Consider the following 57,671-nt stretch of genomic DNA (forward strand, 5'->3'; position numbering starts at 1 on the left):
AGCAATCTCTTTTTATTTTACCTTTAAACAATCCCGTTCTTTTTTAACCATTTTTCAAAAATAATTCGTGCTTCTTCATCATCAATATCATTACTAAATGAATAAACCATAATGCCATAATCATCGATATATTCACCTAATTTCATTTCTTACACTTTCTTATAAAAATCATCTGCCTCATAGTGTGGAATATAAGTATCCCAAACTGGTTCATATATTCTTTTGTATGCTGTCACTTCTAAATCATATCCATCTTCATAATATCCGATGTGATAATGTTGACTAAGATCATATTTTGTCATGAAATTCCCCTCCCTTTGAAAATTCAACATATTTCACATAATAAACAAAAGCGAGCTGTATATTACAGCTCGCTCGATTCATTAAATACGTTCCATCGCCGTCTTCAACGTTCCAACAACAAAGGCAATTTCTTCACTTGAAATAATAAGCGGCGGTGCTAATGTTAAGACGTTATTATACCCTGCTGTTGTCATACCGTTTCGTCCTATAATTAAGCCCTTTTCTTTACAAGCATTTACAACAGTTGCGATTTTGTCGTTATCAATTGGCTCTTTCGTCTCTTTATCGTTTACTAGTTCGATTCCAACTAGTAGACCTTTTCCTCTAATATCCCCAACAAGTGGATGCTCTCCAATTTCTTCTTTTAATTGCTCTAATAAAAGAGAACCCATTTGTGCAGATCGCTCAATTAAATTTTCATTTTCCATAATTTCTAAGTTTTTAAGTGCTAATGCACAAGCTGCAGGATTTCCACCAAATGTATTAATGTGGCGGAAGAATTCATATTCTCCCTTCCCTTTAAATGCTTCATATATTTCTTTTTTCACAGCTGTTGCTGATAATGGTAAATATGCACTCGTAATACCTTTTGCCATCGTAATAATATCTGGTTTCACATCATAATTCATAAATCCAAATGCCTTTCCTGTACGTCCAAAACCGCAAATCACTTCATCGCTAATGAGCAAGGCACCGTGTTTTTGACACGTTTCATGAACAGCTTTCATATAGTCTTGTGGTGGCATTAATATGCCTCCGCCCGTAATAATTGGTTCCATAATAAAAGCTGCAATCGTTTCACTTAATTCCCATGTCATGACCCGATCCACTTCTTTTACACATTCTACATCATAAATGTTCTCTCTTTCTATTCCAGGCATACGATAACAATCTGGCGGCGTTACATGTAAAAATCCTGAAGCAAATGGCTCATATTGATATCTACGCTGTGCTTGCCCCGTCGCTGCCATCGTTGCCATTGTATTTCCATGATACCCGCGGTAACGTGACATAAATTTATAACGATGTGGTTCACCTTTTTGAGCATAGTATTGTCTTGCTATTTTAAAAGCTGCTTCGTTCGCTTCCGAACCGCTATTAGAGAAGAAAATAACATACTCTCCTCCAAGCCATTCATTTAATTTTTCTGCAAGCTTTATAGCCGGTTCATGTGATTGTGACATCGGAAAGTATGATAATGTTTGTAATTGTTTATAAGCCGCCTCTGCGAGCTCTTTTCTTCCGTATCCACTATTCACACACCAAAGGCCACTCATTCCATCTAAATATCTTTTTCCTTGTATATCTTCAACCCAGCACCCTTCTGCTTTTGCCCCTACCATTGTACTATTTGGACTAAAGGGACGCATTCCATGCCAAACATATTGCTCGTCTTTTGCTAATAATTCATCAGTCTGTTTCGTTTTCATCATTTCTTCCACCTTCCATAACAACTTATTTTTCACAAAAGCTGCGCTGGTGCCATGATGATTTACATTTCTCCCTGCTTATTTTCATTCCACAAAATTAAGACAAAATCCTACTAACAATACAGTAATATTTACAAGAAAAAGGAGCTTTTCTTATCTATCGAAAAGCTCCTCTTTTTTAATGCGAGGATGCATCACTAATACCATGGCCAGTATTAGATTTCACAAGAATCTCATCAAATTTCGCAACATCTTCTTTCTTACTAGATAAAACGGTTCCTAAATATGCTGCCAGGAATCCGAGCGGGATTGAAATAATTCCAGGTGTCGTATATGGGAATATCGCTTCTCCAACAAATATAGCCTTTCCAGCTACAGGATTCCAAACATTCGGGCTTAACGCTACAAGAACAATGGCTGATACAAGACCAACAATCATACCAGAGATGGCACCCGTTGTATTAAAGCGTTTCCAATATATTGTAAACAATATAACCGGTAGATTTGCACTCGCTGCAACTGCAAATGCTAACGAAACTAAAAATGCTACGTTTAATGTTTGGGCAAATAACGCTAGTATAATAGACAATACCGCTACTCCAATAGACGCATAACGAGCCATGGATACTTGCTCTTTTTCCGTTGATTTTCCTTTACGAAGAATCTCATTATAAAAATCATGTGCGAATGCTGATGCTGCTGTTAATACAAGTCCTGCCACTACAGCTAAAATTGTTGCAAAGGCAATGGCTGATACGAAAGCAAATAAGAAATCTCCACCTAACGCTTTAGCTAATAAAGGTGCTGCCATATTACCAGCAGGGTTTGCTTTAATAATCGCCTCATTTCCTACAAACGCCGCTGCTCCAAACCCTAAGAAAATTGTCATAATATAAAATGCACCAATTAACCACGTAGCGTATACAACAGATTGACGTGCTGTTTTTGCATCACGTACTGTAAAAAAGCGAACAAGAATATGTGGTAATCCTGCTGTACCAAGGACTAGTCCTAAATTTAAAGAAAGCGTATCAAGACCATCTTTATACTTTACTCCTGGATTTAAAAACGAATCTTTTAACGGCGTAGCTGTTTTCATTTGAGCGAACATTTCAGTCACACTGAAATTAAATTTTGAAAAAACAATAACAGAAATAATAAATGTACCAGCCATAAGTAATACAGCCTTTACAATTTGAACCCAGCTCGTAGCTGTCATTCCTCCAAAAATAACATACACAGTCATAAGTGTGCCGACGATTAATACAGATGTTGTATATTCAATGCCTAATAATAGTTTAATAAGTGCACCCGCACCAACTAATTGTGCAATCATATAAAAAATTGAAATCGTCATCGTATTAAGCGCTGCAACTCCACGAACTTTTTTCGCATCAAAACGTGCCGCAATCATATCCGCTAACGTGTACTTCCCTAAATTTCTAAGCGGTTCTGCGACAAGGTATAGAACAACTAAATAAGCAACTAAAAATCCGATACTATAAAAGAATCCATCAAACCCAGTTAACGCTATCGCTCCGGCTATACCAAGAAATGACGCAGCAGACATATAATCTCCCGCAATGGCCAGCCCATTTTGCCAACCAGTTAATCCCCCTCCAGCCGTATAAAATTCACTCGCATTTTTCGTTTTTTTCGATGCAAAATAGGTTATGACTAGCGTACCAAGGACAATAATTAAAAATAGTGCAAACGCAGTCGTATTCAAGTTCAGCCCCTCCCTTTTTGCATATCTTGTAGAATTTTTCGCGAGATTTCATCAAAGGATTCCGCCTTTTTGCTATAAATCATACATAATGCCCATGTCATAATAAATTGTGCGAAAGCAAATACCCATGCCCATGTAACATCACCAAATGCTGGTGTATTGAGCACCTTTGAATACGATGTTAAAATAGGTAGTGCAATAAAAAAGCTTAAAAAGAAAATACTCATCGGAACGATAAACTTCTTTTTCGTATTTAATAGTAATTGAAATTCTTCTGACTGAACAACCTCTGTATAATTCACCTCATTTTGTAACTTACGTGCTGAAGTATCATCTCGTTTCATTCTCCGATCCCCTCTCTTACTAGAAATACATTTCCCCTTTGCATACAAAAAGAATAAATTTTATAAATATTCAGAAACTTAACTTCATTTTAGACAATCCATACATTCCTGCAAAGATTTTTCGATAGACATTTTCCGGCAATTTCCCCTAAGTTTTTAATATACTTTTTCAACATAAAATTTTTACTTTTCAACCCGTATCAATCGAGCCTTTATTCCCGTTAAAACAAAATAAAAAGTAGTGCTTATCGCACCACTTCTGTTTTTTTCTCTTTTTCTAAATTACGAGCTGTTTCGCTTAATTCAACATCTTTTCCATCTTTAAGTGTTCCAAATATAAAGTCGAATACTGGATTTGAGACACCAAACCAAAACTTTTCATTTTTATAATGGTGTAATATGTGCTGTTTTTTTAGCCATCTTCCAAACTTAGTGACGGGACGAATCGGTTTATGTGCAATATAATGTTTCCATTCATAAACGAGAAGCATAATAATCATTCCGATTCCGAATGAAAGTGTAACAGTAATACTTTTTGTTACAGCGTATGATATAAGTAAATATATAGTAAAGCTAGGTATACTAAACCATACAGGCAAAAATAAAAGTTTTAAATCATCTGGATACACGTGATGATCATAATGTAATCTTCTTAACATTTTTAATAAAAATACGTTTTTAGGTGGCTTTAAGTGAAATAAAAACCGATGTGTCATATATTCGTTAAGCGTATAAAAAACAATCCCAAACAAACACGCTAACATACCGATCCATGTGAAAAATTGCATTTTTAAAATAATGATGAAAATAAATAGAATACTATACATAATAACGATATCATGTTGTAAAAAGAACTCTTTCCCCACTCTCTTCATCTTCCTTCCCCCTTTTCCAAAAAAACAGCCGCAACATATCGTTACGACTATTTCTTTTATTTTCTATTTTTATTCTATTCACTTTACAAATTTGCCTGCTGCTCTATTGTCGAGAAAAAATTATTCGGGCCAAATATATTTTGCTTTGGAATAATATGTTCCACCGCAAACACTGTTACTTCTCCTCTTTGCACCTCTCCAATAATAAGCCCAAATACTTCATGATTTACCGCAAACGTTGGTTGCTTTGTTTGTAATAACCTTGCTGCATTATGAAATACCGCTTCATATAGTGGATTCCTATCAGTAATTTCTTTTCGGATTTTTGGTGCTAACGTAATAATAATTTCTTTTCCGTCAATAGTGGTTCGATACATAAAAATCTCCCCTTCAATCTTATGTGAACAACTGTAAAGCTTTGTATGCAAAATGGATAGAATATCCCACTAAAATAATACCTGCCCCGGCTGTTATATAGCCAAGTGCTTTTTGCTTCAATAAAGTTCTGCCAAAATGGACAGAAAAAGCAATATTTAAATTCCACAAAATAATACCAACAATAATACAAAGACTGTACAAAAAGGCTTCTTGTTTCGTGACCTTCGTAAGCAATGAGCTAAGTGTACTTCCGTATATACCAAACCAAAAAACAAGATTTAATGGATTGGATATCGCAATTAAAAAACCTGCCATAAACGATTGTTTAAGACCACCTACCTCTTCTTTTTTATATTCCATATTCGAGGTGGAAATTCCTTGTTTTACACTTTGAAATCCTAAATAAAATAATAAGAAAAACCCTGTGCAATACATAAAAGCTTGTACATATGTATACATAAACACAGAAGATAAACCGAAATAGATGAGAAGCATAAACAAAATATCTGCAGTCATTCCACCAATTCCAACAACCCACGCATGCCAAAAACCTCGTTCAATTCCTCGTTTTAACATTTCAATATTAATTGGACCTACTGGCGCCGCTAATGAAATCCCTAATACAATTTGTTGTATAATCGCTCCAAACATCGCTCTATCCTTTCTACTCCCTTTACTATTAAGTAATGATGTAATAATTAAAAATAGACTTGCTTTCATCAAAATATTCACTACTAAAATACCCTTTTTTATCCAAAATATACAAAAGAGCCATTCGGGTGATGGCTCTTACTTTTCTATCTTATGAAGAAAAGGACATTTTCCTTTTATCGGCTCTACATCATCTCCTATGAAGTATTGTTTCCATTCACGATGATCTGGATCACCATAATGACTAATGTTAGGATGTTTCGGCAACTGATCCCACTTTTCAACTCGATCTCGGACTGTTTGTCTTGAATATGCTCCTTTAGGACGGTCGCCTTCTAATCCATCAAAAATGGTACGTGGCTGAAACCCAATAACGAGAGAATTTCCTAAATGCCTAGTTTTTCGTTGTTTATAAGCTGGCGCATTTCCAAATGCGAATATCGGTTCCCCTCCAAATGAGAATTCCCATAAGTAATGATCTGGTTCTTCAGGAATTTGCTTCGGCCATGTTTGATCATCATTTTCATGTAAATATTGTAGTACTTTCCAAAAGTAATCACGATAATATTCCAGTGATTGTTCCTCACATTCTGGTTCCACAAAAAGAAAAAAGCCTCTTCTTACAATTGGGCGTTCTTTCATTAACTCTAAAAAAGATAACATCGTATGCGGCAAATGGCTCCAATCATTATGAGAGAGAAAGGAATAACGAAGTTCATTCTTTTTTAAAGCAGTTAAACCAAAATAACATGGGAAGGTTGGTTCTAATACGACATTTGAAAAATTTTCAAATTCTTTTGCAACCCAATTCGGTATATCCGTTCTCATTTTCATTCCTTCATTATCTAATAAATAAGACTCATTCATTCTTTCACCTCGTTATGTATAGCATTCAATTAAAGCTATTACATACTCGGCTTGTCCTATACCTATTTAAAAATTCGGCTGGAAAATTATTTAAAAATACAAAAAAATAAAATCGCTTACTTGACTAAATTCTCCCAATTCGTGTATATTTAAATTAATCATTTAGCAGAATATTCAAGAATATAGCATTTTTAGTTTATATTATTTTTTAAATGAATTTCACTAAATGAAAATAGTAAACGCTTTTAGGAGGAATTGTAACATGCAAGGAAAAGTAAAATGGTTTAACAACGAAAAAGGTTTTGGATTTATCGAAATGGAAGGCGCTGACGATGTATTCGTACATTTCTCTGCTATTCAAGGAGACGGCTACAAAGCTTTAGAAGAAGGTCAAGAAGTATCTTTCGATATCACTGAAGGAAACCGCGGACCTCAAGCTGCTAACGTAGTAAAACTTTAATCCAACATATGACAGGAGGTTACCTTACTTGGTAACCTCCTTTGTTATTCCTTTGTATATTTCCGTTTTACAGAGCAAAAACTATGTGAAATGCGCAATATACAAAGGAGGCAGTAAAAATGGGATCAGAAGTAAATGATTTTGAAGAAGTGAAATTCCGTGTAGAAACGGCACAAAAGATGGTGGGTTCAGCAACAATTTCAATGGATCCAGACACTTTAGAGCATGCCACAACTGCTGTAGAAGCAGCTCGCTCTCAGCTTGAAATTATGAAATCTGTTGCAGTAGATTTAGATGAGCCGTTTCTAATGAATGAGGAAAAAAAATTAAGCAAATGCGAGCAGCAATTAAACGAAGCAAAGCACTAAAAAAACATCCAGAGAATGTTCTCTGGATGTTTTTTCATGACAACTGTTCCCCATACTTTTTCAATGTTTCTCCAACTGTACATTGCTTAATACAAAATGAATGAGCATAATATTTACTATTTGTCTTTCGATTATGTTCTCGCAAAAAACACCCTTCACAATACGTTTCTAATAAGTCATTTACCTCTGTAATGAGTTGCTTTTTATCCACGGTTGCACCTCTCTATTCGGTTATTTCTTTATGACTATCAATGACTGTTCCTTCTAATGCTTGCGTTGCTAATTGATGTGCTTCTTTATTTTGTTTTCTAGATATTGGCTCGCATACAAGTTTTAATTTCATTTGCTTCGATTTTTGTTCAATTTGGTCTAAATAATGATTTAAATGCTCATCATAGCAAGGCCATTCTCCGGCCAATTGTTGCAATACCACTTGAGAATCCCCGCGAAGTGTAACTGCTTCATACTTAATCCCTAATTCCTCGAGTATATTCATACCGTATAATAATGACGCATATTCGGCTTCATTATTATCATATATACCTTCTATATATGCGTTGCGGCGAATTCGGTAGTTTTTATTTCCTTTTTTATAGTACACACATATACCTACTCCAGCTTCTTTCGTCTGCACATCATAACCACCATCAAAATAAACGAGTATTTCTTGGGGCTCATCCTCCACTTGCTTACTCAGTTTTTTCATCTCTTTTAATGACCATTCTGCATCCATTTCATCGTAAAATAATAATTCTTTTACTCTTCCTGTTTTCTCGAAATCCTCTGCAAATTGCAGTACATCTTCTATGTTCATATAATCTGTCGTTAATTCCGTCTGCAAACCGCGCTTTGTTTTATACAACCAATGAATTTTATATTTCATACTAGATTCCCCTTATGTAAGACTTCTTATATGTATCCAGCTAATGAAAGCCTCACTTTATTTTATTATATTTTATCAAGAGTCTCTGAATTATATTCAGTATTATCACATGCAAAAAGAGCTATCCCTTTAGGAATAGCTCTTTCATCTATTACATAAATCTTTCAAATTGTACTCGCTTATTAATCCAGTACATTACAGGCATACCAATGGCCATTACAACAAATTCACCAGCTGCACATGTTAACCAAGTCAACATAAATGGTAAATCAAATGCAAGATGAAGTTCAATTGCAATCATAAACATTGTAATTGTAAAGATAACTGTATTAAAAATCATACGAGCCCAAACACCTTTAATGAATCGCATAGAAATAATGGTTGCAACTAGTGCAAGAATAGATTGCCCTACTCCAAATACTAAATCGTAAGCGATCATAGGTGAGAAAAAGAGATTCGTTAAAAATACACCTAATACAATTCCGTAAATTGCTTTCTTATTAAATACAACGAGATGATTAAACATCTCTGAAATACGAAACTGTACACTCGTAAAGCCAAATGGCTGAATAAGCATAGAAACAGCAATATATAATGCCGCTAAAATACCATTACCGACTAATGTTCTAATATTCATGACAAAATCTCCTTAGTTTTTTTACGTGGGATGGTTTCGAACCACGTTATTCGTTTTTTAAGCAACAAGATTATATTTTACGCGGTAGCCCCCCTTTCGTCAATAGATTCCTATCATGAACTACCTTTTTTCTTTTAGACAACGTATAATGAAATATATGAAAGATTTAGGAGGTTTTACTTCATGACTGCAACAATTCAAAACGAAAAAGTGATCGTTACCATCTCTGACAAGGGTGCAGAATTACAAAGCGTGCGCTTAAAAGAAGACAATACAGAATACTTATGGCAAGGTGATTCTACTTATTGGGGACGCCGTGCACCCATTTTATTTCCAATCGTCGGCCGATTAGTAGATAATACATACTACGTAGATGGTAAACCTTATTCTTTAACACAACACGGCTTCGCTCGTGATCTTACATTCTCTGTAAAAGAACAAAGTGAAACGAAAATCACTTATATCGTTACTAGTAATGAAGAAACATTAAAAAAATACCCATACGAATTCGAATTACTCGTGTCTTATGAACTAGATGGACAAATCGTTCATGTAACATATGAAGTGAATAATCCTACTTCAAAAGAGATGTTCTTCTCAATCGGAGCACATCCTGGTTTCAACTTCCCGTTATTAGAAGGTGAATCATTTACAGATTATCATCTATCATTTAATGGTTCTGAACGCTTAGAAACAAGTGTATTAGAAGGCCCTTACCTTTCAAGTAAAAAGCAATTAATCGCTGAAAATACGAATGAGTTACCACTTACATACGATTTATTTAAAAATGATGCGCTTATTTTTGAAAATATGAATACTGATGAAATCTCTATTCGTTCTCATAAGCATAATAAATTTGTAAAAGTAGAATTTGACGGATTCCCATTTGTCGGCGTATGGACACCAGGCGAGAACGCACCTTTCCTATGTATCGAACCTTGGTACGGTATTGCTGATGAAGCAAATCCAGCAAAAGATTTCAAGGAAAAAAAAGGAATTCAATCTTTACAAGCGAATGAAACATTTACATGTCGTTATAGCATTACAATTGGCTAATTACTCTATCCCCTACTTCAAAGAAATATATAAGTAGGGGATCATCTTATAATTTGGAGGTTTCTCATTTTGATTGAAGTATATATTGATGGTGCATCAAAAGGAAATCCTGGTCCTTCTGGTGCAGGAGTATTTATTAAAGGGGTTCAACCAGCTGTACAATTATCATTCCCCCTTGGGACAATGTCCAATCATGAAGCAGAATACCACGCTTTACTTGCGGCATTAAAATATTGCACGGAGCATAATTATAACATTGTCTCTTTTCGTACAGATTCGCAACTTGTCGAGCGAGCTATTGAAAAAGAATACGCAAAAAATAAAATGTTTGCACCTCTATTAGAGGAAGCACTGCAGTACATAAAAAATTTCGATCTCTTTTTTATTAAGTGGATTCCAAGTAGTCAAAATAAAGTCGCTGATGAATTAGCTAGAAAAGCTATCTTACAAAATTAACGGGGGTATGAGTGTGAAAAAAGATTGGATTGCTCCTCTTGCTTTATTATTTGTCTCTTTTATTTGGGGAGCTACGTTTGTTGTCGTTCAAAATGCTATGTCTTTCGTTGGTCCATTTACGTTTAATGGGATTCGCTTTTTATTCGCTGGAATTATTTTATTATTCGTTCAAATGATTTTCTCAAAAAAAGCTTCAAAACAAGATATAAAACAGAGCAGTCTCGCGGGACTAATCGTTGGATTCTTTTTATGCGTTGGCTATGTATTACAAACATTCGGCTTACTTTATACAACTTCTTCAAAAGCTGGTTTCTTAACAGGGCTTAGTATCGTTATGGTACCAATTTTATCTTTTATCTTTTTAAAACAAAAAGCTACCATTTTTATCGTAATGGGTATTGCTGTAGCAACAGCAGGTTTATACTTATTAACCGCTGGTGATTCTTTTCAATTAAACATTGGAGATATACTGGTTCTCGGTTGCGCAGTTGCTTTCGCTGCCCATATTCTTGTTAACGGCTTCTTTTCTAAGAAAATATCACCTTTATTGTTAAGCATGTCGCAAGTATTAGCTGTCGGTATGTTTTCTTCTATTTGCGCTTTTTTGTTTGAAGATTGGGAAAAATTATTTTCAGTAGCACTATGGACGAATTCTTCCTTTTTATTTGCTCTATTTCTAACTTCCCTATTTGCGACATCCATTGCTTTTTTCATTCAAACATCAGCACAAAAACATACGTCTCCAACGAGAGTAGCAATTATTTTTGCAATGGAACCCGTTTTTGCTGCCTTAACAGGCGTTCTCGTTGCAAACGAACAACTGTCTATCTCTGCTATTATCGGATGCCTATGTATTTTCCTAGGCATGGTTTTTGTTGAATTACCTTCCAAAACAAAAAAAGAAGCGCAGGCTGCGTGAAGTTACGCTTGTAACTTCCGCATAAAAGCCTTAGCGCTTTTTTTATCTGTAATTTCTTCCTCTTTCAATCGTTCTAATAACGCAACAAAATAACTACCATCAAACTGTAATTGATGTTTAATGGTCGCTTCTATCGCTGCGTTTACAATTCCATCAGATGCACCCGTATATCCTTGTCCGAACATAATAAATCCTTGTGCTTCCTCTGATAGTTTAAATCCTTTCGTATGTAAGAATGAAAGATAATCTTCTACTGTTTGCATGATATTCCCACCTACTCAAAAATTCTCCATCTCCTATCATACATGTTTTTACACGCTATGAGAATGAAATTTCTTTGACAACTTTGTAAATCAATCGTCTACTTCGTTTATAATGGAGGATTTCCTAACAATATGAAGGAATATGTACAGTGGAACTTATTTCATATTAAAGGGGAGACATGATGAAACAAGCACTATTAATTATCGATGCTCAGCAAGAATTAATTGATGGAAATGAACAAGAAAGTGAAGTTTTTCATAAAACCGAGCTATTATCTACACTCAATACAGCCCTGCAGAAAGCAATAGATTCCAATGCTCTTATCGTTTTCGTAAGAGATATCGATGTTGCTTCTGGTAGTGGCGTAGGCTTTGAAGTGCATAATCAAATTCAAGTACCTCAGTCTGCAATCTTTATTAATAAAGCAGCAACAAATTCATTCTATGGCACTTCTTTACTTGAACTTTTAAAAGAAGAAAAAATTAACCATATCGTTATAGGTGGATGTAAAACAGAACATTGCATCGACACCGCTGTTAGGACAGCAACTGTACAAGGCTTTGACGTTACATTAATTAAAAACGGTCATTCCACAACTGATTCTAACGTGTTGTCTGCAGAACAAATTATTGGTCACCATAATAAAATTTTACATGGGCATTATAACGTCGATCATTTTTCTATGTTGAGAGATATCGAGGAAGATCTCTTTCAACCAACTCATGACCAATATCGTGATTAAGTTGGCTATAAAAAAGAATCCTTTATTTAAAAGGATTCTTTTTTATCCAAAAATTTGCGCCGCAATACTATATAATTCACTATTTCTTTTTAATAACCGATTGCTATTTTTTATCATAATTGGTGGTGTATTCACCTTTTTAAAACCAGCAATCTCTAATTCTTTCAGAAAATCGTTCTTTCCTTCTGGTACATCCATTCTTAAATTCCCATCATGCTCTCTTGCTAAATCATGTATAATCCTCATTGCCATCGTATCATTTTTAGCAACGACTGGTCCTATTATTTTATTTTCTGGCGTTTGTATACTTATACCGTATCCTACTACATTTTCTTTTGTATCCTTTACAACGACACACTGATCACTTTGCATAATTCTTTGTTTTAAAAACTGGTTTCGACTTGTTCCAAATGCACCTTCATCTATTTTTATTATCCCTTCTAAATCCCCTTCTTTATAACCCATCATATATTCTTCATCTTCTGCACATTTATGATTCGCATTGTACGAGTTACATATGTATTTAGAAACATAGCTCACTGCCCTAAATCCTAACTTTTCGTATAAAGGCTTCCCCTCATCTGTAGCAATAAGCATAATTGGAGTGCGAGCTGATACGCTATTCATACAAGAATTCATTATCGCCTTTCCAATCCCTCTTCCCTTATAGTCCGGATGTACAATTACCATTCCTATTGACACTAACGTCTCTTCGTATAATATAATTGCAGCGCTAGCAATAAGTTTTTTTCTCTCATTCCATACGCCATATACAATACCTGAGTTAAAAATCGTTTCAATTTCTTCTCTGTTATAATCCCAACCAATATAAGAAGATAACGCTACAATTTCCTCTATTTTTTCTTGCCTAAGACGTTCTACCCTCATTTCTAATTCAATCATACTCCATCCCCTTATCTAGACATTTAAATCATTATTACTAAATCAACTCGTACATGTTTCCCTTTATTTGTCACACTCATATCCTATTTTGACCAAGACTATATTGTAAATGAGGTGACAACATGCCCATTACGAATCGATTTTCTACCACCACTAACGGCGCACTCGCTATTACAGGAAATACTTTAGGCTTAAGTAAAATTAGTAATCAAAACCGTGCTGGTACAATCGGGGCAATTGGTGCATTCGCAACTACGAATACTGCTTTACAAGTCACTACTTTTCCTGCTGGTACAACGTTAAACTATACACAAAATAGTTCTACCGCTATTTTAAATATACCTGCTGGTAGTACGATTCTTTACGCAGAACTCGTTTGGGGCGGAAACTATTTATCTCGTGATCAAAACATTACGAGTGTATTAGGAAACCCGGTTTCTTTTACAACACCTGTTTCAACATACTCGATTACTCCTTCAGCTGTTACAGCTTCCAATCAAACATTCGTTTCCGGGTCCATCACATTTGGATTCTATACACGTTCTGCAGATGTAACATCTCTTATTCAAGCTGGAGGATCTGGCTCTTATACAACTGGCTCTGTCCCTGGACTTGTGGACCCCATAGATGCTTCTAACGGAACAATTAATTCGGCTGGATGGACACTTATCGTCGCTTATCAAAACGGGACATTACCCGCAAGAAACTTGACGATTTATGTAGCAGGTAACCGTGTTTCCGCAGAAACTGGTAGTGCTGATGTATCTGTCTCAGGATTTTTAACACCTTCAGGGGGACCTGTAAGCGGGAGATTATTTTTAAGTTCTACCGAAGGAGATGCTGATTTAACCGGGGATCAAGCTTTATTTGGACCCAATTTCAGTTCATTAAATGCTTTATCTGGGCCAAATAATGCTGTAAATAATTTTTTTGGTTCTCAGGTCAATAACGCTGCAGGAAACTTAGATACAACTGGGACATTTGGAACGCGAAATCAAAGTGCCTCTACAGCTACAAACATCTCAGCCGGTCGACAAGGTTGGGACATTACTTCTATTGATATTTCCCCTTATTTAACAAATTCTCAAGTGTCCGCCGCCATCCGTTTAACAACTAACGGAGACGCGTATATGTTAAATACAGTCGGTTTACAAATCAACATAAATTCACCTAACATACAAGCAACGAAAAGCGTAAATAAAAGCGTCGCTGCAATTGGGGATGTCGTCACTTATACCGTTACGATTCCTAATACCGGGCTTCTTCCCGCCAATAACGTTATTTTTATAGATAATCTTCCTACCGGTACTTCATTTATACCTGGCACTGTAACGGTAGATAACGTACCACAAACAAATGCAAATCCTGCCGCTGGTATATCTCTTGGAACAATTAATAACAGTGCTTCCCGTACAGTAACTTTCCAAGCGACTGTCGTTTCTCTTCCAAATCCAAATCCGATTTCTAACACCGCTAATATTACATTTCAATATACACCAATTGCTGGAGGAACAACCTTTAACGGTCTTGCAACAAGCAACTCTGCCGGAACACAAATTAACCTCGCAGATATTAATGGAACAAAATCAGTTAACAAACTTTTTACCGATATTGGTGAAACGTTAACTTACAGTATTGCCTTAGCTAATATAGGAAATATCGCTGCAACTAACGTTATATATACGGATCCAATTCCTAGCGGGACTACTTTCATTCCAGGGAGTGTAACTGTTAACGGGGTTACTCAGGCAGGAACAAATCCCGCTAATGGTATATCAATTGGATCTATTGCCGCAAATTCCACTACTACTATTTCATTCCAAATATTCGTTCCATCTATCCCCCAAACAAACCCCATCTTAAATAGTGGAACAACAACATATCAATACATTCCTGTACCAAATCAACCGGCAGTAAGCGGGACTGATACGACGAATATTGTCTCCACTCAAGTGAATAATGCTACTGTAACAATGACGAAAGCAGTAAATAAAAATTTTGCAGATATTGGTGATACACTAACGTACACCGTTTCCTTTACAGGTACAGGTAATACGAATGCGAACAATGTTATTTTTACAGATGTCATTCCTACCGGAACAACTTTTGTTCTAAACAGTTTAACAATTGATGGCACGACACAAGTAGGAGCAAATCCCGCTAATGGTGTGAACATTGGATCAATCCCAACTGGTACAACTAAAAATGTTTCATTTCAAGTAGTAGTAAATACAATACCCGCGTCAAATGGCGTATCTAATGGATCAAGCGCTTCTTATCAATATATCGTCAACCCTAGCCAATCACCCGTTACAAAAAACATTTCTTCTAATCTCGTTTCCACTCAAATTAATAATGCGAATGTAACATTAACAAAATCAACAAACAAGCAATTTGCTACAATTGGCGAAACAATCAGTTATACAATTCTTATTACAAACAGTGGAAATACAACTGCAACTAACGTACAACTAACAGATCCACTTCCAAATGGAACAATTTTAACTCCTGGTACTGTAACACTAAACGGCGTTTTGCAAAATGTAGATTCTCTCGTTGCTTTACCTATCGGTACAATTCCTGGCGGAGCTACTTTTACACTTTCTTTCCAAGTAACTGTCATCAATATTACCGCCCAAAATCCTATCATTAATAATGCTTTGGCCTCTTATTTATATACTGTAAATCCAAGTCTGCCACCAACTTCAAAAACAGCAAATTCTAATTCTGTTACATCAACAATTAGACTAGCAAACCTTCAAGCTACTAAATCTGTAGATAAAACATTTGCGGAAGTTGGAGATGTATTAACTTATACCTTCGCTCTTACAAACAATGGAAATGTTACGGCGAACAATGTATTACTATCCGATTCAATAGCGAACGGTACTTCCTTTGTACCGAACAGTGTTATAGTTAACGGTGTTACTCAACCGGGCGCAACACCAGCTAGCATCAATATTGGTAGCATCAATGCTAATACTACGATTACAGCTTCATTCCAAGTATTAATAACTAGCATTCCAAACCCAAATCCTATTTCGAATAGTGCCTTCATTTCTTATAACTTTATCGTTGATCCAAACGCTTCGCCTGTAAGTAAGAACACTACTTCAACTACTACATTTACGCAAGTAAACGATGCAAATGTCATTTCAGCCAAAACAGTGGATAAAGGGTTCGCTACTGTAGGGGATGTATTAACTTATACCGTCGTTTTAACGAATGCAGGAAGCGTTTCTGCTGATAGCCCTACTTTCGTAGATCCGAATCCAGACGGTACTACCTTTATCCAAAACACTTTCCTTATTAATGGTGTACTCCAAAATAACGCCGATCCAAATGTCGGTGTTCCGTTACCTTCCATTCCTGCTAACAGCTCACTTACCGTCTCTTATCAAGTAACTGTCACCTCTTTACCAACACAAAACCCAACATTAAATTCATCTAGTACACAGTATAGTTTTATTTTAAATCCGGGTGATCCACCAACTATAGAAACATCTTTAAGTAATACTGTAAGTACACAAATTAATTTAGCAAATGTAGTTATTGTCAAACAGGTAGATTTAACTATTGCTGATGTTGGGCAACCAATCACATATACCATTTCCCTAGCTAACCCAGGAAATACTCCAGCAAATAATGTAGTTGTTACTGATATACTACCTCCTGGTACGACTCTCATACCAAATAGTATTTTTATAGGCGGTACTTTACAACTAGGTGCCGATCCAAGTGTCGGTCTTCAAATTGGCACAATTCCAGCAGGCGGAATTACAACTATTGTCTTCCAAATTAGTACGAATGGGATACCTTCACCAAATCCAGTGCAAAACAGTGCTGCACTTCAATATAGCTTTATCGCAGATCCAAATTCACCTGCTGTTGTGAGAAATGCTACTAGTAATATAGTAACGACACAAATTAACACCGCTAATATTGTTGCTACGAAACTAACAAGTACAAATTTCGCTGATGTTGGCGATATCATAACTTATGCAACAATTTTATCGAATAACGGCAATATCCCTACCTCTAATGTAACGTTTACAGATATCATTCCAGCTGGTACCATCTTCCTTCCTAACACTGTAACGATTAACGGTGTCCCTATAGCTAATGCAAACCCTGCTAATGGCATTTTGATTGGCACGATAGGAGCGAATTCATCACGTACTGTTTCATTCCAAGTTTCTGTACCAACTATTCCTAGTGCAAATCCGCTTACGAATCAATCGAGCACTACATTCCAATACACGTATGATCCATCCAAACCAGTTGTAACGCAGATAGTGACCTCTAACACTGTACAGACAACTATTAATAATGCAACGATTACCGCTGCAAAATCTGTAGATAAACAGTTTGCGAACGTAAATGATATTATTACGTACACGACTACTTTAACGAATAGCGGGAATACACTTGCATCAAATGTAATTTTTACAGATGTAATTCCAAACGGAACATCATTTATCCCTAATAGTGTAACAGTAAACGGAAATACACTCCCTAATACAAATCCAGCAAGTGGAATTGCAATTGATCCAATAAACCCTAATACAAGTGCAACAATCTCATTTCAAGTAATAGTAAATTCCATTCCTAGTCCAAATCCAATCCCGAATCAAAGTAATACAACATACCAATATATCGTAAATCCTAACTTACCTCCTGCTTCCGCCAATGCGCTAAGCAATCTAATAACAACTCAAATTAATAACGCTACAATCGTCGCTACGAAGTCAGTGAATACACCGACAGCTGCAATTGGTGATATCGTTACTTATACGATTGCAGTTACGAACACAGGGAATATCCCTGCTAGCGCTACAGTTTTAACAGATGGACTCGGTGCAGGCGCCTCATTTGTGCCAAACTCTGTAACTATCGATAATATTCCGCAGCCAGGGTTAGATCCATCACTTGGTATTCACTTAGCAGATATTCCCCCAGGAGATACTGTATTCATTACTTTTCAAGCACAAATTTTAGCGATACCACCTAGTGGCACATTAACAAATAATGCTCTTGTAAATTATGAATATACCGTGAATCCAAACCAATCACCTGCTGTTAATAGTACAATTACGAATACGACGGTTACTCCAATTATTGATGCTACTTTAGTTTTAAATAAAAATGCGAGTACAACTTTCGCTACGATTGGTGATACGATTACATTCACTTCAACTGTTACAAACACAGGAAATACTACTGCAAACAACATTGTTTTTACAGACACAATTCCAAACGGTACTACCTTTGTCCCAAATAGCTTTAAAATAAATGGTGTAACCACTCCGAATGCAAATCCACAAAATGGTATTAATATTGGTAACTTGAATGCACATGCATCGAGTACACTCAGTTTTCAGGTAAACATTACAACACTTCCAGCCCCTAATCCAATTCCGAACAAATCATCAGTTCAATATAGCTTTATTGTTGATATAAATGAGCCGCCGGTTTTACGAACAGTTCAATCCAATAAAACTTTTACACAAGTAAATACTGCTTCTGTTATCGCAACAAAAACTGCAAGCAGCGCATTTGCTGCTGTTGGAGATACAATTACGTATACAACTACCCTCACTAATAGCGGAAATACTACTGCAAACACACCTGTTTTTATCGATATATTACCACCCGAACTTTCATTCGTTCCTGATAGTGTACAAATTAACTCCATCCCACAACTTGGATTTAGGCCAGATAGCGGAATCTCTTTAAACTCAATTCCAGTTGGAGGAACGACAACAATTAGCTTTCAAGCTATTATTGGCTCAATACCAGCTACAAATCCTACATTGAACCAATCTAGCACAACATACTCTATCATTGTTGATCCTACCCAGCCGCCGGTGACAGAAACAGCTACAAGTAATCCAACTTTAGTCCAAATTAACGAAGCAATTATTCAAGCAACGAAAAGTGTGGATCGACTATTCTCTGACATCGCACCTGGAAATTCATTTTTAACGTATACTGTTTTATTAGAAAATATAGGTAACTCAACTGCTACTAATATCATTTTTACAGATCCAATTCCAAATAATACAGTATTTATAGAAGATAGCGTTCGAGTAGGCGGAGTTTTATTACCTGGAGTAAGTCCAGCGAACGGGATACCCATTGGAGATATTATTGCAGGAGATTTTATAAACGTCACCTTCCGTGTGCAAGTAGTTAGCATCCCAAATCCTATTTTTACAATCGGACCTGGAGGACCAAACTCACCAGTTGTAAACGGCGCTTCTATTGATTATCAATTTATGACAGGACCTAATTTACCACTTGTTTCACGAAATACGACATCTAATTCTGTTTCGACACAAATAAATTCTGGGGAAATTGTGGCAATCAAATCTGTAGATAAAACTTTCGCAACAATTGGCGATACAATTTCTTATACGATTACATTAAGTAACCCTGGAAATGTCACTTCACAAAATATAATTTTTACGGATACTTTACCTGATGGAACGACATTCATATCTGGCACTCTTACAAACGATTCTGGTACACAGCAAATCGGAAATCCAGCTAACGGGATTCAGATTGGAAATATAAACCCAAATGGAACGGCTGTGATTACTCTCAACGTACTTATTACAAACATTCCAAGTATAAATCCAATTTCTAATTTTAGTTCTGTACAATTTCAGCATATTGTCGATCCAAGTCAACCAGTTATCACTCAAACCGCTTCATCGAATACCGTTACTACGACAATAAATAGCGCAATATTAACTACCACAAAAAATGCTGATAAATCCATTATTTCTGTTGGCGATACGATTACGTATACATCTACTATTACAAATACAGGAAATACAACAGCAACGAATATTACATTCACAAGCGCTATTCCAGCTAACACTACATTTATACCAAATTCCTTCACAATCAATGGTATGCAGCAATTTGGTGCACGGCCAGCGCTCGGAGTAACTATACCAAATATCGCCCCTGGCGCAACAGTAACTGTTACTTTCCAAGTAAATGTTATTTCTGTACCCCCTTCAAGTTCAATTATGGGGAACGATACAATTTTATACTCTTATACTGTTGATCCAAGCGCAACTCCTATTACTACTTCTACTTCAACGAATATCGTTACAAACCCTGTATTAGATGCTATGATAACGATGGTAAAATCGGTCGATCAAACAATTGTAACACTAGGTGATACCATTACCTATACTACAATTTTAACGAATAATGGTAATACAAATGCAACGAATATTGCTTTCACTGATCTTATACCAGATGGTACAACGTTCATTCCGAATAGCGTCACAATCAATGGCAGTACACACATCGGACTCGATCCTAATACAGGTATAACAACCGGATCAATTGCCCCTAACAGCTCAATATCTATAGCATTTCAAGTTACCGCTACTTCGACTCCTGTTCAAAATCCTATTGCCAATGCGGCTACTGCTTCTTACTCATTTATCGCTGATCCAAATGCACCGATTGTTTCAAGAACTGCTACTTCAAACACTGTATTTACTACAATTAATACCGCTACAATTCTTTCATCCAAGCAAGTGGATAAAACCTATAGCCAAATCGGAGATACAATCACCTATACCGTTGCTTTAACAAACAACGGAAATTCCTCCGCACAAAATGTTATTTTTACAGATACCGCGCCAAGCGGAACCACATTTATTGCAAACTCATTTTCTATTAATGGAATTCCTCAAATTGGTGCGAATCCAACAAACGGTGTAAATATTGGGCCTATAACAGCCGGGTCTACAGTAAATATTTCCTTCCAAGTAAACGTGACCTCCTTCCCAACTGAAAATACCATTGTAAATTTCTCATCGACATCGTATCAATTAGTCTCACCACCTGATGCAGAAACTTCTATTAGTAATCCTGTTTCCACGCAAGTTACAGAAGCTATATTATCCATGACGAAAAATGAAAGTGTATCCTATGCAGATATCGGGCAAACTGCTTTTTACACTACTTCTATTATCAATGTAGGCAATACCGATGCAACTAATATTATATTCACAGATGTATTACCAAGTGGACTCACATTTGTTCCTAACACATTAACCGTCGATGGCGTTTTACAACCTAACGCGAATCCAAATACAGGTGTATTACTTGCAGCACTTCCACCAAATGAAATATATAGTATCGTCTTTCAAGTTACAGTTAGCAGCATTCCACCTATTAATCCAGCACCGAATACAGCATCAACGACATATGAGTTTACTGTTGATCCCGTTAACCCTCCAGTGTCGAGTTCAGCTACTTCCAACACTACGCTTCTTCAAATAAATAACGCAAATATTATAAGTACAAAAACAGCAGATCTTACCTTTGCGGATGTTGGTAATACAATAACATTTACACTTAACCTCCCTAATACCGGGAATGTGACCGCAACTGATGTTACCGTTATCGATATACTTGATAGCAATTTAAGTTTCGTTCCAAATAGTTTCACAGTTAATGGGCAAACTATTCCAAATGCTAATTTATCTACTGGTGTAAATATCGGTTCCATTAATGGTGGTAATACGGCAATTGTCACATTCCAAGCAACTGTTACTACACTTCCTACACTTAATCCTATTTCTAATTCTGCTTCTATCACATATCATTATGTCGTTGATCCTAGCCAGCCATCTATTACAACTTCTAATCAATCTAATGCAACAACCACACAAATTAATAGCGCTATCCTTACTGCACAAAAAAATTCAAATGTGTCAACAGTAGATATTGGGCAAGATATTATCTACACCGTTACAATTACAAATAGCGGCAATGTTAGTGCAACAAATGTTATTTTTACCGACCTTATTCCAGACGGAACTTCATTTGAACCGAATAGTTTTACATTTAACGGAACTAGCATCCCAAATGCAGATATCATTACAGGCGTCCCAATTGGTGATATCGGGCCAAACCAATCTGTCATTGTGGCATTTAATATTATCGCAGATGAAATCCCGCCTATAAATCCAATTACCAATCAAGCTAGCGTTAACTTTCAACATATCGTTAATCCGGCTAATCCACCAGTTTCAAAAAACATTACTTCTACTACTGTTTCAACAAAAATCGAAAGTGCAATTTTAAACACGATTAAAATCGGAGATAAAGCTTTTGCAACGATTGGTGATACGATTACGTATACAACTACGATTACGAATACAGGAAATATTCCAGCTAACAACGTTGTTTTCTCAGACCCTTTACCATCATGGACACAATTTGTGACAGGATCAGTTGTTGTTGAAGGTACTTCATTACCATCCGCCTCTATCATTGACGGTGTTGGCATAAATACAATCAATCCAAATCAAACTGTAACAATCATATTCCAAGTTCAAATTGTAAGCAATCCAACAACATTCACTCCTGAACTTCAAAACTTAGGATTTGTGAACTTCCAATATAACGTAGGCAATGCATTACAGGCTCAGCCTGGCAACGTGGAAACGAATGTCTTCGTTACTTCTATTAATTCAGCAATACTTTCAGCTGTAAAAACCGCTAGTACAGCCTTTGCAAATATTGGAGACACGATCACTTATACCGTTTTAATTCAAAATAGCGGCAATACAAACGCTACGAATGTAAATTTCTCAGACCTCATTCCAGCAGGAACGACCTTTGTTGAAAATAGTTTTGCTGTAAATGGAAATACCATTCCAAGTGCAAATCCAAATAACGGAGTTAATATCGGAACCGTTAGCGCGGGTAATTCCTTAACTGTTACTTTCCAAGTCATAGTTACATCTACTCCACCTTCAAATCCAATTACAAACGTTGCATCTATTCAATACGCATTTATCGTTGATCCGGCGGCTCCTCCTGTTACCGGCACAATAAATTCTAATAGCGCTTCAACACAAATTAATAACGCGACTGTTACAACTGTTTTAGAGGCAAATCGAACAATTGTATCTATCGGAGATATCATTACGTATACAGCAATATTAACGAATACTGGAAACTTCCCTGCAAACTCTGTATTACTCATTAACGGAGTTCCTGAAGGAGCATTATTTGTTCCAAATAGTGTTACACTCAACGGGATTTCACTTCCAGATGCAAGTCCAACTCTCGGTATTCCAGTTGGTATTATCGCACCAGGTGATTCTGCTACGATTACGTTCCAATTTCTTGCAAGCTCTATTCCATCGCAAGGAGCAATTATAAATCAAGCACTTACAAGTTACACGTATATTGTCGATCCGAGTCAACCTCCAGTTACAGCAACCTCCTCATCTAATACGGTTAGTACAGCTGTCGTTGATGCATCGTTATCCGCAATTAAAAATACAGATTCTCTCGTACAATCTACTAACGGTACAATCACTTACACTGTAGTCGTTCAAAATAACGGGAATACAACTGCAAATACAGTTACTTTAACAGATTTGGTCCCAGAAGGAACTGCATTTATTACGAATAGCGTAACCATTAATGGCGTTTCAGCTCCAGGTACCGATCCAAACGTAGGGGTACCATTAAACTCCATAGCGCCTTCAGACATTATCACCATAACATTCCAAGTTATCGTTCAATCCATTCCAAGCGTGAATCCAATTTCTAATATAGCCCGTATTGCCTATACTTTTATCGCCGATCCAACCGCTCCTATCATCTCTCGAACAATAACGTCTAATCCAGCATTCACACAAATTTCGGATGCGAATGTTCTTTCATTAAAAGCAGTTAATGCACAACAAGCAACAATAGGTGACATTTTGACCTATACGATAACACTAGAGAATACCGGAAATATTCAAGCTACTAATCTTATATTTTCAGATACTATTCCAGAAGGGACTACATTCGTAGATAATAGTTTTACACTTAACGGAACAGCTATACTTGGTGCAAATCCAAACGCAGGTGTTACTTTGCCTAACCTAGTAGCAAACGCTATTCACCTTATTTCGTTCCAAATTCTTATTAACGATCCATTCTCGCAACAATCGATTACAAATCAATCCAATACAACATATACAATTCAACCAGATCCAGGGCAACCGCCTATTACGGAAACATCTACTAGTAATATCGTCATTACAAATTTCGTGCAAGCACAATTGACAATTACAAAAACATCCAATCCAACAACTGTAGATATTGGTGGAACGATCCATTATATTTCTGAAGTGAAAAATATCGGCAATGTTGACGCAATAAATATTATTTTTACAGATTCGATTCCAGCTGGGACTACATTCGTTCCCGACAGCGTCACAATTAACGGTGTACTTCAGCCTGATGCAAATCCTGAAAATGGAATATCAATTGGAACGATCCCACCAAATAGTTCCAAAACAATACTATTTCAAGTACAAACAAATAATCCACCTACTGAAACAGAAATTGTAAATCAATCTTCAGCAACTTACCAATATGTAAGTATTCCTACAGCTCCCCCAGTGAATCGCTCTGCAACTTCTAATATCGTTACAACATCACTTCAAAATGCAAATATTATTTCCGTTAAACAGGCGGATGTTACTTTCGTATCCATCGGGCAAAATATTACCTACACAAATACACTACAAAATATCGGAACTGTTCCAGCTAACAATACGGTGTTCATTGACAACATTCCAGAAGGTACTATATTCATTGAAGATAGCTTATCAATAAATAATGTCATTCAGCCTGGTGCGAACCCTGAAAATGGAATAACTCTTGGCACGATACAACCAGATGAAACAGTCACTATTTCATTCCAAGTACAACTTACAAGTATACCTCCTGGCAATACAGTCATTAACATTTCAGACACTTCGTATGAATACCAAATTGAGCCTAGTTCTCCAATTATTCAGCGTAGATCGTTATCAAATGCAGTAACTACTGAAGTCCGTACAGCAAATGTTAGTGCAATTAAATCCGCTAACAGATCTATTACACGCATCGGTCAAATCATCACATATACAGTCGCAGTTACAAACGCTGGTACAGTACCTATTACAAATACTCTCCTAATTGACGCAATCGCTGCTGGCACCACATTCATTCCAAATAGCATCCTTGTAGATGGTATACCAAGACCTAACGAGAATCCAAGTACCGGAATCACCCTTAATATTATCCTTCCAAATAATACAATTATCGTTACGTTCCAAGTAAATGTAGTCTCTATACCTCCTCAAAATAACATTAATAATATCGCCGTCATTCACTACGAGTATCGACCAGACCCAAGCACACCAGCAATTTCAGAAACGACCTCTTCCAATGCTACAAATATACAATTTATTGATGCTATTCTTATCGCTACAAAATCCGCTAATACAGTATTAGCTAACATTGATGAAACTATTGAATATACAGTACTCATTCAAAATAACGGTTCCACTACAACTAACTCCATCTTTTTTACAGATACGATAGAGGATGGAACAGTATTTATCCCGGGAAGTGTAATAGTTAACAATACTGCATTTCCTGCGGCAGATCCGAATATCGGCTTTTCCATCCCTAATATCGCATCAGATCAAGTGGCTACCATAACCTTCCAAGTTTCCGTTACGAATTTACCTGCTGTAAACCCAACACCTAATACTGCAAACATCGCCTACGACTTTATTTTCAACCCTGATTTTACACCAATTCAAAAATCGACTACTTCCAACACTACTTTCGTTCAAATTAATGATGCTGATATCGTTTCACTTAAAACCGTTGATTTGACTTCTGTAACAATTGGTGACATTTTAACTTATACAACAACTTTAACGAATACAGGGAATACAGATGCCACTGCTGTTGTATTTACAGACAATATTCCTGGTGGAACTACCTTTATTGACGGTAGCGTTTTAGTAAATAACATTCCGCAGCTTAACGCCAATCCAAGTACCGGTATACTTGTAGGAACGATTGCTCCTAACATTTCTATCCCAGTCACATTTTCTGTTACCGTCATAGCGCTTCCAGCTAGCGGCCATGTTCAAAATCAATCAACTTCTCGTTATACGATAAATGGAGAAGAACAAATATCGACTAGTAATATTACCTTCACTGAAGTTATTACTGCTACTATAGTCGCAACAAAAACAACGCCTATCCAATACGCTGACCTACAAACGATTATCCCTTACACAATTTCCATCACAAACAATGGGAATATACAAGTAGAAAACATTATCGTTACAGATATCATCCCAGCAAATACGAGCTTTATAGAGAACAGTGTTATTGTGAATGGCAACGCTCGTCCAAATGACAATCCACTTAGCGGGATACAAATTGATAACATTCCACCTAATACAACAGCAACTATTCTATTCCAAGTACGGGTTACTTCGATTCCACAAATAAATCCAATCTCTAACACGAGTACAATTGAATTTCAATACACGTTACCAGATCGACCACCTATTACCAAAACTATTATTTCATCAGCTGCCGTAACAGAAATTAATCACGCGACTTTGAATAGTAATAAAGCTGTAGACCTTGCATTTGCAACTGTCGGTGACACGTTAACGTATACGATTACACTCAATCAAACTGGTAATGTTGCAGCAAATGATGTAGTCATTCAAGATATTATTCCTCAAGGTACTACGTTTATAGAAAATAGCGTTATTGTAAACGGAGAAACTCTTCCAGGAGTTAATCCAGTAAGTGGCATACCGATTGGCACTATAATTGTTGGTGGAGATGCTATCGCTTCATTCCAAGTTTCTGTGACTTCTATCCCAACACCTAATGAACTCAACAACAATGCAATTACTACCTTTAACTATATAGTCAATCCAAATAACGCACCTGTTACGAATACGCCGACAACAAATACAGTCACAACAACCGTTCAAAATGATAATGTCATTGCCATAAAAGCAGTTGATTTCACGAGTGCCTTACCTGGTCAAACTTTAACGTACACCATTACTATTACTAATAGTGGTAATATCACTATTGAAGATCTTCTTCTAGTAGACACGGCACCAGTAGATACGACATTCGTCATTGGTAGTGTTACGATTAATGGAATCAATCAACCTAATGCGGATCCTGAAAATGGTATTACGTTAGGAAACCTTGCTCCAAATGAATCTGTTATTATTACATTCCAAGTGACAATATCTTCCTCTACTCTTCAATCTACAATCAATAACGATGCTACTATTTCCTATACGCCTATTGTCGGTCCAACCGAACCATCTATTACGATTAAAAAGCAAATAAATACCGTTACAAAGCAAACAAATACCGTTACAACAACAGTAGTTGACCCGATGGTTAGCATTGAAAAAACTGCTGATAAATCTATTGTAGTGACAGGCGACACCATAACTTTCACATTAGAAGTGATAAATCATTCACCAATTCCTACAATCAGTACTTCCGTCCTAGATATAATTCCAGCTGGTACAACATTTATAGAAAATAGCGTAACAATTAACGGGACTCCGGTTCCAAATATCCGGCCAGACACTGGTATTAATATTGGCGCTTTACCTGCAGATACAGTAGCAACGATAACATTTAAAATTCTCGTCACTTCTATACCTTCAAACAGTACAATTATTAATTCCGCAACAGTTACAGCCGCCTTCCAATTGACACCACAGGACCAAATTATTACTTTTATTGTTAATTCAAATATCGTTCGTATACCAGTTCAATTTATAACTGCGACAGTAGTGAAAAACGCTTCCGTCAGCTCAGCTTATTTAAATCAATATTTTGATTACATGGTGCGTATTACGAATACTTCCGAGATTTCACTTTCAAATGTTTCTTTACAAGATACTATTCCAGCAGGCTTGCAATTTATGAACGGCACTGTCTTCATTAATGGGGAACGTTCTCCACTAGCGAATCCGAATATCGGTTTCCTAGTCGCTACTAATTTAGAACCAAGCGAAACAATTATCGTGGTATTCACAGTACAAGTGATAAGTACACCTGTTAATAATCAATTTAAAAATACGGCTAATATTTCGTTACAACTTCAAGCCTCGCCTACCGACCCACCAATTACAGTAACCATCACAAGTAACGAAAACATTGTCACCTTTGTTACAGAAAATCCAGATGAAACACTTCCAAATTTTAATTGCTTCTTTGACGGTGAACGCTTCATACGGATTACTCCTGGAAATGTACGAAATTACCTTTGGACTTGGATTTGGTGGGATTAAATGAAACAAAAAAGAGATAGTAATTTGGTTTCAACCAAATTACTATCTCTTTTCATTACCTTTATCGCACTACGTTGTAACTCGTCCAATGATATACAATTAAGCATCATCTCAAGTTATTTTCGTCGTAATAAGTTGGCCAGCCTCATTAATAGTAACTTTCCATTTCACTCCACTAGCAGTCTTCATGATTATACCTTTACTTGCCTCTATTTCAATATCTCCAAACATTCTTCCGCCAGTTGTTGCTAACCAAGCATTCCCATTTTCCATAGAAGACCTTGCAAACATACGATTAATCCGAAAACGCTTATGGTCTTGAGAATAACCACTCAATGTAATTCTAACTTTATATAACTGACTCGCTTTCATATTCGATATAATTGTATCGCCTACATTTAAAGGAACATCCGATGCAACAACCCAATTTCCAGTTGCACTTAATGCATATTCAATTTTAATTTTCTTCGGACTCTCTCCCCATCCAAAATACATTCCAAAACAATTCAACATTGTGATTGGATTTTTCGTAAAATCTAGTTCAATGACAACTGGATTACTATCAGGAACATCAATATAGTTTACACTTTGTTCATCTATTAAATTAAAACAATTTGCGAGATTCCCCCCGTACGGTACTTTCCCACTTACTTGCTTAATCGTATACTTCTGCTGAGCATTTACTAAAATATCATCTTGATTCCCTATTAAATGTGGTTTATTTAACGTAATCGGTAACTGAATTCGAAGAGATTCTTCATAGGTAGACTTGCAAACATTGTATTGCCCTTTATCTACAATAGTTGTAGAAAGTAAATTTGAAAAAAGATAGTTACGATGCGAATTAGAAGAAAATTCAATGACAATCTGTTCACTACTCATCCGGTACGTATCCCAAATCATACAATCAAATGTATTATAGGCACCCGTACAACGAATGACTTTTTTCGTTTGCTGTCTACATTGCACTTGAATATCATGAAACGTATTTCCTGAACTTTCATTTGGTAAATCACTGTTCCCATCAACTTCTATCCCATACTGACATCCATCAATAAATATAGATTGAAATACATTTGCGTTAATCCAGCAAGGTGTATTTATATCATCTATATATTCTGTCTTCAAATGTATTGCAGTTTGAAAGTTTTTAATTTGAATAAAGTTAACTTGAAAGAAACTAATATAATCCCATGCTTTTTGACAATAAAAGTGTATAGCCTTACCTTTATATGACGACGTTGCATTTACTATATTTATATTTGATATAAGAGAGTGATTAGGAACTTCTATTTGTTGTGAACCGGAAACATAAATAACAGCAGATTGAAACACTGGATTTATAACTTGAACTGTACCACCTGTTATAGACGCATTTTGTTGCAGTTCAAACGCATTAAAATCCCCATCAATTTGCACCGTAACAGTAGGATCTAGCTCTAACCTTACGTTTGATTTAATAACAATCGGCTTTACAATTTTGTACGTATTTACCCCTGTAATTCTAACCGTCGAAATTCGATTTGCTACACAATAATTTATAGCTTGCTGAATTGCTAATGAACTATCATTTCCTGAGTTCGGAACTGCACCAAAACAATCAATATGAACACTATTTTCCGGTGCACAATCTCCTTGTGATGAAATATATTCTGACAAAACAAATTCACTCCTCATATTACATTTTTCATATAATATGTGAGTTGTCCCTTAAAAGTTTCTATAATAAAAAAAACAAACGACTTCTACCGTCATTTGTTTAATTCATATATATCTTTCGTTTCTTCTATCATTTTAGTTAATGAGAAATACCTCTCTGCTTTCTCTCTTGCTTTCAACCTAATATCATTCACCTTATCTTCATTCCCTTGTAGTTCCTCAAGCGCACTTGCAAATTCAGATTCGCAATATTCATGTATCAAAACACCTGATTTCCCATCTATTACAGCTTCATTTATCCCGCCAACATCTATTGAAACAATCGGTGTTCCTGTAGCCATCGCTTCAATTACTACCATTGGAAACACTTCACGAAAAGATAATAAAAGTAAGGCATCCATATTTCCTATAAATCTGTGCGGATCGGAAATATTCCCCAACATCTTTATACTTTGCTGCAATCCATATTTTTCTATTTCTTTCATAATAGATTCTTTCTCTGGTCCATCACCAGCAATATAAAACTTAAAATCATTTCTCTCTTTCAACACATTTGCAATTTTTACAAATAGTTGATGGTTTTTCTCCTGTGATAATCTAGCTAATATCCCTACATTATAAGTAGATTCTTTCTTTTTCTGCTGGAATAAAAATTTTTCTATATCCACCCCATTATAAATTGTCTTTATTTTTTCTTCAGCTACATACATTGAAATTAAGTTATTTTTTTCAAACTCACTTACTGTAATAATATTGTTCACATATTTATTCATGAAATAACGAAAAAGCGCTGGCATTTTCTTTTCTAATATCGTTACATTATGTTTCGTATACACAACCTTTATCTTTCTTCTCATAGACTTTTGAAGTAGAAACGCATATAATACCATTCGCAAACTATTTGCATGAATAAGCTCTATCTTTCGTTTGCAAATTTCTTCTCGTAAGTAATGAATATTTCTTAAATGATTCCATCGACTAAGTAACATAAAATTTTCTTTTTTAGTAAGAGATTCATATAGTTCTCCATCACCTGCAGCTGTATAAACCTTTAAATCCTCATCATGTAAATTGCTTTCCAATTTACAGAAATAACTCTCAGCTCCGCCAGTTATCAATTTATCTGTCATCAACAGTATATTCATAATTGCGTCTTCCCAACTACATTGATTTTATTTTTTCTATAGGCATGATAAGCATACTTACTAAAATAATAAAAAATTTGCACTGCATTAAGTCGTTTTTGTTCCCTTAATAAATTCCAATACCGAAAAGCTGCTCTAATTTTATTCCTCGAAACAGAATTTGCAACAATTCTATACTTCGCTAACACTTGCTGTATCCCTTTCGCTTCATGCCCTTCATGTAATAAGTTCAGCCATAACGCTGTATCTTCTGGCTGTACACTAGGCATTTCAATATGCGGAATTTTTTCACGATCAATCATTACTGTTAAACAACCGATAATTGTATTCCCAGCCAAACAATGATAATCAACAGATTTTGGTACATTCACTTCTCGATTTAGTTCATTACCGTTTTCATCAATTAAACTATACGATGCATATGAAAAGGCCACATTCATTTCTTCCATAAATAACAATTGCGTCTTCAATTTATGTGGCAACCATATATCATCGCTATCTAAAAAAGCAATATACCTTCCTCTCGCCTCTTCAATCGCTAAATTCCGAGCTTTCGCAGCTCCAATATTTTCTTTTAATGATAATAGCCTAATACGCGAGTCCCCTTCTATTATCTCTTTAATTTTTGCAAGAGATTGGTCAGTTGAAGCGTCATCAACAATAATCATTTCCCAATTTTCATAGGATTGATTCTGTACAGATAAAATCGTCTCACCTATAAATCGTATACTATTATAAGAAGGTGTTATTACGGAGACATGAGGCATCTTATTATGCGCTAATAGACATTTTACCATCTACCTTTCCCCTTCCTTCATATATTGAAATGTACTTCACAACAATTGCTAAAAATAAAAAGAACGCTTCGTTAATAATGAGTGACAATGACATCATCTGAAATAAAAATGCAATCATAGTTAATAAAAGATACGGTTTTTCGCGAAACAAAGTATACTGCGTTAACTTAAACATTAATATGATTAAAAACGCGCTATATAAAAGAAAACCAATTGTACCTGATTCAGACAAAATTTCTAAAAATGTATTGTGCACATATAATTTTTCATTAAATTGAAACTCATAATAATTCGAAAAGTTAAATGCACCGATTCCGATATATGGATTGGATACATAATATTTAAAAGCAGCTTCCCATAATGTAAATCTACCACTTCCATTATCGTGCGAAAAATCAGAAATTCTTTTATTCAATATGTCATCCAATTGACCACCCATTATACTATTCGATAAACTAAAAATTACTACACTAAACAATAGTAAACTCATCATTATTTTTATTTTTTTTGCAAAACTAGATGTACATACATATACAAAAACGACAAGCACAAGTGCTAATATACCTCCCCTTGAAAAAGTTAATAAACTCGTCGTAACACATAAAATCAATCCTATAATGTTCGTCATATTATGTAAATTTGTCATATAATACATAAAAAATATTGTATTATAAAAAATAAAAATGTTAGGATCATCTAGCAATCCAATTAACCTTGGATATCCTCTATCAACTAATAGTCCGGCAAAAATTTCTCTCTCTTCTCCACCGTATAATCCAAAGTGCTGTAAACCGACTATATAAAGTATTAGGCTTACAATATTAAATAATAATCCAACATAGACAATGGATGATTCAAGTGTTGCTATTTCAACATTTCCTAATAAATTTCTCATTATAAAATAGCACCCTAAAACAAGTAGAACACCAAAAATCATACGAATACTAGCATTTAAATATATAGAAAGAATTCCACTCAAACAATAGATGAAATAAAATAGTAAAAATACAACTTCATGAAAATATAGCTTTTGAATATGAAAGTTTTTAATTGTTAAACAAAAATATATGACTAAAAAAATCATATATATCTTCAACGAAAATCCAATATATATGTTGTATTTACTTAACATAACAAATAATATTAGAAGCATAATCCATTTCATCGATATTTTCATATTATTTTCCATAGGCTATATCCCCTGTTTCGTAATATAATCCTTTTTGCGTGTTTTTCTTATAAATGACAGAAGAAGTTTTTTCAGCTCATAATCATATAGGAATATACCAACTACTACGATTAACGTATTAAGAATGAGCGCAATTAAATGATATGTATGCAATATATATTGCACTCCAATAAAAGTTACGCCAAAATAAATTGTATAAGGTATGACAATTTGGAATACAATTTTTTTCTTCACTACACTTACCGCTATATATCCAACTAAAGCCACAATTTCAAATAAAACCATAGCATAAGCTGCTCCTATCACTCCACCAATACTACTAAAGCTATAAAGCATAATCCCACCTACCACTAACGCTATACATTGCACAACAGTTCTTTTATTTTGACGTCCACTCGTTGTTAAGCCGTCAGCTATAGCAATATTTAAACTTTGCAGCACAATGAGAAATGATAATATTTGGAGTGGCTCTACTGCATTACTCCACTCCTCATGAAAAAATATAGAAATAAAGTATGGCGCTAAATAATATAAACCTATCGTCATACATATTCCCACAATCCCCATTGCTTTTATTTGAAGTAAGTTTAATTTCGTATGCTCTTCTAAATTATTCTGGTTATAATGCTTAAAGAGCACTGGGAAAAATGCACCTGCAATCACTCCTGGCACTTGATATAATGCTGCTGGCATCCGGTACGCCACTGCAAAAACACCGATCATACTTAATGGCAATGTATAGTTGAGCAAGATAGGCGCTAATTGTGGCGTACTCATTATTAAAAAACCGCTAATAATAAACGGAGTTAATTGCCAAAATAATGCTTTATGAATTACGACCTTCATATTCATTTTCGTCTTTTTTCTCATGATATATATACTAAATAAACCACCGATCATATACCCAAAAGCATATAAACGAGCCGTTACATACACCGGTAACTCTCCGAAAATACAAAAACATGTAATTATGATAACAACTGACGCTGATATAACTTTAATAAGTGCTATATACTTCATACGTTCTGTCAGTTGAAAATAGGCAATGCCTATGTTTTGCCAAGTTAATCCTATTAACATGAAAAACATTACGTTTATCATCATATAAATTAAATTTTTATCCGCATACATGTAATGAATAGCAATATAACCGATTATAGAAATAAAAATAAGTAGAATCATCCTTATTTTTATATACGACGATAAAATCGCCTCTACGTCTACGCCATCTTTTGCCCCTTCTCGAAGAAACGTGTTAGTAAGTCCTAAATCTGTAAAAAATAACATAACAAACGTCACTGCTATAGCAACACTAAACATCCCATAATTTTGTGCATTAAAAAAATTTGCTAAAGCAATTAAACTCACAGCCTGAAGCAGATTAGCTAAAATCGTGCTATAAAATAGATGGATAATATTATTTAAAATAGATCTACCCATACCAGTTCTCCTTTGCGAGCAACCTACTTACATATTATTTATCTTGCACCGTTACCGTTCAATACAATTAAAACGGTTTTACATAAAATACGAATGTCCATCCGAATCGTTTTCATTTCAATATACTCCATGTCCAATTTCAATTTTTCTTTCGGATCAAGATTATATCCTCCATTTATTTGTGCCCATCCTGTTAACCCTGGCTTCACAATTAAACGATCCTTGAATTCTGGAATATACGTATCAAATTGTTTATAAAAATATGCTCTCTCTGGTCGAGGTCCAACAAAAGACATATCACCTTTTAAAATATTTACAAGTTGCGGTAACTCATCAATTCTCGTTTTTCTTATAAATGATCCAACTTTAGTAATTCTTGGATCATTTTCATTTGCCCATTGCGGTCCATTTATTTCAGCATCTTTTACCATGGACCTTAATTTAAATACATTAAATTTCCTCCCGTTTATCCCTAAACGTTCTTGAAAATAAATTGGAGCTCCTGCTGTTTCGAAAGCAATCATAATACAAAAGAACAACATAATTGGTATCGTTACTAGTAACAATATGAGTGAAAATATAATATCAAACAAGCGCTTTATACTTCGATTCAACATACTGGTCTTTGCTTGAGCTGGAATCGTATACAACTTGGCTTGGTTTGTTTCACGAATCATAGATCGTTACCCCCACATTCAAGAATATAAAACTATACCTATTAATTCACATTCTTTCCTCTTTATGTCCGCTATTACTTTTTGCACAGTACGCAGGGAATCTTTTCTCTTTTTAACTGCTAAGACCACTCCATCGCATTTCCCTGTAATAATGTGCGTGGCAGGAAGCTCAAATACTTCAGAGGAATACAAGAAAATGTAATCAAAACCTTCTTTCCACCTCTCAATTGCACGATCAAATTCATCCATAGCAACTAAAGTCGTTCCGGTGTGTACTGTTTTTTTGGCAGGAATACAATATAAGTAATTAGATAAATTACTAGAAAAGGATTCGTAACTACAGGTGGAATCGCTTATTATATCATTCACTGTTTTCGTATGATTGCATTGTAATAGTAGATGTAGTTTAGGATCAGAAAAATTCACGTCGATAAGTAACACCTTTTTTTTCATTTCCGCAAATACTAGCCCCATATTTACTATAAGCGAAGCAACAACACCTCTATCCTTTGTTGAACTAACTGTGAACACTTGTTTTCCCGATTTTTTCAACTCGTGATACACAGTATAAAACTGCTCTTTCATTAGAGCATCATGCGGATCAAATGGCAGCTGTTTCTTTGTCTTAAACATCGACATGTTCACCTCGATATATAGATGATTGCGGATCAACTTCTGTAGATTTCTTTTTTCTTTTCGGTTTCATATTTATGTGACCAATAACAGAGACTGTTGTTATTTTCTCTAAATCCTGTTCCTCGTATATACGTTCATCAAAATAATCTCGAAATACCGCTAAACCTACTCCAACAAAAAAACTAACAATTAAAGAGATAGGAATGATAAGTTGAAATTTCGGAAATAACTTTTCAGCTTTTTCTTGTAACTCAGGGTCAGTTAATATTTTTATCCCCTGTACATTCGTATACTGTTGAAAGCTTTTTTGAGATTGTTCTGCCAAAGAATTTACAATTTCCTTCACGATTTTAGGGTCCGAATCTTTTACTGTAACAGTAACAATTTGTGAATTGTCCATATTCACCACTGAAATTTTTTGTGCTAACTCATAACTTGATTGCTCTAATTTCAAAGTTTTTTTGACTGTTGAAATAATAAGTGGGCTTTTTAAAATATCAACATACGAAGTTACGAGCTGCTTATTTTCCTGTGTTTTATTCACTGCATTCTCCTTATTAAATCCATCTAAATTCCCAACAAGAATTTGCGTTGAATATTGATACGAAGGCTTTAATACATACATAGAGATCAGAATTAAAGAGACAGTTAAACAGCACATCGTCAAAATGATTGTTACTATCCTTCTTTTCAATAACTGTTGAAAATCCTTCATACTAATTTCTTGCTTCAATTATTTCACCGCCTTTGTTTGAATGACATCCTGCAACTCACTTTCTACAGATAGTCCTTTCTTTTCTAAATTCGATTGCTTTGTTATATACTTTCCGATCCTGAATGCAAATTTTTCTACAAACAAATAAGAAATCATCGCAAGTATAAACGAAAGAATAAGCGAAAAAATTAAAATAATAGGTAACGGCAATATTTCATGGAGCATGTACATAAGGGAAAATAAAGATATAATATGGTATAAATAAAGACTGTAAGAAATCTTTCCCAAGAATAACAAGTATTTATTACGCAGCAAGGATGACAAAGTTGATACTGACAAACTTAATATGACAAATAAACACGCACTTATCGCTACTACGTAGTCTCGAAATATAAAATTATTGAGTAATTTAATTTCTCCAATAAGCCCTTCATACATATAAAGTAAAATCGCAAATAAAAACCATGCAATTTTCTCATTTTTAGTACGATTACTATAAAAAACTATTAACTTATTTTTATATTTCGCAACTAGTGCTCCTAGTAAAAACAGCACTGTGTAATGCAGAGTTAATGTATAACTAGTTAATGTTAAACTTGAGTGAAATAAAAATAAAATTACGACAGAACATATACTAAAACTAAACACTGACAATAATGAATACCTCAACGTTTTTCGTAAACAAACCATCAAAACTAACGGGAAAATTATTGATATTCGCATTTCATGAACAAGTGACCAAATTACGCCGTTATATGCATCTGTATTATATTTCCCAACCAATAAAATATGTTGCGCTATTAAACTTGAAGAACTTTCAATCGTCCATGAGCGATTAAACCATTCACTTAAATACGAAATACCATATTTACTCATTGTAGTCTGGCATAAAATAGCTATAATTATCGCGACGATATATGGAATATATATTCTGCATATACGCTTTAAAACGAATGACCTATAGCTATCGTAGTTCTTTTGAATGGATGTATACAAAACAAATCCACTCAAAACAAAAAAGATAATAACAGATTCGTTACCACTACTAAAAATTAGACGAGCAGGCGTTTCTTTTAATAGATACACAACAAATGGTTTATTATCTTCATAACTGTAATTTTGAAATGCTGAAAAAATCATTAAATGATGGCCAATCATTACTATCAATGAAGAAATTCCTCGTATAGAATCCAGTTCTTCATACCTATCCATCGTTTTACATCAACTCCTACTGAAATGATAATAATCATTTCAAAGCGACACCATTATTCATATTCCTCTCCTTTCTTTTCATTCCAATTTTTCATATTAAAATGATTTTATAGCGTAATTTTGAATGTATTGTAACATTTTTTGTAATATTATGAATAGTGAATCTTAAGAATTGGCATATACCAATTTCAACCTCGAAAAATGAATAATATTGATAGAAAAACACTATAAAAATATCTTGCATAGTTACAAAATTAAAGAGAGAAATAGAGTTTTTTCAATGTAAAACAAAAAAAGATAGCCTATAAAGGCTATCTTCTTTTATTTTATTTAATTACTGGCACCACTATATGCTACATGTCGTTTCTCAATTCGTTCCTCAATTTCTTTCATATTTTCTTTATTATTTAATAGTGATTGTTTATTTTCAATTAATAATTGTTTAAAAGACTTTCTCACTTTTTTTCTCATTTTCATTGTCCTCCTTGGGGGATGGTTTATATAAAAGATAAAGAATTATCTGGTTGTTCTTATAATAATTGATTGTTGTGAATTCTATTTGAACTTCATATGAAAATCCCGCTTATTTTCTGACAACTTTGTGAACACGAAAAAAAAGATCCTCCTAAAATCATTTTGAAGTCGATTCATTTGATTATATAAATTACCATCTTCATCATCTTATATCAATTTATCTTGTCGAAATATTTATATATTTTAAGCTAAGTCCCCTATATTTTCACTTACTAACATACTGTTTTCGAAACAAAAAAGAAGGTGTCACCTAGTCAACGTTCGACTCATGCAACATCCCTCTTACCAAACTATTTACAGCATATTGATTAATATTTCAGGTCTTCCCCAATTCATTTCTTCACATACGAATCGTAGTTTTTCTTCGTTCATTGTGTGTAATCCTTCTTCTAATGAACATGAAATAGGAACTTCACAATGAATTTGTGCTAATTGTAATGAAATATTTAAATTCTCTAAATCACTTTCAATCTTCGTACGCTGTGCTTTCGTTAACGATGATACATTTTCTAGTACGGTTGCTACTGTCCCATGCTCTTGAATAAGCTTGTACGCTGTTTTTTCACCAATACCTTTTACACCTGGATAATTATCACTCGTATCGCCCATGAACGCTTTTGCATGGACAATTTGCCAAGGTTCTACACCTTTTTCTTCCATAATTTTCTCTGGTGTGTAATATTCGTAATTTCCAATTCCTTTGCGCAAAAGCATAACTGTAACGTTCTTATCGACAAGCTGAAGTAAATCCGTATCACCTGTTAAAATATAAACTTCCGCTTCATTACAATATTGTTTTGCAAGCGTACCGATACAATCATCCGCTTCATACCCTTTCATACCGATGATTGGAATTGATAATTTCGCAGTCATTTCTTGTACTAAATCAAATTGCGGAATTAATTCTTCAGGCGGCGCTGCACGATTCGCTTTATAATTTGAGAACGATTCTGTTCTAAATGTCGTACTTCCCATATCCCAGCATGTTACGATGTGTGTCGGTTCAATTGCTTGCATAGCTGTTAATAAATGTTTCATATAACCATGAATCCCGTTTGTAGGGGTACCATCTTGTCGTTTCATAAATTGTCCGTAGACACTTGTTGCATAAAAAGCACGAAATAATAGTGCCATACCATCAACTAATAATACTTTTTTCATAATCCCTCTCCTACTAAAAAAAAATAATAACCCCACGTCATCACGTAAGGTTATATAAATAGATTACCATTCTACGTTTTTTCAACTTTGTCTATTATACATTGTTTTTGTATATTTAGCATCATTTACACATTAAGACGTTCTACCACAACAAGTATGAAGAATTCCTGAATACGTATTTTTCCCAGTTGAAACAACTACAGCCTTTGCATTCCCTGCAACAATATACGTTCCTTTGAAACATACATTTTCAAGTTCAAGTGGATTATAGTCTTTCATTCGTTTTAAAGGAATAAATCGTTTGCGCTCAAGATGATAACAGCTTTCAAATTTTTCAATACTTACATCGTTTCCTGTTAGCATAGCTTCATTTACTAATAAATCATTCGCATAAATGATACGTACATCTGCTGGTACTGTATCACCTTCTGAAAGAAAAATCATATCGCCAGGAACAAGCTCTTGTACTGGCAAAGTCATCATTTTCAATTCACCGTTTAAACCCGTTACACTAGAACATTCTACTCGAGACACAGTAATTTTCTCACATTGTAATCCATCACGCACATGTTGTTTTGAAAGACCTGGGATCATTCTAGTTAGCTTCATCATGACTTCCGCAATACGCGCTCTTTTTGAAATTAATTCATTTCGGCCGTATACTTGAATACGTTTTTGTGCCTCTTTCATAGATAATCCGTCTCTTGTTGTTTTAAAATACGCAAATACAGATTTTACATCTCTCGTTGCGATTTCAATTAATAAATCTTTATTTTTTTGAAGCATTGTTTGTTCTTTCATTGATTTTTTACTTAATTTATATGACGTGTTACCCACAGTTTTGTTTGCATATAACATATTATCGTCTCCTCCATTACAACATAGGAAGAAACGCTTTGTTTCTCAATTTATCCACTTTACTGTGAAAGTGTCTAGCGCTTAAACATACATATAAACGCTACATGATGATAAATATAGAGGGAGGAACAAGTCGTTTCCTGCCTACATCATATATTTTTGATTTGAAGTATATGGGTAACGGAACCGAGTCAGAATTTGACATGCTCCTCACCTCCTCGTTTCATTTTATAGTTTATACTATGAAATTACTCATAGCTTTGTAACAAAAAGACCTTTACTCCGAAAAGAGTAAAGGTCATGACATACACAAATAAACGATTCCTAATACAATTAGAAATCTACGGACCTCTCCCTCGCCGAGTTTTAGCACTGTATAGCATAGGTACATTACCAGCTACGTTAAGAAAAACCTTAATTCGATCATTCCTGTTGACCCATTGGCGTCTCTCGACATTTTTGGGCAGTAGCATTTCTCTATACAGGAGCCTCACCTAACAGAGACTTATTTTAATTACATAGAAAATGTTACTCTTATTTAAAATAGATGTCAACACTTTGAATGGAATCTTTTCCTTATTACAACAACTCCCTCTCATAATAGACTACTTCTCTTTCGACTTATTAAATGAATCAAACACACATTTCAAAATTAGCAAAAATAAAAACCTTACGTTTAAACGTAAGGTTTTTAATAAGTTATACAACCAGCAATTAAAATCCCAATTGAAAGCGATACAAACATAAGAAAAAGACCGACTGCTTGATTATCTTCTTCGAGACTTTTATTTATATTAAAGCGTGGTGTAAGCCACTCAGCTAAATAAAAGACGATAATTTGAGCCAAAATCCCAACTGCTCCCCACGAAACCATATCAAGAAGTGAAATGGAATTAGCTGCTGTTGAATATAAAACAATAGCTAACCCAAGTAACCGCCCTCCAAGTACATAGCTTACCGCCTTATTCCCTTGGGCCATTAGCTTAAATTCTTTTACTTTCGTTGTTACTTCCATTAGGAAAAGACCAAGGCATAAAAGGCCAAGTGTTACTGCTAAATATAATAAAAAATTAATCATATACCTTCCTCCTTTTTTATACCTACCGGTAAATAGTACGATTCATTCCCCGTAATTTTTTCCCCCGCACGAATACCGATACTACTCGCTTTTCCGGCAATTAAAAACGAACCAAACACATACGACAGTTTCTCCATCCCTTTTTCTGTTTGCAAGGATATGACTGGAAGTTCTGTATACTTTTGAAATATCGGCAGTGACGCTTTATACGTTTGATGTGCATTTTGAAGCATAATATGTTCGTCCTTATCGCGAATAGTAATTGTGTCCCCTTCTCTACCAAATGAAGGTTTTTGAACGAAAGAACCTTTTCCTAAAAATAAATCTGGTTCTAAATATGTAGGTAACATATATTCTTTAATCCATTGTTGTTCCTCATTTGTATAAAAGGCCCCTTCTTCTGCTAACCCCCAAATAAGACACTGGATTGATTTTGGCTGAAGTAAAAATGCTGACAATGGATTTATTATAAAAAGCTTTCCGGCTTTTACAAGCTGCAACAGTTCCACACCTACCAAATCTCCTGTTTCAGGATCTTGATCCTCAACTAAATCTTCTATCGGATATGTTTGGCGATATAAAACATCAATCTGTACTCCATCCCTATCCACTAAAGCATCTTTTGTAATTCTAAGTTCTGACATTGGTACTACTTTATTTTCAACATGGCATAACTGACTCAAATACTTGGTCGTATTCCAATCCTCAATATGTTCATGATGTGCTGTAAAAACAACATTTGGGTTGTCTATTCCCTTTGTCGCTTCCATTACAGCTTTTGTAATACCAGAAGATAGTAATCGCTCTTGATTCGAGTTTGGATCATCATAGCCTAGTTTCTCGCAAACTTTCCCATTCATTTGAAAGCATTCCATAATAAAAGTTGGTGTATCACTATTAAATTCAAGCATTTTAATTTGGTTATCAGCTGTTAAAACGAAATCAAAACGCGAAATAACAGATTCAGGATATAACCCTTTCATTCTAATGAACGATAAGCTCGCAGGAGGAAACCCAAGTTCAAGAAGCTGTTCGTCACTTAAATTACGCAAAAGTCTAGCAGTCTTAAAAAATATTCTTCCCATTCGTTCAGTTGCTAATTGTAATTGTTTCATAGTCTGATTTGTTATAGAGAAAACATGAAACAAACTATACTCAGATTCATATAGATCCGACCAGAAATTTGGATATTTCGAATAAAACTCTTTTCGACCCCTTATGTACTGCGACATATTTTATCCCCCAAATCCTCCCTTTGAACCGCTTCCAATTCCACCTTTAAATTCCGCAGACGATTGATACGATTTAAACGCCGATGAATTTTTAAAAGTGGATTTATTTTGATAGTATCGCCCACCATAGAAATAATGGCCACGATAACCTGAACTACTATCATCACACTGCCATACCCCAAGTTCATCATCCCAATCCCAATCTGAACAACTATTATCATTCGGTTTTGGGGGAAGATCTTGTGCGCAGCCAAATAAGGTGCCGGTCATTAAAGACGTTACGACACCGCCTACTAGCCATTTCGTTTTTGTCACCTTCGCACTCCCCTTTTTAAATTCTATTCCTATTATATAGGATGGCATGATAAAGTAGAAGAAAAAGGAAGAAGAGGGATTAAATGCGCTTAGAATATCGACTTAATGATGAAACGAAAGGGTATCCTGCTTTATGGAACTACGCCAATATTTCTAATTCTGAAATTATCGCACGCATGACTTGTGAATATTTTATTAAAGAGAAAAATACTTATGTTGTTACTGCAACTTCAGTAGATCCAGATGGAACAGCAGTTATATATATTCAACAAGAAACTTTTTCTAACGATCCTTCAGATCCTACTTACTTCCACATCGGTTTTGAAATTAGAGAGCTGAAGGATACGAGTTCAAACTTGATTGAAAGTAAAGATGTATGGAACTATGAAGAAATTTTACCCTCTCTTCATTCCGATATCATATATATTCAGCGAGACGGCATGTCTATGGAGTTCTCCTTAGATTCAAGAGAGATTGATGAAGACAGAAAGTGCTACATTTATTACGGAAACTTCACAGGTGAATCAAGATAACATGGATAAATGTATGCAATAAAAAAACCTTACGTATAAAACGTAAGGTTTTTATTTAGCCCCACATATGCCGTTCTCTCTAGATGTCCATAAACCTGCTCTCACAGGTGGATGCTCTCACAAATGTTTGTAACTTCCTTCTTAAAAAGATGGCTTGTTAGCTACATTTAAATATTGAACTTCCATATTAAACTTATTGGTTTAAGACATGCATAAGCTACGTACACCGTAGGAATTTTATATAGTGTTAGTTGAAATAAGACCCCCGCACGTGCCGCTCCTCGTAAATGTCCAAAAACCCGCTACTCGCAGGTGGATGCCCTCACAGTTACCGTACATCTTCCTCCACAAGGAAGGCTTGATGATGGTCGCTAAATATTGAGCTTCCGTATAACTAACATCGGTTTTAGACATAAATAAGTTACGTACACCGCAGGATGTATTATTTACTTGTCGTTATATTATCACATTGTTTCTAATGTGTAAAATACAAAGTTTTTCGAGCAATTTCTTGCTTGTGACCTTATTTTAATACAAATTATTTTTGCATGCAAGTGATTAATCTTCTTCTTTTGCAATTTGATTTTCTGGATAAGAAATCCAATCACTCCAGCTACCTGCATACAATTTAACATTTTGGAATCCAGCTAATTTTAATGCAAGGATATTTGGACACGCTGTAACACCAGAACCACAATATACAATTGTTTCCTTATCTTTCGAAAGATTTTGGAATCGTTCTTGTTGCCCAGCTTCATTCTTAAATTGTCCTGATTGCAACATTCCATCCTTCCAAAAATAGTTTACCGCTGTCGGAATATGTCCTGCTTTTGGATCAACAAGTTCTTCTACACCAGCATAACGTTTTGGCTCTCTAGAATCAATTAACGTAATATCTGCACCTGCATGAATATTCTCTCTGACCGTTTCCATCGTTACAAGCATATGCTCTTGTATATTGGCTTTGAATGTTTTTCGGGTAACAACAGGAATTTCCGCTGTTATATGTAATCCCTTCTCTTTCCAAGCAGGAAATCCGCCATCTAATATATATACTTTCTCATGTCCTACATAGTTTAATAACCACCATAACCGAGAAGCATTTGCACCCGCTTGACTGTCATATGCAACTACTATCGTATGTTCATTAATACCAGCTCGCGAAAGCTTGTCTGCAAACTCTTCAATATTTGGCAACGGATGGCGACCACCATGTTCTGTTACTGGACTTGATAAATCTAAATTTAAATCAAAATATAACGCATGAGGGATATGTTCTTCCTCATACTTTTCTCTACCCCAATTAGGATTCGCTAAATCAAAACGACAATCGATTATACGGACGTTCTCATCTTCTATATGCTCACGTAACCATTCGACTGTAACTATCATCTTTAACGACCTTCTTTCTCTTGCAAACGACTTACATACTCCATAACCATTTCTTCTGTAACATATTTACGCTGCAAGGTAACACCATTTTTTGCAAGATCATTAATTTGCTTTGTTACAACATTAATGACATCAACCGAAAATTCTTTCCCATTTGACGCAAGAGATACGGCTGCTTCAATAGCTGCTTCACGCTGCGCATCTAATTGTAAACATGCTTTTACACTTTCATTTTGTTTACGAGAATGTGCTGTAATTGCTTTATGTACTTCCATCTTCTCTTCCCCCTAAATACGTTATACGTTCTAATTCAATTCCATTGCAAGCCGAATCATATCACGGCATACAATCCCATTTTCAATAATCTCTTCTTCATAATGCTTCGAAAAGTAATCAAAATCAATAGAAAAAATACGAAATCCACATTTTTGATATAAGGCAAGCTGTGAAACACTAGAATTACCCGTACCAACTTCAAGTTTTGACATACCATATCCTTTAGCAGTTTCTATGGCATGACTTAATAGCTTCTTTCCAATCCCTTTTCCTTGCAAATGCTCTACAACCGCAATATTCATAATTTCCATCGTCTTCGGCCTTGTTTCCAATAGAACATATACACCGATAACACTCTCCTCTTGCTTAGCTACATATGTTAACCCTCTTTGTACATATGCATCAATTTGCTGCTCGCTTGGATCAGCAAGCAATAATAAAGGCTTCGGTATTGCTTCTTTCGAAATATACTCTATTACTACACCCACAAAAAATTCCCCTTTCTCTATTGTTCTAAACCCCCCTTGTCTACCATAAGTAATAGAAAGGAGGGATTCATCATGGACAACAATGAGAAAAAATGCAACGTCATCTCTATTGATGGAAAGAAGAAGAAAAGTGACACGTATTCCTATCCAAAATTAGTAGTAGAAAACAAAACATATGAATTTTCTTCATTCGTCTTATGTGGTGAAACACCAGACGGCAGACGACTCGTTCTTACTCATATGATTTCTACCGATGAATTTGCTGGATTTGTCAAATCTTTAGATACTGTACTGCAAAAGAAAATTGAACGAATCTTTTTCTCATAACGACTATATAACATAAATTTCTTTTTCAATCTCTACTAACTGATTGTGCAATTGTTCTTTACTTTGTTCATATAGAGATACATCGATCGTTTCAGCCAATGCAAACAATATACTTTCATAATAGTTCATCACATCTTGTTGCATCACTTTTTGGAATAAGTTCCACTTCATATCCCATTCTTGCTTATAATGATGGACAAATAAATCTTTTTCATCGGCTACATAGTTTGATACAAGCGGCTCTAATACAGATTTAGCGTCTTCTTGCATAAAAGCTTTGTCATTCTTTTCAAAAAAGCTTTTCTCATTTTTAAAATGTGCCAGTGCTTTTTTGAAATCTTTTATTTCAACTGAAGGGAACGGTTCTTTATGTGTAATATCTTTATATTCATACTCAACTGTTCCATTCATAGAAATTGATTGATTTTCTACTTTACAGTTCACTACAATTCCGTCCTTTGCACGCTTCATCGCTTCGTCTATCCATTTTTCAAGACGTAATGATGTCGCACGCATTTCTTGTAATAAATCATGCTGAATAAATGCTACTAATTCCATAACACACTGTTGCAATTGTGTTTTCACATTTCCATCCGTTCGAAGTGACGCCGGATTAATAAATTCAGTAAACACATCGTTATAACGTAGGAATAGACGCTGTTGCACGTAATAAAGCAACTCTTTCACTTCATTTTGCATCGCCTGTTCTTCAGCAAGTACACTATATGATGAAATAATATGAAGTAGTTGACCACGCTCTGCTTCATATTTTTTCGTTTGCTTCTCTTTCTCTTCATTCCCCTGCTTTGCACCATTTATCATGTTTACTAAAAGCTGATCTGCTCCTTGCAATGCACCATATAAAGCATGAACAGATACGAGCATTAAATCTCTCATCATAAAGGATGTAAATGATTCCTCAAATTTAGCAATCCCAGAGTTTTGTAAAATACCGTATTTCTCTTTTTCAATATTTTTTCCTTGTTTCTCTTCAAGCGCACATAAACTTGAAATTGCAAATAAACGCGGACTTCTAATGCCGTATTGCAGTAGCTGGTCTGCGATATACCCTTTTACCATTTCAAGCTCTTCTTCAGACTCTGCTAAATCGGCCGCATTAATTAAGAAGAACATTTTATCAAGAGCAAAAGTATCCTTTACACGACCAAGCTGAATTAAAAATTCACGGTCAGCACGAGAGAACACATGGTTATAATACGTTACAAATAAAATAGCATCTGCGTTTTTAATATACTGGAATGCAACGTCTGTATGGCGGGCGTTAATAGAATCCGCTCCCGGTGTGTCTACAAGCGCTACTCCTTGCCTTGTTAAAGCACAATCATAATAAAGCTCCATATACTCAACAAAACACGATTTTTCTTCATTCGCTACATAATCAGAAAACTCTTCTAATGTAACTTGTACTTGCTTCCCTAAATGCGTAGAAACCGTATCATACCCTTTTTGTACCGCCCGTAAAAAGCTAAATGTTGTTTTTTGCTTCCCAGTCGGTGAAGGATATTTCATAACTTTATCAATTTGTGCTAACGCCTCATCTAACGTCGTAATCTCATAATGAAACAGCTTATAAACAGCTTTCATATCTTCTAATAGAGCTTGTTTTGATTTGAATTGAACCATTACTGTTCCGTGTGGTTTTTCCTCTGTAACCGGCAAAATTTGATTAATCGTTGCCGTCGTCGGATTTGGTGATACAGGAAGTACCTTCTCACCAAGTAAGGCATTGGCAAATGATGATTTCCCAGCACTAAAAGCTCCGAATAACGCTACTGTAAATTGTTTCGTTTCCACACGACGCCTTTTTTCAATTACCTCTTGCTGTACATGTTTCAGCGCTGGCAATGGCTCTAATATCGTTTCAGCTTTCTTCACTTTCTCTAATATACGCTGAATATTTAAAGCTGCCGTTCCTTTTATCTCTTCTTCATGAGCTACTACGCTATCATTTACAAATTCCTGCTCTTGTAATGTGAATTTCTCACTAACAATTTGTTTTTCATTTTGCAATATCTCCTCTATTTGCAACCCTTCTGGCGTAGCAACACGCTCGTGCCAAATATTTTGCAAATAACTTTCATACGTCTCCAAATTGTTACTGTATTGCAATTTCGTTTCTTTTGCAGTTTGCAACATCGTATATGTTTCAACCTCTTCTTCAATACGAGCAACTGCTTCCTTCACCTTTTGCTTTAAAACAACTGCACTTTTATCAAAAATTTGCTGTGCTTTTATAAAATAACGTTTCTTCAGTTCGTTCGCTACATCCGCTGTATAAAGAAGTAAGTAATCACCTGTAAAACCTGCACCTTGTTTGATTACTTCCGCCAGCATTTCTGGTCCAAAAGCAATTTCTAAAGCATATATGTCTTTCCCAATTTCCTCTGTGAACAATCCTTCTTCTTTTAAGAAGGTAACGATAAATTCTTTCACATGAAAATCAAGTTGCGTTTCAACAGTTTTTTGCAAAGCTGAATAAAAAGAATCTAAACGTCTCTGTTTTTCTTGCTCCGTCTTCCCTTTCGCAAATAGCAAACCAACTTTAAATTTTGTTAATTTCGTTTCTAAGTACGCATTTGCCAATTCTCTCATTTCAAATGGCATTAAATACGCGTTATCTAATATAGCTTGTAGGCCTTTTATAAATTCGTTTCTCACATGAGACTCTTTACTAGCCTCGCGATGTTTCGTTTCCGTTAGCTCTTCCTTCTTTTCAACTATTTCTAAAATGGAAAGCGGTGATGCTAACTCTTCCTCATATTTCAAAAGAGCTTTTTCATTTTCAGAAAGAATAAACGAGAAATGTTCCCCCATTAAATATTCTGTTTCTCGCTCCATTCCATCTCTTACATACTGCGCTTTTTCTTTCATAATAGAAGTAATTAATGTTTCTAAGCTTCCAATTTCATTATGTGGATGGTTCATCATTCGTAATGATGTATAATAAACTCCATCTACTTCAATATCCCAGTTAGAGAACGATTGTTTTACACTATCTTTATAATCCGCAAACGATAATTCATTTTCTTTATGTTTATCTATTTGATTTACAACGAGATAAACCGTTTTATTACGTTGTTTCAATTCTTTAACAAATTGTAAATTCACTTCCGATTGGACGTGATTATAATCCATCATATAAAAAATTACGTCTGCTAGATGCAGCGTTGATTCTGTCGCTAGTTGATGGGCATCATCTGTTGAATCAATCCCTGGTGTATCAACTAACATAACACCTTCAGGAATTGGAGCATCATTCCGATAAATATGAACACCAATTACCTCATCGCCATCTTTACAAATTTGTTTTAATTCTTCTGCTGAATATGCACCGTCATATTCGTACTGCTCTCCAGATTTAATCGTTACAACAACACGATCAAATCCCTTTTCAATTTTAACGACGTTAGCGCTTGTCGGAATTGGACTTGTCGGTAACAACTGCGCTTTATATAGATGATTCATCATCGTTGATTTCCCTGCTGAGAAGTGACCGCAGAATGCTATCATAAGCTGCTCTCGTTTATATTTTTGAACTACTTCAAACAACTTTAAGCTATTCTCTGCATCGCCGTGTTTTTGCCACTCTTCATAAAAACAAACAAGTTTTTTCATACCGTTTGTCTGTACTATGTTTGTCATCCCCTTGTTCCCCTTTATCCAAGATGTATATACTTTTCCCGCTATTTGCGAGCACACAATCAACAGGAGATACATCCCCTCATTGATTACAGTTTTACTTTACTATCATACTAAATTTTCAGCATATTCTCATTAAAAATAAAAAATCCCTTTCATTCTTTTTACAAATGAAAGGGATTTTATGTAATATCACTCATTTTGCTGTTCCTACTCCATTTAAAACATACTTTGCAATAACTGCATATACAGCGACTGTACCTGCTACTAATGTATATACCATACTCATGCACCAACCTTTTTGATAATGATTATCACTTTTGAATACATTTTATCATTAAAGAGAATCATTATCAACACTTTTCATAAAGAAAGCCCCTTATAAGAAGGAGCTTTACTGCCTGTTTTGAAGAAGATTAAAACTTGTTGTGCACTCTTATTATATCTCATCTTACATAACTTAATAGTTAAAAAAAATGGAAATCCACCCTATACCCTCCATCTTACATTTTGTATAATAAAAGGGAATTACTTAACAAGGAGGAAAATAATGACACAAAATATTTCACAAGGCGAGAGGATACACTCCATCGATATTATTAGAGGAATAGCTGTACTTGGTATTTTTCTTGTTAACTGGCCTGTTATCGCCGGGATTGACTCACGTGATCTTTCAGGAGTTTACGAGGGGCTAGATAGCTATATCCGTCTATTTTACGATATGTTTATTCAAACAAAGTTTTATACTATCTTTTCGTTTTTATTCGGCCTAGGCTTTTACATTTTTATGACTCGTGCTGAAGCGAAAACAGATCGACCAAAAACTTTATTTGTTCGTCGCTTACTTATTTTATTATTATTTGGTTTCTTACATTACGTTCTTTTATGGGACGGAGACATCTTACATAGTTATGCAATCGCTGGATTTTTCTTATTTTTATTTTATAAGAGAGAACCTCGTACTATTTTAATATGGGCAATCGTTTTATTAAGTATTTTTCAGTTTTTCATGCTACTCGCTGGTATTATGATTGCATTCGTTCCAAAGGCAGAGTTAGGATTTTCCTTACCTATCATGCCACTTGAAGACTGGGTGTCACAAATACAAAATCGTTTCCATGCATTTTATGCTGATGGAATTGAACTAAACGCATTCATGCTCCCAGAAACAGTTGGGCTATTTTTACTCGGTTTATACGCCGGCAAAAAGGATATTTTCCGCCGCGCGAAAGAATTAGATCCAAAACTAAAAAAATGGCAAATTATTATGTTCATTTTAACATTGCCAATGTGGTTCTTCATGGTCCGTTATTTCTTATCAAAGCCATCGTATGAACCAATTTATATGCAGGTCTTTACAATGTTTAGTGGAAAAACATTATTCATATTCTACATTTTCACGCTCATGCGTTTATTACAAAAAGAAAGATGGCAAACATTATTACATCCGTTCCAGTACGTTGGGCGAATGGCATTAACAAATTACATCTCGCATACAATTGTTACATTACTTGTGTTCGGACTATTGTTTAAAAGTTATTATCCTGCTCCATTATGGGTAGGACCACTATTCTGCATCGGTTTCTACACGTTACAAATCTTTATTAGCCGCTGGTGGCTGTCACGTTATCAATACGGGCCACTTGAATATATATGGCGCCTTGGTACGTACGGAAAAATGATGCCACTTAAAAAGAAAAGCAAGGTCTCATAACGAGACCTTGCTTTTTTACGCTTCTCTTACCGCACTTTGTATCGGAACTGGTTCATCCTTTACTTTCACTTTACGCTGCGGCACCATATTAAATACGATATTTAAAAGTACTGCTGACGCACTTCCAAGTACGATTCCGTTATCTGTTAAAATACGAATACTTTCTGGAAGTTGTGAGAATAATGTAGGAACGACAGTAACTCCTAGTCCGATTCCAACAGAACATGCAACGATTAATAAGTTTTCTTGTCTTCCAAAATCAACGCTACTTAACATTTTAATACCATATGCCATTACCATACCGAACATTGCTAACATCGCACCGCCAAGTACTGATTTCGGAATGATTGTTGTAATAGCTGCGATTTTTGGGATGAACCCAAGAACGATTAACATACCACCACAAGTGTAAATAATAACGCGATTTCTTACTCCAGTTAATTGAACAAGCCCTACGTTTTGAGAGTATGTTGTATATGGGAATGCATTGAAAATACCACCTAATACCATCGCTAGTCCTTCTGCGCGATAGCCTTTTGTTAATTCTTTTTCACCAATCTTTTTATTGCAAATATCAGATAATGCAAAGTAAACACCTGTTGCTTCTACAATCCCTACACAAGCAACTAAAATCATCGTAATAATTGGTGTTAATTCAAATGTTGGTGTACCGAAGTAAAATGGTTGAATACCATGGAACCAATCCGCTTCTCCAACCGCTTGCAAGCTTACTTTCCCCATAAATGCTGCAACGATTGTACCGAACAATAGACCTAGTAAAATAGAGATTGAACGAATAAATCCGTCAAAGAAACGATACATAATGATGATAAATAATAACACACCAAATGCTAATGCTAAATTTTCAAGACTACCGAAATCCTTACTTCCTACTCCACCAGCCATATCATTAATAGCGGCAGGAACAAGTGTAACTCCAATTACTGTAACAACAGATCCTGTTACAACAGGGGGAAACAGCTTTACAAGCTTTCCAAATAATTTCGCAAAAATAACAACGAATAACCCGGCAGCAATAATTGCCCCATAAATAGAAGACACGCCGTATTGTTTCCCGATTGCAATCATCGGCCCAACGGCTGTAAATGTACAACCTAGTACAACTGGAAGTCCAATACCGAAAAAGCGATTTGATAATGCTTGTAAAATTGTCGCAACGCCGCACATTAATAAATCAATTGAGACTAAATACGTTAACTCTTTTTGATTTAAACCTAGTCCGCCGCCCACAATAAGCGGAACGATAATTGCGCCTGCATACATAGCAAGCATATGCTGCATACCAAGCGATGCGATTTTAATTGGATGTTGCTTCATCGTTTATTTCACCTCCGCAGTTTCTTGCTGTACAAATGTAACTGTGCCGTTATCAAGTGATGCAATTTCTGCTAGTGATTCAACACGAACGCCTTGTTCACGAAGCTTCTTTCCTCCATCTTGAAATGCTTTTTCAATAACAATACCAAGTCCCGCAATACTTGCTCCTGCTTGCTCTACTAAACTCATTAAACCTAAAGCAGCCTGACCGTTCGCTAAAAAGTCATCGATAATTAAAACACGATCATTTTCATCGATATGATTTCGAGATAATGAAATTTCATTCGTTTCTTGTTTCGTAAATGAATATACGTTTGCAACGTACATATTATCTTGTAACGTTAACGATTTACGTTTTCTTGCAAAGATTACTTTTACACCAAGCTCTAATGCAGCCATAACTGCTGGTGCAATGCCTGAAGATTCAATCGTCACGATTTTTGTAATATTCTCTTCTTTAAAGCGTTTAGCAAATTCTTTTCCGATCTCTTGCATAAGTACTGGATCAATTTGATGATTTAAAAAAGCATCTACCTTTAATACGTCACCAGATAAAACCTTTCCTTCGTTCAAAATCTTTTCTTGTAATACTTTCATGTTTGTTCCCCCTCTTATGCAATAAAAAAACTCCAAAAGCTGCCACCACTCGTTACAAGTGAGAGACGCGCTTTTGGAGTTTCGCAAAAAAAGAATGCTAAACAAGCAAATATATTCGTCCTCACTCATAGTCAAAGTATTTACGGTACTTCGGTAGAAACTTGCAGGCCATATCCCCGCGATTATATGAGTGTAGCTAACTATTTATTTTATAGATGGATTATAACGCACTTTTTATACTTTGAAAAGTATTTATTAACAAAACACGTACAAATTTTATGAAATTATCATTTTCGTTCGATTTTTGTAAACTCTTTCATTCCCAATTATAACCTCGTTAAAATGATTGGTCCCTCTTTTGTAATCGCAATTGTATGTTCATATTGAGCTGATAATTTCCCGTCCATCGTTCTTGCGGTCCATCCATTTAAATCTACTTTCGAATATCGCATACCTACATTGACAATTGGTTCAATCGTAATTACCATTCCTTCTTGTAACTCAGGCCCTTGTCCTTGCTTCCCAAAATGAAAAATTGCTGGTTCTTCATGAATCTCTTTACCGATTCCATGTCCCGTAAAGTCTCTTGCAACAGAAAAGCCTTCATTTGCTACATAACTTTCAATTGCATAGCCAATATCTCCTACATGATTACCGATTATCGCCTGATCAATCCCTTTATACAAAGCATTCTCAGCTACTAACAACAACTTTTCTGCTTCATCAGAAACTTTTCCAATTCTATACGACCAAGCAGAATCCGAAAGACCACCATTTAAGTTTACTACCATGTCAATTGTTACAATATCGCCCTCAGTTAAAGGAACATCGGCCGGAAACGCATGACACATTTCATCGTTTACAGATGCACATATCGCATATGGATACCCGATGTAACCTTTCTGCTCAGACGTTGCACCATGCTTTTCTAAATATGCTTCAACAAACGTATCAATTTCTTTTGTCGTAATACCTGGTTTCATCATTTTCGCAATTTCCCTATGACATGAAGCAAGTAATTTCCCAGATTCATGCATCAAATCTATTTCATTTTTCGCTTTAATTGTAATCATGCTACCTCTCCCTGCTAAACTACTATTTGCTACTAAAGTTCAATCATACACATCCTCTTCCAAAATTACAAAACTTCCAATTACAAAAAGTATGATTTATTTCTGCATAAAAAAAACAGAAGGAGATTCTTCTGTTTTTTAATCATTTTTACATATATAATTCATTTTCAAAAACTCAAAACAACTACCATTTGTTTTCTGTATAAACGTTCCAACTACTTCAAATCCTGCCCTTTTATACACTTTAATCGCTCTCTCATTAAATGTAGCTACCGATAACGTTATATAATTACATCCGTACTTTTCTTTACTAAAAGCTAATCCAGCGTTTACGAACTGTAAACCAAATCCGTTCCCAGTTATATTAGGTCTCATTCCAAGACCTATATCAACCGTTCCATCATTTATTTTACAAACAGTAAAATAACCAATGAGAGTGCCATTTTCCTTCACAGAAAAGGTATGATCCCCCCTACTCTCATCATGTAAAAATTCAGCTAAATCTTCTTCATCTGCCTCTATATCATAAAAGGAATATTCCCCTTCATAATGCCAGTTGTATGCAATTTCTTCTGCTTCTTCTTGCGTCATTACTGTATATGTATAATCCATTTTTCTCCCCCCTTTAAAAAAAGAGCTGCAATTAAGCAGCTCTTTTCTATAAATCATAAATTTCTTTATACTTCGCTTCTAAATAATCTGCTAAGTAATTTGCATTTAATCCTTCACCTGTTACATCTTCTAAAATTTCAAGTGGCTTTTTCGTTTTACCGTATTGGTGAATGTTTTCTGTTAACCATTCACCAATTGGTGTTACGTTTCCTTCTTCTAATAATGCATCAAAGTTCGGAATGTCTTTTAACATTCTTTGCTTAAATTGCGCTGCATACATATAACCAAGCGCATAAGATGGGAAGTATCCAAATGAACCACCAGCCCAGTGAACATCTTGCAATACACCTTGTGCATCGTTTGCCGGACGAATTCCTAAATATGCTTCCATCTTATCATTCCAAGCCGCTGGCAAATCCTTCACTTGTAATGTACCATCAAATAATTCTTTCTCAAGTTCATAACGAACCATGACGTGAAGCGGATATGTAAGCTCATCTGCTTCTATACGAATGAACGATGGCTTCGATTCGTTAATTGCATCATAAAACTCATCTACTGATATATCATTGAATTGACCATCGCTATACTCTTTTAATAAATCATAATTTTTCTTCCAGAATGATTTATTACGACCGATAAAGTTCTCAAAGAATAATGATTGTGACTCATGAATGCCCATAGATGTTCCACTACATAGCGGTGTACCTTCAAATTTCTCTGCAATATTTTGTTCATATACAGCATGACCACATTCATGTATTGTTCCAAATACAGCCATACGGAAATCTTTTTCGTCATAGCGTGTCGTAATACGAACATCCCCTCTATTTAATGTAATCTCAAATGGATGTACCGTTTCATCAAGACGACCTGCTTCAAAGTCATAATTCAATTGTTTTAATAGCTCTAATGTAAAGTTCTTTTGTTTTTCTTTTGAAAAATGTTCTGATAAAGCACTTGTCTTTAATCTCTTTTGCGACTCCGATATTTCTTTTACGAGTGGGACGATACGCTCACGAAGTTGACCAAATACATGATCTAACACTTCTACTGTAATACCCGGCTCATACATATCTAATAATGTATTATATTTATATGTTTCGTAACCCCAATATGTAATAAATTTCTTTTTAAATTCAACAATTTTTTCTAAATACGGACGGAACATTTCGAAATCAGATTTTTCGCGAGCTTCTTCCCACACACTTTCCGCTTTCGCTTCTAATTTCACATACGCTTCATATTCCGCTTGTGGAATTTTCTTATTTCTATCATATTCTTTACGACACTCTTCAACCATTTTCTTCGTCGTTTCAGAAAGTTTGTCTTCACGTATTAAATTTTCAAGCTCTGTTAAATAATTTCCCATCTCATCTGAAGTCGACATAGCAAACACTTCTGATGAAAGCATACCAATTACTTCTGAACGTTGGTCTACACCTTTTTTAGGCGCACCTGTTCTCAAGTCCCAGAACATTAAGCTTAATGCTTCTCCGTAATTCTGTATCTTCTTCACATATGTTAAAAATTGTTTTTCTACTTCATATATAGCTACTGTCATCGTATAAAAGCCTCCTTTTTCTACCTCAAACTTAATTCGACATGAAAATCTAAATTCCTTTTATAATAAAAAAAAAGCTTGGCAAGCGCCAAGCTCTCTCCTTACAATTCTTTACCTTCTACTGGTAGTACGTTTTTCACCGCTTCTACCACTTTCTCATCTTCTGTATCAGATAAGAAAATTGATATAGTACCTTTATCATCGCTCGTACGAATTAAACGGCCAATCCCTTGACGAAGACGTAAAATCATATATGGTACATCTACATCCCAGAATGGATCATTTACATGTTTACGCTTCGCTTCAAACACAGGATCGTTTGGAGGGAATGGTAATGACCAAATAATAACATGTGATAATGATGAACCAGGAATATCTAAACCTTCCCATAAATGAACGGCACAAAGTACAGTCTCTTCTTCATTTTGGAAACGAGAAACGAGCTGACTAATTTCTTGATCCCCTTCATATAGGAACGGAACTGACATTTGTTCTTTACTTACATATTCTTTGAACGCTGCAAGCTCTTGCGTTGTACGGAATAATACGAGCGTACGTCCATTTGTTTTCTGTATATTTTCAAGTGTATATTGACACTTTCTTTCCCATTCATTTTCTTTCGTATGTGATAGTAAGTTTACTGCCATTTGTTCTTCGTAATCAAATGGTGAGGCAACTGAGAATGATAAATAATCTTTTACCCCTAGGCTATTTGCTGTAAATGCGAATGAATCGTTGTTAGATAATGTAGCAGAAGAGAAAATATACGGGATTTTCTTTGAGAATACTTTCTCTTGTAATACTTCTTCAACTGCACGTGGCATAATTACTAACGTGAAGGCTCCATCACCTTCTTCACCCCATGTAATTACATTTTTCTCGTGCATGAACAGACGAAGTGAATGTTCTAATACATCTAAATGTTCATCGACGATATTTAAATCATACGTGTTTACTGTATGCATTTCACTTTCAAATACTAACGCATCACCGACTTCACCAATTTTC

General features: G+C 35.2%; 47 protein-coding genes, 2 other RNA genes, 1 pseudogene and 3 riboswitches (1 of these 53 running past the window's edge). Of the genes and pseudogenes, 10 read left to right on the plus strand and 40 right to left on the minus strand.

The window, feature by feature from the left end; translation table 11 throughout:
• Window positions 1–23 precede the first annotated feature (23 nt).
• From DN390_RS16695 to DN390_RS16730, 8 genes and pseudogenes are all read right to left on the minus strand, one after another.
• Window positions 24–302: pseudogene (locus tag DN390_RS16695) on the minus strand (DUF3986 family protein).
• Between the two features lie 81 nt (window positions 303–383).
• Window positions 384–1,733, minus strand: coding sequence for an aspartate aminotransferase family protein (locus DN390_RS16700; protein ID WP_147807867.1), 1,350 nt, complete (start codon window positions 1,731–1,733; stop codon window positions 384–386).
• Between the two features lie 178 nt (window positions 1,734–1,911).
• A complete protein-coding gene (locus DN390_RS16705) occupies window positions 1,912–3,462 on the minus strand; it encodes a solute symporter family protein (protein WP_063224100.1) in 1,551 nt (516 codons plus the stop codon).
• 2 nt (window positions 3,463–3,464) lie between these two features.
• Window positions 3,465–3,806 (minus strand): DUF485 domain-containing protein, encoded by a 342-nt coding sequence (locus DN390_RS16710; RefSeq protein ID WP_147807868.1) that lies wholly within the window; start codon window positions 3,804–3,806, stop codon window positions 3,465–3,467.
• Between the two features lie 245 nt (window positions 3,807–4,051).
• Window positions 4,052–4,681, minus strand: coding sequence for a sterol desaturase family protein (locus DN390_RS16715; RefSeq protein WP_097949055.1), 630 nt, complete (start codon window positions 4,679–4,681; stop codon window positions 4,052–4,054).
• Window positions 4,682–4,764: 83 nt separating this feature from the next.
• Entirely contained in the window at window positions 4,765–5,058 is a 294-nt protein-coding gene (locus DN390_RS16720) for a hypothetical protein (protein ID WP_060630249.1), read from the minus strand.
• 19 nt (window positions 5,059–5,077) lie between these two features.
• Window positions 5,078–5,710: a LysE family transporter gene (locus DN390_RS16725; RefSeq protein ID WP_147807901.1), complete on the minus strand. Its 633-nt coding sequence runs from the start codon at window positions 5,708–5,710 to the stop codon at window positions 5,078–5,080.
• 138 nt (window positions 5,711–5,848) lie between these two features.
• The gene (locus DN390_RS16730; protein WP_060630248.1) at window positions 5,849–6,577 is read right to left on the minus strand and encodes a YqcI/YcgG family protein; all 729 of its coding nucleotides are present in this window, start codon (window positions 6,575–6,577) and stop codon (window positions 5,849–5,851) included.
• Between the two features lie 262 nt (window positions 6,578–6,839).
• Between DN390_RS16730 and cspB the strand changes: the two genes are divergently transcribed.
• Window positions 6,840–7,037 (plus strand): cold shock-like protein CspB, encoded by a 198-nt coding sequence (gene cspB / locus DN390_RS16735; protein WP_001161731.1) that lies wholly within the window; start codon window positions 6,840–6,842, stop codon window positions 7,035–7,037.
• Between the two features lie 119 nt (window positions 7,038–7,156).
• Window positions 7,157–7,405 carry a DUF2564 family protein gene (locus DN390_RS16740; protein ID WP_000534400.1) on the plus strand — a complete coding sequence of 83 codons (249 nt, stop codon included), beginning with the start codon at window positions 7,157–7,159 and terminating at the stop codon, window positions 7,403–7,405.
• Between the two features lie 34 nt (window positions 7,406–7,439).
• Here the strand turns inward: DN390_RS16740 and DN390_RS16745 are convergent, their stop codons facing one another.
• The 3 genes from DN390_RS16745 to DN390_RS16755 all read right to left on the minus strand — a co-directional run bounded on the left by DN390_RS16745 (window position 7,440) and on the right by DN390_RS16755 (window position 8,925).
• Entirely contained in the window at window positions 7,440–7,616 is a 177-nt protein-coding gene (locus tag DN390_RS16745; protein ID WP_060630246.1) for a zinc-finger domain-containing protein, read from the minus strand.
• A gap of 12 nt (window positions 7,617–7,628) precedes the next feature.
• Window positions 7,629–8,288 (minus strand): ribonuclease H family protein, encoded by a 660-nt coding sequence (locus DN390_RS16750; RefSeq protein ID WP_147807869.1) that lies wholly within the window; start codon window positions 8,286–8,288, stop codon window positions 7,629–7,631.
• Window positions 8,289–8,439: 151 nt separating this feature from the next.
• On the minus strand, window positions 8,440–8,925 hold the full coding sequence (locus DN390_RS16755) for a QueT transporter family protein (RefSeq protein ID WP_063224105.1): 486 nt from the start codon (window positions 8,923–8,925) through the stop codon (window positions 8,440–8,442).
• Window positions 8,926–8,931: 6 nt separating this feature from the next.
• Window positions 8,932–8,976, minus strand: a riboswitch (PreQ1 riboswitch).
• Between the two features lie 132 nt (window positions 8,977–9,108).
• On the opposite strand from DN390_RS16755, the gene DN390_RS16760 reads away from it, so the two are divergent.
• The 3 genes from DN390_RS16760 to DN390_RS16770 all read left to right on the plus strand — a co-directional run bounded on the left by DN390_RS16760 (window position 9,109) and on the right by DN390_RS16770 (window position 11,356).
• On the plus strand, window positions 9,109–9,981 hold the full coding sequence (locus DN390_RS16760; RefSeq protein WP_147807870.1) for an aldose 1-epimerase family protein: 873 nt from the start codon (window positions 9,109–9,111) through the stop codon (window positions 9,979–9,981).
• A 69-nt stretch (window positions 9,982–10,050) separates the two neighbouring features.
• Window positions 10,051–10,437 (plus strand): reverse transcriptase-like protein, encoded by a 387-nt coding sequence (locus tag DN390_RS16765; protein ID WP_060630242.1) that lies wholly within the window; start codon window positions 10,051–10,053, stop codon window positions 10,435–10,437.
• 13 nt (window positions 10,438–10,450) lie between these two features.
• On the plus strand, window positions 10,451–11,356 hold the full coding sequence (locus DN390_RS16770) for a DMT family transporter (RefSeq protein ID WP_147807871.1): 906 nt from the start codon (window positions 10,451–10,453) through the stop codon (window positions 11,354–11,356).
• 2 nt (window positions 11,357–11,358) lie between these two features.
• Here the strand turns inward: DN390_RS16770 and DN390_RS16775 are convergent, their stop codons facing one another.
• On the minus strand, window positions 11,359–11,619 hold the full coding sequence (locus DN390_RS16775) for a DUF6123 family protein (RefSeq protein WP_001195212.1): 261 nt from the start codon (window positions 11,617–11,619) through the stop codon (window positions 11,359–11,361).
• A 182-nt stretch (window positions 11,620–11,801) separates the two neighbouring features.
• Between DN390_RS16775 and DN390_RS16780 the strand changes: the two genes are divergently transcribed.
• Window positions 11,802–12,362 carry a cysteine hydrolase family protein gene (locus DN390_RS16780; protein WP_147807872.1) on the plus strand — a complete coding sequence of 187 codons (561 nt, stop codon included), beginning with the start codon at window positions 11,802–11,804 and terminating at the stop codon, window positions 12,360–12,362.
• Window positions 12,363–12,404: 42 nt separating this feature from the next.
• On the opposite strand, the gene DN390_RS16785 is transcribed toward DN390_RS16780, so the two are convergent.
• A complete protein-coding gene (locus DN390_RS16785) occupies window positions 12,405–13,265 on the minus strand; it encodes a GNAT family N-acetyltransferase (protein WP_147807873.1) in 861 nt (286 codons plus the stop codon).
• A gap of 122 nt (window positions 13,266–13,387) precedes the next feature.
• On the opposite strand from DN390_RS16785, the gene DN390_RS16790 reads away from it, so the two are divergent.
• A complete protein-coding gene (locus tag DN390_RS16790; RefSeq protein ID WP_147807874.1) occupies window positions 13,388–28,441 on the plus strand; it encodes a DUF7507 domain-containing protein in 15,054 nt (5,017 codons plus the stop codon).
• Window positions 28,442–28,552: 111 nt separating this feature from the next.
• On the opposite strand, the gene DN390_RS16795 is transcribed toward DN390_RS16790, so the two are convergent.
• From DN390_RS16795 to DN390_RS16865, 15 genes are all read right to left on the minus strand, one after another.
• The gene (locus DN390_RS16795) at window positions 28,553–30,100 is read right to left on the minus strand and encodes a glycoside hydrolase family protein (RefSeq protein WP_147807875.1); all 1,548 of its coding nucleotides are present in this window, start codon (window positions 30,098–30,100) and stop codon (window positions 28,553–28,555) included.
• A 92-nt stretch (window positions 30,101–30,192) separates the two neighbouring features.
• A complete protein-coding gene (locus DN390_RS16800) occupies window positions 30,193–31,245 on the minus strand; it encodes a glycosyltransferase family 4 protein (RefSeq protein WP_147807876.1) in 1,053 nt (350 codons plus the stop codon).
• A complete protein-coding gene (locus tag DN390_RS16805; RefSeq protein ID WP_147807877.1) occupies window positions 31,242–32,042 on the minus strand; it encodes a glycosyltransferase family 2 protein in 801 nt (266 codons plus the stop codon). Before DN390_RS16805 ends, DN390_RS16800 begins: the two co-directional genes overlap by 4 nt.
• Window positions 32,017–33,231, minus strand: a complete 1,215-nt coding sequence (locus DN390_RS16810; protein ID WP_147807878.1) for an O-antigen ligase family protein — start codon at window positions 33,229–33,231, stop codon at window positions 32,017–32,019. The genes DN390_RS16805 and DN390_RS16810 overlap by 26 nt, the downstream gene beginning before the upstream one ends.
• 3 nt (window positions 33,232–33,234) lie before the next feature.
• Window positions 33,235–34,671: an oligosaccharide flippase family protein gene (locus tag DN390_RS16815; RefSeq protein ID WP_147807879.1), complete on the minus strand. Its 1,437-nt coding sequence runs from the start codon at window positions 34,669–34,671 to the stop codon at window positions 33,235–33,237.
• 38 nt (window positions 34,672–34,709) lie between these two features.
• Window positions 34,710–35,348 (minus strand): sugar transferase, encoded by a 639-nt coding sequence (locus DN390_RS16820; RefSeq protein ID WP_147807880.1) that lies wholly within the window; start codon window positions 35,346–35,348, stop codon window positions 34,710–34,712.
• Window positions 35,349–35,366: 18 nt separating this feature from the next.
• Window positions 35,367–35,987, minus strand: coding sequence for a CpsD/CapB family tyrosine-protein kinase (locus DN390_RS16825; protein ID WP_147807881.1), 621 nt, complete (start codon window positions 35,985–35,987; stop codon window positions 35,367–35,369).
• Complete coding sequence (locus DN390_RS16830; RefSeq protein ID WP_147807882.1) at window positions 35,974–36,717, minus strand: YveK family protein; 744 nt, start codon at window positions 36,715–36,717, stop codon at window positions 35,974–35,976. Before DN390_RS16830 ends, DN390_RS16825 begins: the two co-directional genes overlap by 14 nt.
• A complete protein-coding gene (locus DN390_RS16835) occupies window positions 36,718–37,911 on the minus strand; it encodes an acyltransferase family protein (protein ID WP_147807883.1) in 1,194 nt (397 codons plus the stop codon).
• A 330-nt stretch (window positions 37,912–38,241) separates the two neighbouring features.
• Window positions 38,242–38,382: an FbpB family small basic protein gene (locus DN390_RS16840; protein WP_001228048.1), complete on the minus strand. Its 141-nt coding sequence runs from the start codon at window positions 38,380–38,382 to the stop codon at window positions 38,242–38,244.
• Window positions 38,383–38,739: 357 nt separating this feature from the next.
• The gene (locus DN390_RS16845; RefSeq protein WP_147807884.1) at window positions 38,740–39,606 is read right to left on the minus strand and encodes a 5'-3' exonuclease; all 867 of its coding nucleotides are present in this window, start codon (window positions 39,604–39,606) and stop codon (window positions 38,740–38,742) included.
• 132 nt (window positions 39,607–39,738) lie between these two features.
• The gene (locus DN390_RS16850; RefSeq protein WP_147807885.1) at window positions 39,739–40,464 is read right to left on the minus strand and encodes a P-type ATPase actuator domain-containing protein; all 726 of its coding nucleotides are present in this window, start codon (window positions 40,462–40,464) and stop codon (window positions 39,739–39,741) included.
• 343 nt (window positions 40,465–40,807) lie between these two features.
• Window positions 40,808–40,973: riboswitch (M-box (ykoK) riboswitch) on the minus strand.
• A 182-nt stretch (window positions 40,974–41,155) separates the two neighbouring features.
• Window positions 41,156–41,542, minus strand: a complete 387-nt coding sequence (locus DN390_RS16855; RefSeq protein WP_147807886.1) for a DUF350 domain-containing protein — start codon at window positions 41,540–41,542, stop codon at window positions 41,156–41,158.
• Window positions 41,539–42,774, minus strand: a complete 1,236-nt coding sequence (locus DN390_RS16860; RefSeq protein WP_147807887.1) for a glutathionylspermidine synthase family protein — start codon at window positions 42,772–42,774, stop codon at window positions 41,539–41,541. Before DN390_RS16860 ends, DN390_RS16855 begins: the two co-directional genes overlap by 4 nt.
• A gap of 3 nt (window positions 42,775–42,777) precedes the next feature.
• Entirely contained in the window at window positions 42,778–43,089 is a 312-nt protein-coding gene (locus DN390_RS16865; protein ID WP_000169030.1) for a hypothetical protein, read from the minus strand.
• Window positions 43,090–43,172: 83 nt separating this feature from the next.
• On the opposite strand from DN390_RS16865, the gene DN390_RS16870 reads away from it, so the two are divergent.
• The gene (locus DN390_RS16870; protein WP_147807888.1) at window positions 43,173–43,622 is read left to right on the plus strand and encodes a hypothetical protein; all 450 of its coding nucleotides are present in this window, start codon (window positions 43,173–43,175) and stop codon (window positions 43,620–43,622) included.
• Between the two features lie 54 nt (window positions 43,623–43,676).
• On the opposite strand, the gene ssrS (DN390_RS16875) is transcribed toward DN390_RS16870, so the two are convergent.
• The 5 genes from ssrS (DN390_RS16875) to DN390_RS16895 all read right to left on the minus strand — a co-directional run bounded on the left by ssrS (DN390_RS16875) (window position 43,677) and on the right by DN390_RS16895 (window position 45,778).
• A non-coding RNA gene (gene ssrS, locus DN390_RS16875) (6S RNA) lies at window positions 43,677–43,860 on the minus strand.
• A 21-nt stretch (window positions 43,861–43,881) separates the two neighbouring features.
• Window positions 43,882–44,064, minus strand: a non-coding RNA gene (gene ssrS, locus DN390_RS16880) — 6S RNA.
• 116 nt (window positions 44,065–44,180) lie between these two features.
• The gene (locus tag DN390_RS16885; protein WP_147807889.1) at window positions 44,181–45,014 is read right to left on the minus strand and encodes a sulfurtransferase; all 834 of its coding nucleotides are present in this window, start codon (window positions 45,012–45,014) and stop codon (window positions 44,181–44,183) included.
• 2 nt (window positions 45,015–45,016) lie between these two features.
• Window positions 45,017–45,289 carry a YpbS family protein gene (locus DN390_RS16890; protein WP_000451820.1) on the minus strand — a complete coding sequence of 91 codons (273 nt, stop codon included), beginning with the start codon at window positions 45,287–45,289 and terminating at the stop codon, window positions 45,017–45,019.
• Window positions 45,290–45,319: 30 nt separating this feature from the next.
• Window positions 45,320–45,778: a GNAT family N-acetyltransferase gene (locus tag DN390_RS16895; RefSeq protein WP_147807890.1), complete on the minus strand. Its 459-nt coding sequence runs from the start codon at window positions 45,776–45,778 to the stop codon at window positions 45,320–45,322.
• Window positions 45,779–45,850: 72 nt separating this feature from the next.
• Here DN390_RS16895 and DN390_RS16900 point away from each other — a divergent pair, with 72 nt between their 5' ends.
• On the plus strand, window positions 45,851–46,105 hold the full coding sequence (locus DN390_RS16900; RefSeq protein ID WP_000369740.1) for a DUF3931 domain-containing protein: 255 nt from the start codon (window positions 45,851–45,853) through the stop codon (window positions 46,103–46,105).
• Window positions 46,106–46,108: 3 nt separating this feature from the next.
• Here DN390_RS16900 and DN390_RS16905 read toward each other — a convergent pair whose 3' ends face one another.
• Window positions 46,109–49,768, minus strand: a complete 3,660-nt coding sequence (locus tag DN390_RS16905; protein WP_147807891.1) for a dynamin family protein — start codon at window positions 49,766–49,768, stop codon at window positions 46,109–46,111.
• A 547-nt stretch (window positions 49,769–50,315) separates the two neighbouring features.
• Here DN390_RS16905 and DN390_RS16910 point away from each other — a divergent pair.
• Window positions 50,316–51,479 (plus strand): DUF418 domain-containing protein, encoded by a 1,164-nt coding sequence (locus DN390_RS16910; protein ID WP_147807892.1) that lies wholly within the window; start codon window positions 50,316–50,318, stop codon window positions 51,477–51,479.
• Window positions 51,480–51,494: 15 nt separating this feature from the next.
• Here DN390_RS16910 and pbuX read toward each other — a convergent pair whose 3' ends face one another.
• The 6 genes from pbuX to DN390_RS16945 form a co-directional block, all read right to left on the minus strand.
• A complete protein-coding gene (gene pbuX / locus DN390_RS16915; protein ID WP_002194155.1) occupies window positions 51,495–52,817 on the minus strand; it encodes a xanthine permease PbuX in 1,323 nt (440 codons plus the stop codon).
• Between the two features lie 3 nt (window positions 52,818–52,820).
• Window positions 52,821–53,414 carry a xanthine phosphoribosyltransferase gene (locus DN390_RS16920; RefSeq protein WP_147807893.1) on the minus strand — a complete coding sequence of 198 codons (594 nt, stop codon included), beginning with the start codon at window positions 53,412–53,414 and terminating at the stop codon, window positions 52,821–52,823.
• 108 nt (window positions 53,415–53,522) lie between these two features.
• A riboswitch (purine riboswitch) is annotated at window positions 53,523–53,624 on the minus strand.
• A 116-nt stretch (window positions 53,625–53,740) separates the two neighbouring features.
• The gene (locus DN390_RS16930) at window positions 53,741–54,487 is read right to left on the minus strand and encodes a type I methionyl aminopeptidase (RefSeq protein ID WP_147807894.1); all 747 of its coding nucleotides are present in this window, start codon (window positions 54,485–54,487) and stop codon (window positions 53,741–53,743) included.
• A 138-nt stretch (window positions 54,488–54,625) separates the two neighbouring features.
• Window positions 54,626–55,099: a GNAT family N-acetyltransferase gene (locus DN390_RS16935; protein WP_147807895.1), complete on the minus strand. Its 474-nt coding sequence runs from the start codon at window positions 55,097–55,099 to the stop codon at window positions 54,626–54,628.
• 46 nt (window positions 55,100–55,145) lie between these two features.
• Window positions 55,146–56,663: a carboxypeptidase gene (gene ypwA, locus DN390_RS16940; RefSeq protein ID WP_147807896.1), complete on the minus strand. Its 1,518-nt coding sequence runs from the start codon at window positions 56,661–56,663 to the stop codon at window positions 55,146–55,148.
• A gap of 101 nt (window positions 56,664–56,764) precedes the next feature.
• Window positions 56,765–57,671 carry the final stretch of an ATP-dependent DNA helicase gene (locus tag DN390_RS16945; protein WP_060630216.1) on the minus strand. It continues 1,031 nt past the right edge of the window, so 907 of the gene's 1,938 nt are visible here — the last part of the coding sequence; its start codon lies beyond the right edge, outside the window — the gene reads right to left on this strand; its stop codon occupies window positions 56,765–56,767.

The organism is Bacillus sp. SH7-1 (assembly GCF_008042405.1).
In the GTDB taxonomy this organism is placed as follows: domain Bacteria; phylum Bacillota; class Bacilli; order Bacillales; family Bacillaceae_G; genus Bacillus_A; species Bacillus_A thuringiensis_N.

Coding starts and splice junctions, on each gene's coding strand:
- DN390_RS16775 (WP_001195212.1), bottom strand. CDS start 11,619: ATGCAAACAGTAGAAGATTATCTTTCATTCTTACATACGAAAGGATTT.
- DN390_RS16905 (WP_147807891.1), bottom strand. CDS start 49,768: ATGACAAACATAGTACAGACAAACGGTATGAAAAAACTTGTTTGTTTT.
- DN390_RS16730 (WP_060630248.1), bottom strand. CDS start 6,577: ATGAATGAGTCTTATTTATTAGATAATGAAGGAATGAAAATGAGAACG.
- pbuX (WP_002194155.1), bottom strand. CDS start 52,817: ATGAAGCAACATCCAATTAAAATCGCATCGCTTGGTATGCAGCATATG.
- DN390_RS16785 (WP_147807873.1), bottom strand. CDS start 13,265: ATGATTGAATTAGAAATGAGGGTAGAACGTCTTAGGCAAGAAAAAATA.
- DN390_RS16740 (WP_000534400.1), top strand. CDS start 7,157: ATGGGATCAGAAGTAAATGATTTTGAAGAAGTGAAATTCCGTGTAGAA.
- DN390_RS16800 (WP_147807876.1), bottom strand. CDS start 31,245: ATGAATATACTGTTGATGACAGATAAATTGATAACTGGCGGAGCTGAG.
- DN390_RS16725 (WP_147807901.1), bottom strand. CDS start 5,710: ATGTTTGGAGCGATTATACAACAAATTGTATTAGGGATTTCATTAGCG.
- DN390_RS16920 (WP_147807893.1), bottom strand. CDS start 53,414: ATGAAAGTATTACAAGAAAAGATTTTGAACGAAGGAAAGGTTTTATCT.
- DN390_RS16835 (WP_147807883.1), bottom strand. CDS start 37,911: ATGGATAGGTATGAAGAACTGGATTCTATACGAGGAATTTCTTCATTG.
- DN390_RS16790 (WP_147807874.1), top strand. CDS start 13,388: ATGCCCATTACGAATCGATTTTCTACCACCACTAACGGCGCACTCGCT.
- DN390_RS16815 (WP_147807879.1), bottom strand. CDS start 34,671: ATGGGTAGATCTATTTTAAATAATATTATCCATCTATTTTATAGCACG.
- DN390_RS16890 (WP_000451820.1), bottom strand. CDS start 45,289: ATGGAAGTACATAAAGCAATTACAGCACATTCTCGTAAACAAAATGAA.
- DN390_RS16900 (WP_000369740.1), top strand. CDS start 45,851: ATGGACAACAATGAGAAAAAATGCAACGTCATCTCTATTGATGGAAAG.
- DN390_RS16845 (WP_147807884.1), bottom strand. CDS start 39,606: ATGAAAAAAGTATTATTAGTTGATGGTATGGCACTATTATTTCGTGCT.
- DN390_RS16805 (WP_147807877.1), bottom strand. CDS start 32,042: ATGGTAAAATGTCTATTAGCGCATAATAAGATGCCTCATGTCTCCGTA.
- DN390_RS16700 (WP_147807867.1), bottom strand. CDS start 1,733: ATGAAAACGAAACAGACTGATGAATTATTAGCAAAAGACGAGCAATAT.
- DN390_RS16780 (WP_147807872.1), top strand. CDS start 11,802: ATGAAACAAGCACTATTAATTATCGATGCTCAGCAAGAATTAATTGAT.
- DN390_RS16825 (WP_147807881.1), bottom strand. CDS start 35,987: ATGTCGATGTTTAAGACAAAGAAACAGCTGCCATTTGATCCGCATGAT.
- DN390_RS16810 (WP_147807878.1), bottom strand. CDS start 33,231: ATGGAAAATAATATGAAAATATCGATGAAATGGATTATGCTTCTAATA.
- ypwA (WP_147807896.1), bottom strand. CDS start 56,663: ATGACAGTAGCTATATATGAAGTAGAAAAACAATTTTTAACATATGTG.
- DN390_RS16860 (WP_147807887.1), bottom strand. CDS start 42,774: ATGTCGCAGTACATAAGGGGTCGAAAAGAGTTTTATTCGAAATATCCA.
- cspB (WP_001161731.1), top strand. CDS start 6,840: ATGCAAGGAAAAGTAAAATGGTTTAACAACGAAAAAGGTTTTGGATTT.
- DN390_RS16855 (WP_147807886.1), bottom strand. CDS start 41,542: ATGATTAATTTTTTATTATATTTAGCAGTAACACTTGGCCTTTTATGC.
- DN390_RS16910 (WP_147807892.1), top strand. CDS start 50,316: ATGACACAAAATATTTCACAAGGCGAGAGGATACACTCCATCGATATT.
- DN390_RS16870 (WP_147807888.1), top strand. CDS start 43,173: ATGCGCTTAGAATATCGACTTAATGATGAAACGAAAGGGTATCCTGCT.
- DN390_RS16750 (WP_147807869.1), bottom strand. CDS start 8,288: ATGAAATATAAAATTCATTGGTTGTATAAAACAAAGCGCGGTTTGCAG.
- DN390_RS16850 (WP_147807885.1), bottom strand. CDS start 40,464: ATGTTATATGCAAACAAAACTGTGGGTAACACGTCATATAAATTAAGT.
- DN390_RS16710 (WP_147807868.1), bottom strand. CDS start 3,806: ATGAAACGAGATGATACTTCAGCACGTAAGTTACAAAATGAGGTGAAT.
- DN390_RS16840 (WP_001228048.1), bottom strand. CDS start 38,382: ATGAGAAAAAAAGTGAGAAAGTCTTTTAAACAATTATTAATTGAAAAT.
- DN390_RS16720 (WP_060630249.1), bottom strand. CDS start 5,058: ATGTATCGAACCACTATTGACGGAAAAGAAATTATTATTACGTTAGCA.
- DN390_RS16760 (WP_147807870.1), top strand. CDS start 9,109: ATGACTGCAACAATTCAAAACGAAAAAGTGATCGTTACCATCTCTGAC.
- DN390_RS16715 (WP_097949055.1), bottom strand. CDS start 4,681: ATGAAGAGAGTGGGGAAAGAGTTCTTTTTACAACATGATATCGTTATT.
- DN390_RS16755 (WP_063224105.1), bottom strand. CDS start 8,925: ATGAATATTAGAACATTAGTCGGTAATGGTATTTTAGCGGCATTATAT.
- DN390_RS16885 (WP_147807889.1), bottom strand. CDS start 45,014: ATGATAGTTACAGTCGAATGGTTACGTGAGCATATAGAAGATGAGAAC.
- DN390_RS16930 (WP_147807894.1), bottom strand. CDS start 54,487: ATGATTACAATTAAAGCGAAAAATGAAATAGATTTGATGCATGAATCT.
- DN390_RS16820 (WP_147807880.1), bottom strand. CDS start 35,348: ATGATTCGTGAAACAAACCAAGCCAAGTTGTATACGATTCCAGCTCAA.
- DN390_RS16935 (WP_147807895.1), bottom strand. CDS start 55,099: ATGGATTATACATATACAGTAATGACGCAAGAAGAAGCAGAAGAAATT.